This window comes from Ruegeria sp. YTSC199 (genome assembly GCF_059609725.1).
The window spans coordinates 1-56,891 of sequence record NZ_JBXWMF010000022.1 but is presented as its reverse complement, the minus strand read 5'-3'; the positions used below and the strand labels follow the sequence as shown (position 1 = coordinate 56,891).

53 protein-coding genes, 1 tRNA gene and 2 pseudogenes (1 of these 56 running past the window's edge) are annotated in these 56,891 nt (G+C 58.6%); 19 read left to right on the top strand and 37 right to left on the bottom strand.

The features are described from left to right. Window positions 1–1,010: the 3' portion of a hypothetical protein gene (locus tag AC2FEE_RS18945; protein WP_496866892.1), read on the top strand. Its footprint begins 67 nt before the window's first position; the window shows 1,010 of its 1,077 coding nt (coding positions 68–1,077); the start codon falls outside the window, past its left edge; it ends in the stop codon at window positions 1,008–1,010. A gap of 618 nt (window positions 1,011–1,628) precedes the next feature. Next, complete coding sequence (locus tag AC2FEE_RS18940) at window positions 1,629–1,871, top strand: glycine zipper 2TM domain-containing protein (RefSeq protein WP_496866891.1); 243 nt, start codon at window positions 1,629–1,631, stop codon at window positions 1,869–1,871. 312 nt (window positions 1,872–2,183) lie between these two features. On the opposite strand, the gene AC2FEE_RS18935 is transcribed toward AC2FEE_RS18940, so the two are convergent. Next, window positions 2,184–2,804, bottom strand: coding sequence for a cysteine hydrolase family protein (locus AC2FEE_RS18935; RefSeq protein ID WP_496866890.1), 621 nt, complete (start codon window positions 2,802–2,804; stop codon window positions 2,184–2,186). Window positions 2,805–3,056: 252 nt separating this feature from the next. On the opposite strand from AC2FEE_RS18935, the pseudogene AC2FEE_RS18930 reads away from it, so the two are divergent. Continuing rightward, a pseudogene (locus tag AC2FEE_RS18930) lies at window positions 3,057–3,758 on the top strand (IS6 family transposase). A gap of 132 nt (window positions 3,759–3,890) precedes the next feature. Here the strand turns inward: AC2FEE_RS18930 and AC2FEE_RS18925 are convergent. Continuing rightward, complete coding sequence (locus tag AC2FEE_RS18925; RefSeq protein ID WP_496866889.1) at window positions 3,891–4,502, bottom strand: hypothetical protein; 612 nt, start codon at window positions 4,500–4,502, stop codon at window positions 3,891–3,893. Window positions 4,503–4,627: 125 nt separating this feature from the next. Here AC2FEE_RS18925 and AC2FEE_RS18920 point away from each other — a divergent pair, with 125 nt between their 5' ends. Beyond that, complete coding sequence (locus AC2FEE_RS18920; protein WP_496866888.1) at window positions 4,628–4,987, top strand: hypothetical protein; 360 nt, start codon at window positions 4,628–4,630, stop codon at window positions 4,985–4,987. 74 nt (window positions 4,988–5,061) lie between these two features. On the opposite strand, the pseudogene AC2FEE_RS18915 reads toward AC2FEE_RS18920, so the two are convergent. The 3 genes and pseudogenes from AC2FEE_RS18915 to AC2FEE_RS18905 all read right to left on the bottom strand — a co-directional run. Continuing rightward, window positions 5,062–5,606 (bottom strand): annotated as a pseudogene (locus tag AC2FEE_RS18915) (site-specific integrase); the annotation flags it as partial. A 615-nt stretch (window positions 5,607–6,221) separates the two neighbouring features. Further along, window positions 6,222–6,488, bottom strand: a complete 267-nt coding sequence (locus tag AC2FEE_RS18910; RefSeq protein ID WP_496866887.1) for a hypothetical protein — start codon at window positions 6,486–6,488, stop codon at window positions 6,222–6,224. 95 nt (window positions 6,489–6,583) lie between these two features. Beyond that, window positions 6,584–7,657, bottom strand: coding sequence for an AraC family transcriptional regulator (locus tag AC2FEE_RS18905; RefSeq protein ID WP_496866886.1), 1,074 nt, complete (start codon window positions 7,655–7,657; stop codon window positions 6,584–6,586). Window positions 7,658–8,132: 475 nt separating this feature from the next. Between AC2FEE_RS18905 and AC2FEE_RS18900 the strand changes: the two genes are divergently transcribed. From AC2FEE_RS18900 to AC2FEE_RS18885, 4 genes are all read left to right on the top strand, one after another. Next, window positions 8,133–9,191 (top strand): DUF1214 domain-containing protein, encoded by a 1,059-nt coding sequence (locus AC2FEE_RS18900; RefSeq protein ID WP_496866885.1) that lies wholly within the window; start codon window positions 8,133–8,135, stop codon window positions 9,189–9,191. A 17-nt stretch (window positions 9,192–9,208) separates the two neighbouring features. Further along, on the top strand, window positions 9,209–10,216 hold the full coding sequence (locus tag AC2FEE_RS18895) for a DUF1254 domain-containing protein (RefSeq protein WP_496866884.1): 1,008 nt from the start codon (window positions 9,209–9,211) through the stop codon (window positions 10,214–10,216). Window positions 10,217–10,336: 120 nt separating this feature from the next. Then, entirely contained in the window at window positions 10,337–11,044 is a 708-nt protein-coding gene (locus AC2FEE_RS18890) for a transporter (protein ID WP_496866883.1), read from the top strand. Between the two features lie 32 nt (window positions 11,045–11,076). After that, window positions 11,077–11,346 (top strand): phosphate-starvation-inducible PsiE family protein, encoded by a 270-nt coding sequence (locus tag AC2FEE_RS18885; protein ID WP_496866903.1) that lies wholly within the window; start codon window positions 11,077–11,079, stop codon window positions 11,344–11,346. Window positions 11,347–11,589: 243 nt separating this feature from the next. Here AC2FEE_RS18885 and AC2FEE_RS18880 read toward each other — a convergent pair whose 3' ends face one another. Beyond that, window positions 11,590–12,807 (bottom strand): BCCT family transporter, encoded by a 1,218-nt coding sequence (locus AC2FEE_RS18880; protein WP_496866882.1) that lies wholly within the window; start codon window positions 12,805–12,807, stop codon window positions 11,590–11,592. 171 nt (window positions 12,808–12,978) lie between these two features. Between AC2FEE_RS18880 and AC2FEE_RS18875 the strand changes: the two genes are divergently transcribed. After that, complete coding sequence (locus AC2FEE_RS18875; RefSeq protein ID WP_496866881.1) at window positions 12,979–13,866, top strand: DMT family transporter; 888 nt, start codon at window positions 12,979–12,981, stop codon at window positions 13,864–13,866. On the opposite strand, the gene AC2FEE_RS18870 is transcribed toward AC2FEE_RS18875, so the two are convergent. After that, a complete protein-coding gene (locus AC2FEE_RS18870; RefSeq protein WP_496866880.1) occupies window positions 13,842–14,363 on the bottom strand; it encodes a glutathione peroxidase in 522 nt (173 codons plus the stop codon). The two genes, AC2FEE_RS18875 and AC2FEE_RS18870, sit on opposite strands and share 25 nt — an antisense overlap. 142 nt (window positions 14,364–14,505) lie before the next feature. On the opposite strand from AC2FEE_RS18870, the gene msrB reads away from it, so the two are divergent. Both msrB and msrA read left to right on the top strand, forming a co-directional pair. Beyond that, window positions 14,506–14,955, top strand: a complete 450-nt coding sequence (msrB, locus tag AC2FEE_RS18865) for a peptide-methionine (R)-S-oxide reductase MsrB (RefSeq protein WP_496866879.1) — start codon at window positions 14,506–14,508, stop codon at window positions 14,953–14,955. Beyond that, entirely contained in the window at window positions 14,952–15,461 is a 510-nt protein-coding gene (msrA, locus tag AC2FEE_RS18860) for a peptide-methionine (S)-S-oxide reductase MsrA (RefSeq protein WP_496866878.1), read from the top strand. The genes msrB and msrA overlap by 4 nt, the downstream gene beginning before the upstream one ends. A gap of 19 nt (window positions 15,462–15,480) precedes the next feature. Here the strand turns inward: msrA and AC2FEE_RS18855 are convergent, their stop codons facing one another. The 8 genes from AC2FEE_RS18855 to AC2FEE_RS18820 all read right to left on the bottom strand — a co-directional run bounded on the left by AC2FEE_RS18855 (window position 15,481) and on the right by AC2FEE_RS18820 (window position 27,695). Then, window positions 15,481–17,484: a hydantoinase/oxoprolinase family protein gene (locus AC2FEE_RS18855; RefSeq protein WP_496866877.1), complete on the bottom strand. Its 2,004-nt coding sequence runs from the start codon at window positions 17,482–17,484 to the stop codon at window positions 15,481–15,483. Window positions 17,485–17,556: 72 nt separating this feature from the next. Beyond that, window positions 17,557–18,594: a tRNA epoxyqueuosine(34) reductase QueG gene (gene queG / locus AC2FEE_RS18850; protein ID WP_496866876.1), complete on the bottom strand. Its 1,038-nt coding sequence runs from the start codon at window positions 18,592–18,594 to the stop codon at window positions 17,557–17,559. A 76-nt stretch (window positions 18,595–18,670) separates the two neighbouring features. After that, window positions 18,671–19,336 carry an FtsZ-binding protein FzlA gene (gene fzlA, locus AC2FEE_RS18845; protein ID WP_496866875.1) on the bottom strand — a complete coding sequence of 222 codons (666 nt, stop codon included), beginning with the start codon at window positions 19,334–19,336 and terminating at the stop codon, window positions 18,671–18,673. Between the two features lie 58 nt (window positions 19,337–19,394). Next, the gene (mtgA, locus tag AC2FEE_RS18840; protein ID WP_496866874.1) at window positions 19,395–20,129 is read right to left on the bottom strand and encodes a monofunctional biosynthetic peptidoglycan transglycosylase; all 735 of its coding nucleotides are present in this window, start codon (window positions 20,127–20,129) and stop codon (window positions 19,395–19,397) included. Between the two features lie 39 nt (window positions 20,130–20,168). Then, on the bottom strand, window positions 20,169–21,083 hold the full coding sequence (locus tag AC2FEE_RS18835) for a Hint domain-containing protein (RefSeq protein ID WP_496866873.1): 915 nt from the start codon (window positions 21,081–21,083) through the stop codon (window positions 20,169–20,171). Window positions 21,084–21,269: 186 nt separating this feature from the next. Continuing rightward, on the bottom strand, window positions 21,270–25,802 hold the full coding sequence (gene gltB / locus AC2FEE_RS18830) for a glutamate synthase large subunit (RefSeq protein ID WP_496866872.1): 4,533 nt from the start codon (window positions 25,800–25,802) through the stop codon (window positions 21,270–21,272). Beyond that, window positions 25,799–26,233 carry a GFA family protein gene (locus tag AC2FEE_RS18825; protein ID WP_496866871.1) on the bottom strand — a complete coding sequence of 145 codons (435 nt, stop codon included), beginning with the start codon at window positions 26,231–26,233 and terminating at the stop codon, window positions 25,799–25,801. Before AC2FEE_RS18825 ends, gltB begins: the two co-directional genes overlap by 4 nt. Before the next feature lie 28 nt (window positions 26,234–26,261). After that, window positions 26,262–27,695 carry an NAD(P)-dependent oxidoreductase gene (locus tag AC2FEE_RS18820; RefSeq protein ID WP_496866870.1) on the bottom strand — a complete coding sequence of 478 codons (1,434 nt, stop codon included), beginning with the start codon at window positions 27,693–27,695 and terminating at the stop codon, window positions 26,262–26,264. Between the two features lie 230 nt (window positions 27,696–27,925). Here AC2FEE_RS18820 and AC2FEE_RS18815 point away from each other — a divergent pair, with 230 nt between their 5' ends. Next, window positions 27,926–28,729, top strand: coding sequence for an undecaprenyl-diphosphate phosphatase (locus tag AC2FEE_RS18815; RefSeq protein WP_496866869.1), 804 nt, complete (start codon window positions 27,926–27,928; stop codon window positions 28,727–28,729). Here AC2FEE_RS18815 and AC2FEE_RS18810 read toward each other — a convergent pair. Further along, entirely contained in the window at window positions 28,720–29,712 is a 993-nt protein-coding gene (locus tag AC2FEE_RS18810) for a complex I NDUFA9 subunit family protein (RefSeq protein ID WP_496866868.1), read from the bottom strand. The two genes, AC2FEE_RS18815 and AC2FEE_RS18810, sit on opposite strands and share 10 nt — an antisense overlap. Before the next feature lie 197 nt (window positions 29,713–29,909). On the opposite strand from AC2FEE_RS18810, the gene AC2FEE_RS18805 reads away from it, so the two are divergent. Together AC2FEE_RS18805 and AC2FEE_RS18800 are read left to right on the top strand one after the other, a co-directional pair. Further along, window positions 29,910–29,996: transfer RNA gene (locus tag AC2FEE_RS18805), tRNA-Leu, on the top strand. 450 nt (window positions 29,997–30,446) lie between these two features. Continuing rightward, window positions 30,447–30,635 carry a hypothetical protein gene (locus tag AC2FEE_RS18800; protein WP_496866867.1) on the top strand — a complete coding sequence of 63 codons (189 nt, stop codon included), beginning with the start codon at window positions 30,447–30,449 and terminating at the stop codon, window positions 30,633–30,635. A 52-nt stretch (window positions 30,636–30,687) separates the two neighbouring features. Here AC2FEE_RS18800 and AC2FEE_RS18795 read toward each other — a convergent pair whose 3' ends face one another. The 15 genes from AC2FEE_RS18795 to AC2FEE_RS18725 form a co-directional block, all read right to left on the bottom strand. Next, window positions 30,688–31,383: an RraA family protein gene (locus AC2FEE_RS18795; protein ID WP_496866866.1), complete on the bottom strand. Its 696-nt coding sequence runs from the start codon at window positions 31,381–31,383 to the stop codon at window positions 30,688–30,690. Further along, the gene (locus tag AC2FEE_RS18790) at window positions 31,380–32,075 is read right to left on the bottom strand and encodes an alpha/beta fold hydrolase (protein ID WP_496866865.1); all 696 of its coding nucleotides are present in this window, start codon (window positions 32,073–32,075) and stop codon (window positions 31,380–31,382) included. Before AC2FEE_RS18790 ends, AC2FEE_RS18795 begins: the two co-directional genes overlap by 4 nt. After that, complete coding sequence (locus AC2FEE_RS18785; protein ID WP_496866864.1) at window positions 32,072–33,196, bottom strand: cobalamin-independent methionine synthase II family protein; 1,125 nt, start codon at window positions 33,194–33,196, stop codon at window positions 32,072–32,074. The genes AC2FEE_RS18790 and AC2FEE_RS18785 overlap by 4 nt, the downstream gene beginning before the upstream one ends. A gap of 10 nt (window positions 33,197–33,206) precedes the next feature. After that, entirely contained in the window at window positions 33,207–33,809 is a 603-nt protein-coding gene (locus AC2FEE_RS18780; RefSeq protein ID WP_496866863.1) for a class I SAM-dependent DNA methyltransferase, read from the bottom strand. Then, the gene (locus tag AC2FEE_RS18775; RefSeq protein ID WP_496866862.1) at window positions 33,806–34,765 is read right to left on the bottom strand and encodes a cupin domain-containing protein; all 960 of its coding nucleotides are present in this window, start codon (window positions 34,763–34,765) and stop codon (window positions 33,806–33,808) included. The genes AC2FEE_RS18780 and AC2FEE_RS18775 overlap by 4 nt, the downstream gene beginning before the upstream one ends. Before the next feature lie 153 nt (window positions 34,766–34,918). Continuing rightward, window positions 34,919–35,908, bottom strand: a complete 990-nt coding sequence (locus AC2FEE_RS18770; protein ID WP_496866861.1) for a nuclear transport factor 2 family protein — start codon at window positions 35,906–35,908, stop codon at window positions 34,919–34,921. Further along, window positions 35,905–36,948, bottom strand: coding sequence for a LacI family DNA-binding transcriptional regulator (locus tag AC2FEE_RS18765; RefSeq protein ID WP_496866860.1), 1,044 nt, complete (start codon window positions 36,946–36,948; stop codon window positions 35,905–35,907). Before AC2FEE_RS18765 ends, AC2FEE_RS18770 begins: the two co-directional genes overlap by 4 nt. Further along, on the bottom strand, window positions 36,948–37,712 hold the full coding sequence (locus AC2FEE_RS18760; protein WP_496866859.1) for an SDR family NAD(P)-dependent oxidoreductase: 765 nt from the start codon (window positions 37,710–37,712) through the stop codon (window positions 36,948–36,950). The genes AC2FEE_RS18765 and AC2FEE_RS18760 overlap by 1 nt, the downstream gene beginning before the upstream one ends. Beyond that, window positions 37,712–38,764, bottom strand: a complete 1,053-nt coding sequence (locus AC2FEE_RS18755; protein ID WP_496866858.1) for an ester cyclase — start codon at window positions 38,762–38,764, stop codon at window positions 37,712–37,714. Before AC2FEE_RS18755 ends, AC2FEE_RS18760 begins: the two co-directional genes overlap by 1 nt. Further along, complete coding sequence (gene hisD, locus AC2FEE_RS18750) at window positions 38,761–40,092, bottom strand: histidinol dehydrogenase (RefSeq protein WP_496866857.1); 1,332 nt, start codon at window positions 40,090–40,092, stop codon at window positions 38,761–38,763. The genes AC2FEE_RS18755 and hisD overlap by 4 nt, the downstream gene beginning before the upstream one ends. Before the next feature lie 14 nt (window positions 40,093–40,106). Next, window positions 40,107–40,634 carry an ester cyclase gene (locus tag AC2FEE_RS18745; RefSeq protein ID WP_496866856.1) on the bottom strand — a complete coding sequence of 176 codons (528 nt, stop codon included), beginning with the start codon at window positions 40,632–40,634 and terminating at the stop codon, window positions 40,107–40,109. Between the two features lie 128 nt (window positions 40,635–40,762). Next, window positions 40,763–41,917, bottom strand: a complete 1,155-nt coding sequence (locus tag AC2FEE_RS18740) for a carbohydrate ABC transporter permease (protein WP_496866855.1) — start codon at window positions 41,915–41,917, stop codon at window positions 40,763–40,765. A gap of 1 nt (window position 41,918) precedes the next feature. Next, window positions 41,919–42,941, bottom strand: coding sequence for a carbohydrate ABC transporter permease (locus tag AC2FEE_RS18735; protein ID WP_496866854.1), 1,023 nt, complete (start codon window positions 42,939–42,941; stop codon window positions 41,919–41,921). A 73-nt stretch (window positions 42,942–43,014) separates the two neighbouring features. Next, window positions 43,015–44,226 carry an ABC transporter substrate-binding protein gene (locus tag AC2FEE_RS18730; RefSeq protein WP_480681849.1) on the bottom strand — a complete coding sequence of 404 codons (1,212 nt, stop codon included), beginning with the start codon at window positions 44,224–44,226 and terminating at the stop codon, window positions 43,015–43,017. Window positions 44,227–44,274: 48 nt separating this feature from the next. Continuing rightward, a complete protein-coding gene (locus AC2FEE_RS18725; RefSeq protein ID WP_496866853.1) occupies window positions 44,275–45,348 on the bottom strand; it encodes an ABC transporter ATP-binding protein in 1,074 nt (357 codons plus the stop codon). A gap of 160 nt (window positions 45,349–45,508) precedes the next feature. On the opposite strand from AC2FEE_RS18725, the gene AC2FEE_RS18720 reads away from it, so the two are divergent. Together AC2FEE_RS18720 and AC2FEE_RS18715 are read left to right on the top strand one after the other, a co-directional pair. After that, window positions 45,509–46,510, top strand: a complete 1,002-nt coding sequence (locus tag AC2FEE_RS18720; RefSeq protein WP_496866852.1) for a nuclear transport factor 2 family protein — start codon at window positions 45,509–45,511, stop codon at window positions 46,508–46,510. Continuing rightward, window positions 46,507–47,376 (top strand): amidohydrolase family protein, encoded by an 870-nt coding sequence (locus AC2FEE_RS18715; protein ID WP_496866851.1) that lies wholly within the window; start codon window positions 46,507–46,509, stop codon window positions 47,374–47,376. The genes AC2FEE_RS18720 and AC2FEE_RS18715 overlap by 4 nt, the downstream gene beginning before the upstream one ends. Before the next feature lie 19 nt (window positions 47,377–47,395). On the opposite strand, the gene AC2FEE_RS18710 is transcribed toward AC2FEE_RS18715, so the two are convergent. The 4 genes from AC2FEE_RS18710 to AC2FEE_RS18695 form a co-directional block, all read right to left on the bottom strand. Next, a complete protein-coding gene (locus AC2FEE_RS18710) occupies window positions 47,396–47,848 on the bottom strand; it encodes an SRPBCC family protein (protein WP_496866850.1) in 453 nt (150 codons plus the stop codon). 113 nt (window positions 47,849–47,961) lie between these two features. After that, a complete protein-coding gene (locus AC2FEE_RS18705; protein ID WP_496866849.1) occupies window positions 47,962–49,500 on the bottom strand; it encodes a tripartite tricarboxylate transporter permease in 1,539 nt (512 codons plus the stop codon). 10 nt (window positions 49,501–49,510) lie between these two features. Continuing rightward, window positions 49,511–49,942 (bottom strand): tripartite tricarboxylate transporter TctB family protein, encoded by a 432-nt coding sequence (locus AC2FEE_RS18700; protein WP_170411186.1) that lies wholly within the window; start codon window positions 49,940–49,942, stop codon window positions 49,511–49,513. Window positions 49,943–50,023: 81 nt separating this feature from the next. Beyond that, window positions 50,024–50,992, bottom strand: a complete 969-nt coding sequence (locus AC2FEE_RS18695; RefSeq protein WP_170349510.1) for a Bug family tripartite tricarboxylate transporter substrate binding protein — start codon at window positions 50,990–50,992, stop codon at window positions 50,024–50,026. A gap of 148 nt (window positions 50,993–51,140) precedes the next feature. Here AC2FEE_RS18695 and AC2FEE_RS18690 point away from each other — a divergent pair, with 148 nt between their 5' ends. Genes AC2FEE_RS18690 through AC2FEE_RS18680 form a run of 3 tightly spaced genes read left to right on the top strand, consistent with a single transcriptional unit; the run spans window position 51,141 to window position 54,227 of the window. Beyond that, window positions 51,141–51,812, top strand: a complete 672-nt coding sequence (locus tag AC2FEE_RS18690; RefSeq protein ID WP_496866848.1) for a response regulator transcription factor — start codon at window positions 51,141–51,143, stop codon at window positions 51,810–51,812. Continuing rightward, window positions 51,805–53,196, top strand: a complete 1,392-nt coding sequence (locus AC2FEE_RS18685) for a sensor histidine kinase (protein WP_496866847.1) — start codon at window positions 51,805–51,807, stop codon at window positions 53,194–53,196. The genes AC2FEE_RS18690 and AC2FEE_RS18685 overlap by 8 nt, the downstream gene beginning before the upstream one ends. Then, window positions 53,193–54,227 carry an ABC transporter substrate-binding protein gene (locus tag AC2FEE_RS18680; protein WP_496866846.1) on the top strand — a complete coding sequence of 345 codons (1,035 nt, stop codon included), beginning with the start codon at window positions 53,193–53,195 and terminating at the stop codon, window positions 54,225–54,227. Before AC2FEE_RS18685 ends, AC2FEE_RS18680 begins: the two co-directional genes overlap by 4 nt. Here the strand turns inward: AC2FEE_RS18680 and AC2FEE_RS18675 are convergent. Beyond that, window positions 54,224–55,762 (bottom strand): heme biosynthesis protein HemY, encoded by a 1,539-nt coding sequence (locus AC2FEE_RS18675; protein ID WP_496866845.1) that lies wholly within the window; start codon window positions 55,760–55,762, stop codon window positions 54,224–54,226. The two genes, AC2FEE_RS18680 and AC2FEE_RS18675, sit on opposite strands and share 4 nt — an antisense overlap. Window positions 55,763–55,772: 10 nt before the next feature. Beyond that, window positions 55,773–56,891 (bottom strand): COG4223 family protein (locus tag AC2FEE_RS18670; RefSeq protein ID WP_496866844.1); only part of this gene is annotated, 1,119 nt, incomplete at its 5' end.

The following is a 56,891-nucleotide window of genomic DNA, read 5'->3' as shown; positions in this document are numbered from 1 at the left end:
ACCGCGCCTGCGTCGGCCAATTTGCGACCGCCGAACGCTGGCTTGGCGAGCTGATAGATGACGACGCCAGTGTTCAAGGTACTGAGTTCTCGCTTGTAGCCAACATGGCCGGCTCCGCGACAAATTTCTGGCTGTCGAACTACAATGAGAGCTACAGGTGCCGAGAAGCGATCCTCCGCCACTACGATTTGGCCCGCCATCGTGAAATCGTCGCCTACACGATGCATGATCCAAAGGTGCTGTCGCTGCAGTGGACTGGCGTCTATCAGCATTGGGTGTGCGGGTATCCCGACCGTGCGCTCGAGAGCTTCGAAGAAATGATCGAAGCGGCGCGACGGCTCGCTCATCCGTTTAATCTGAGTTTTGCGCTCACAGACGGAGCCCCTCCTCTGGCATGGATGGGGATGTTCGAGCTGGGCGTCTCCCACGCCGAAGAAGCGCTGGAAATCGCCAGGGAAAACCGGTTGGCCTTTATCGAGCATTGTATTTGCCCGATTTTCGGAGGCTTACAGCAAAGCTATGCAGGCGATGAAGAGACCGGCTTTGCGCTCTTCCAAAGGGGTCTCGATTCCTGGACCTCCGCCGGCGGCCGCCTGAACACCGGGATGCTCTGGAGTGAACTGGCTCGCGCCGCCGCGAGAATTGGCAAGAACGATGAAGCAATGGAGCTCGTTGATCGCGCTATCGAGATTGCGGATAGTACGGGCGAGGTTTGGTTCCAGCCCGAATCGCTACGGCTTAAGGGCGATCTGCTACTGCAACAACAGGCCGAGGAGCACGATCCGGAACCTGCGCTGGTATGTTACTTTGCAGCACTCGAATTGGCGAAAGCTCAAGAGGCGAAGAGCTGGGAACTTCGCGCCGCATTGAGCCTTGCCGAAGTCTACCAACGCAAAGGCGCGGATGTTCTTGCCTATCGTACATTGGTACCGGTCTATGAATGGTTCACCGAAGGCTTTGATACCCCGGACCTTGAGAGCGCAAGGTTAATGCTCGAAGGGTTGCGCTAAGGGCTGAAGATCGGCTCGACAATCCGCATGCCGAAAAACTCCTTGCGCCAGCATTAACGGGTCACCTCGGTTACGCCAATTCGTCGGCAAACCTCCACCACCGTCGCGCCCTCCGCGAGAGCCACCTCGACCTCTCTTAGTCGGCCAATAAAACGATCGTAGCCGTCCGGTGAAAGCGCTCATTCTGGGTGCTGCCGCTCCCGGTTAGGCTTCATCCAAAACAGCGTCGGTGGTTGTTTGCTCAATCAGCCTAGCCGACATTCGGACACACTGAAGCATTGGTCAATATGGGCTCATCCCTGCCGTTCTCTGCGGATGGTATCGACAGGGGCAGTGAGCCATTAGCCGACGTTGATCACATTATTGTCCTTTGCCCTTGCAGAAAGTCGCAATCAACGGAAATCGGGCGTTGGGATTACTGACTATGAAAGTCAGGTAGGTGGATCAAACTGTGGCTCACCCTAGGACCGCATGACGATATTGCTCAGCGGACGAGCGACCCCGCCGTTCGGCGGGTTTTTGCTTCTGGACCGCCGACAGGTTGGAGAGAGGTTCGGCAGAACATACATCTCTGGAAACAAAAGGTCATGACAAACAAGTGAACCTAAGGAAACTGACATGAAGAAGACAACAGTAGCTTGCCTGCTTGGTGGTGTATTCCTTGTGGGGGCATGTGGTGCCCCGACAACGCAAACTCAAGCTCAAGCACAAAACGACGCTCGTTGTGCCGCTGGGGTTCTGGGAGGGGCGGCTATTGGTGGCGTCTTAGGCAACCAGATTGGTTCAGGCACGGGCAAGACCCTTGCAACGGCGGCTGGTGCCGGGCTTGGAATGTATGCGGGCCAATCGGCTTGCAATTGACGAACGACACAGACAGCAACGAGAGGGGCCAGTAGAAAGGCTGCACATTAGCCTTGCCTCTACGTAGTGGTGCGCTGAATCGCGGCGCCAGAGCGTCAACTCAGAATTAGCTCAGTGCCCAGCAGGCTGCCTCGCTAAGAACCTTGCCTGCCGTTGCCGCAAATCTTGAGTGCTTCGAATGCAATTGGCAGCTTTGGTTGGCCTATGGGCCTGCGTAGCTCTGAGCCCAAACCTACCAGCCTTCGACACATTTCGAATGGCTGGTTTGGGCTTTAGGTAATGTGAAGCAGACATAAGGAAGCCGTTTACGTATCACAGCAAAGAGATCGCGTTGATCACTGTTTCACGGTTCTGAACAGCGCCGGTTTGCAAATACTCCATTGCTCTGAGCGCAGCTTCATGGGCTTGGATGGATGACCCGCCGACGCAATCCTCCACAACGCGGCAGAAGTAGTCTGATTGGTGGCCATCAACGAACGTGTAGTGCACACAAACATCTGTCAGCCCTCCGCATAGTATCAGAGTATCTACCTTCAGGCCGCGCAGCAGAATTTCGAAATCGGTTCCAAAAAACGCAGAATAACGCCGCTTCGGAACCAAATAGTCACCAGTGCGATATCCCATCTCTTCTTTGGCAACCTCTGTCCGTGGATCACCTTCGAGACAGTGTATGTCCTCATCGCCATCCAACTCCCGGCCGAAGTCGATCCGGTCGGAGCGATGAACTTCCTGTATGAAGATGACGGGCACATTGTTTTGATGCGCGGCATCAACCAAATCGCGCGCAGCGATCATTCGTTCCTTATAACCCGGCATATTGTCGATTGAGCGGACTGCGCTGTTATCAATGAACGTGCTCTTCTGAATGTCGATCACGATCAGGGCGGGTCGACCCTCGATCAGTTTCTTTGCATTTTTGTGTTTGGTTGTCATCTTCGACCTCAGTTTTATCAGGTCGTCCTGACTAAGCGCCGTTCCTGGCCGGGTCGTCCCGGCGGGCAGATCAATTTTGCCTAAATGTGCTAGGGCGCTTGGTCAAGGGTGTGGGCTTTTTTGCATTGGGATGAATAGCAGACGTTCACACCCAAACCGGCATTGTCGGCTTTTTCCGCACTGCCGTCATTGGTGGGTCTTGTCAGAGGAACTTATGTTGAGAGGGGCAGGACACTTTTGTAGCTTCCAGCTATGAATAGCAAATCGCCATTCAAGTACTTCAGAACCAGTCCGGCTATCATTCGATTGGCGGTGATGCTGTACGTCTGATTCCCGCTTTCACTGCGGAATGTCGAATACCTACTGCATGAACGCGGCATTGAGGTGAGCCAATAAACTGTGCGTTATCGGTGGAACCGGTTCGGCCCGGTTTTCGCCTCTGAGATATGACCAAAGCGGTTGCAGCAATTGCGTGCATTCTCCAAACGGAAGTGGCATATGGACGAAGTCTGCGTGAAGATTAACGGCAAGCGACACTACCTTTGGCGGACTGTGGACCTCAAGGGCGAGATTCTGGAAGCGGTCATCCCGAAACGCCGAAACAAGCAGCGTTGAAATTCCTCAAGAAATTGATGAAGCGCCATGGCCGCGCGAAAGAAATCGTCACGGATCGTTTAGCATCCTACAAGGCAGCTCTGCGAGAAATCGGTGCGCAAGAAAAACAAAAGACGGGCAGGTGGCTCAACAACCGCGTCGAGAACCCGCATTTGCCATTCCGACGACGAGAACGTGCCATGCTTCGCTTTCAGCATACGAAGTTTGCAGAAGTTTGCCGCCGTTCATTCCTGCGTCTACAACCACTTCAATCAGGAAAGATCGCTCTCCAGCCGAGAAACCTTCAAGTTGACACGCAGCGCCGCACTTGCAGAGTGGCGCGAACTTGGCGCGGCATAAAGGACAGTCTCTCTGGCCTAACAGAAACGAGTTCGAGTTTGTCGGACAGAACCTCTGATTGCACCAATTAGCTTAAGGCCCAAACGAAAAAAGAGGCCCATGGGCCTCTTTCCTTTAGCTTAGCGCCTTACATCATCGTTGCTTCCTGCGCGCAACAATCCCTGTCAAACCAAGTGCAGCCAGGAGCAAAGGAAGCCCGGCAGGGACTGGAACAGGCGAAATTGCCACATCGTATGTTGAGCCAGCGGAGCCGGATAAACCTTTAATAGAAAACGTGTAAGAGCCCGCCGCTATGTTGGAAAAAATGGACGTTCCTGCCGCGACGTTGCTCGTGAAGTTCACCGACGTTGTCGTAGTGCCATCATAAAGCGAGAACCGTGCCTCACGGTCGGCTTCATTGTTCTCGGAACCGAGACTACAGTCGCTGCCGTCGAAGCCTTCACAATCATCAATATCTGACCCATCCAAACCTAACAGGTTCACGAAATCCAAATTGAAGTTTTTTAAAGATGTAAACGAATAAGCGTCTATTCCATCAACGATTCTACCAGCTATACCGATAGTCCCTGTAATGAGGCCAAGAGCTTCAGTGCCGTTAACATCGCCTACAGCATTGCCGTTACCCCGGTTTTTATTGCTTTCAATGATCAGAAAGTCTGGTTGAACAGTTGCGGCCGAAGCCGAAGTTCCTGCGGCAACACCAGAAATCGCTATGGCTGCAGCTGCCAGAATCTTCAATTTCATTACACCCTCTTAATCGTTACGCTTTTGTTTACCGCTAGGCGAAACTTACTTGCTACGGCGCCAAGTGCCATAAACGCCCCCCCGGAACAACCATTTCGGGAGGAACAATCAGGGGCTACCAAGACATGTTTCTGCCTCAAACCCAACATCTGTTTCACAGTTTCGTCGAATTTCGCGTTGGGCCTGGGCAATCAGCTAAACAGAAACAAAGTTTAGGTGCAATTTGCGCCGGATGGGAAACAATCTGGCAAAGATTCGTCCAACTTGCATCCACTCCTGCAAAGGATTTTGAAGCCTCGCCATTTATTGGTTCTGAAGCCGCGCATTGTACTACAGCTATCGTAGCTTCGAACCAAAGGCGGTTGGTCCGCTTCGCGTTGGGAGTTCATTTTGGTCGCGACCTAAAATTATGGCAAAAAGTCCGCACCGCCAACTTTGGGCAAAGCGTCGATCTCGCGGGCGCAGCAAATGACCGGTTCGGTTAACCTGCTTTGTAGCGTGGCTTGACGCGATGATTGACCGGAATGGGCCACCCGTGGAGGCGGCCCCGGGGAAACAAGATTTCGGTGGCTGCAGCAATGGCTAGCGCGTCCTCAAGCTCCACACCGAGATGCCGAACTGTGCTGCCCATCATTGTATGACCGGGCAAAAGCTGCACCGCGCAGATTGCCCTTCTTCTTGTTAATCTGTGCGACCTTGGTTTGCCGCATTGAATCTGTACCGTAAGCGTTCGCCTCCAAACCAATAGAAGTCACCCAATCATGAGATCGTCTTCCATCCACTTTTCGACGGAGGCACACGTCTCGCCTGATAGTTCAAAATGCACTGGATTCTGCATCTCGCTCAGCAATACCGACGCCCTTTCCTTGATCTGGCCAGAAGCCATTATGTCGGCGACTTTTTTCTTCACCTGATCACAGCCGCGCAGCTTGCTATCGATTGCCATGTTGAACAACGCGAAATCACGTTGGTTTTTGGCCTGTTCTGACCGAACTCGGATTGCCCAGACTTGCTTTGACTCTAGCGGCCGCTTCTGACTGACAAAACGTTCCTTGTTCCAAGCTGGGCGAAGCGCGCGAATATAGGTAAATTAGTTGTTTCCATGACTGATCCTCCAATCCGCAAAGCTCTCCCACAACGACAACCCGCAGCTGACGAGGGACAATTCAACAGGACGCTGTGCAGCCTCTGATGTCTGCTAGAAGCCCTCTTCTCCAAATTCCTGCGATGCAGCGAATGTCGGCCTTGATGGAATGCCGCCTGCAAAAAAACAGTGTGATCGGGGTTCCACCCAGCGTTTGTGGCACTGGAGTCTTGAGTGATCGACTTTGATCTTGAGGCGATCGAACCCAGTTGCTCTTGCGATAGTGTTTTAACACCTGCGGACAAGTCGGTGGGAAACGCCAGACAGCTTCACCTGGCGCACGCACTAGTCCACGTGCGCGAGGGCCTCGGTCCGTAAGCAGAGAAATGTACAGGTCGCTGCTGGCCCAAGGTGAAGACCGGAAGTACCAATGCCCGTTACCTGTGCTGGCCGGTTCTGCCCCGGTCACGTCGATGATGTTAAGGTTCTCATTTCTGACAGTCGGTTCTGGAAGAGAGACCCGTTTACTGCTTCATCGGAAAGCTGGCCCGGACGGTCGCGCCCGAAGATCAACCGCGACATGGCGAGCGCTTTATCGGTCTGCGACTGATAAAGTGTCACATCTGTACCCGTACTCAGAAGCTGTAAGTTACACCCAAAACGGGTCCTGATTGTGAGAGCTTGAACCTTGTTTGACCATCAGCGCCGCTGAATACCCGGCCGGGAGTATCGCTGTTAAAGCACAGGTCTGTGCGCATGTAGTCCGCGCTCAGTGAGCCATTGGTTGTCTTGGTGTCCGCTGCGTTGGTGTAGAAGTTGCCGTAAAACCTCCAGTCGGAATCCTGTGCCACTGCTATTGATCCGCCAAGCAGCATCGTCGCCGAAACCAGCAAACTGCCCACGATACACCTTATTTCCAAGCACTCCATGACCCGCCCCCCTTTTTGCCTATCCCGAGTTTGAGACGCGGCAAAAGACGCGCCGCGCCGCAGTCCTGTTACGTTTCACAATCGCATTCGACCGGGTCGAGTATCGGAACAGATGCCCTGTGGCTCTTCAATGCGTTGGCGCGAAACTCGGAAGGTGTTTGACCGGTCCATTTCTTGAATGCCCGCGTCATGGCTGTTGCGTCAGAGTACCCCAACTGATCAGCAATATCGGCCATCGACTTCTCGGATTCGGCAAGCAAATGTCTGGCGCGACCGCATTTGGCTTCTGTGACGATGCGAGAGAGCGTTGTCCCATAAGCGGCAAGTCGTCGATTGAGTACCGCGCCCCGAATGCCACATGCCCGGACAAGTTTGGAAACTGACAAGTCAGTTCGCCCAACCATAGAGTTGGCAACGCTCTGGATCGAACTCAGCAAGTCTGTCGGCACCGGGTTTTTGGCGTCCTGACCTGCCGGGACGGCCTCGCTCGCAGTTCGGTTGACCAATTCGTGCAAAAGCCAGGCGCTTGGGAAGCGGACGGAATAGCCGTCTGGGCCTGCGCCCACGGCCCTGATGCCGTAGAAGTATGACGGGAGGAGGGCAGGACTGTTCACCCGAACAAGAACCTTGTTCGCTTCCCAATGCGGACCAGCGGTTTCATGCAGCAACGTGGCCCACCGACTGATCTGAAACGCATCCATATATGCGGGAGAGCAGCGCGGAGTGAACTTACGTTTGGCCGAAAGCACAGCGTAGTCTCCGGAGACATCAAGTGTCATCGCGACCGCATTCGTATTGTTTCCCGCATGAACGCAGAATCTGGCAATGAAATCAGCCAGGGATTTTGCAGCGCGAAAGGCCTGCCCGAACGGGGATGAAACGGTCGGATCTGAGGTCTGGCCAACAAGCGCCGGAAAGTCGGGCGATGTGTTCTGCGCAACGGCTTCGAACACGGCATAGACCGTATCATGCGGAACAAAGAAATGTGATGCGCTTAGCTCTGAGAGCGAAAGATCGAAATCTGCAAGAAGGTTTTCCACCGATTGACCGGATTCCCGATACGCCAGCAACAGCGGCAGAAGAACCCGCCCACGCGCGAGAGGCGGTGTTCCCTGTTGAGCAATTCCGTCCTGGCTCGTCATCAAACATCCTGCAAATGCTGAAGATGGAACGATTGAGTACACCAAACATAGACTGGCGCGGTTTCGTGTCCCTGACCTGCGTCAAAGCTGAAGTCACTTGTTGAGACTAAAAAGCCAGGTTTCTGCCGGTTTAGGCTTGCCAGAAATGAACCTCGCCGTCCGCTGAGCGCGGTCTAGTACATTGACATCGCTACAGGACTGACGGGTCATTTGTGTGGTTCGAAAGAATAAGAGCGTCTGACAGGCGTCTTCGATGCGTTATCTTAGTCTGTCATTTTAGGCCTGTTTTCCGGCGCGGTTGCTCCAAACTGTCAGGGTATACATTCGAATTCTGTGGTTTGTTTGACGGCGATGGCCATGGTTCCAAACGAAGAATCTCTACAAACCGCCAAGTGAGAGGCGTGAGAGCGAGCGCCTGATCAGGCGTTGGGACCATCAAGCGATACATTTCTTTAGTTGGTTAGTGGAGCGGCAAATGATCAAACACACGCGTAAACGCTGGAAGCTTGCGGCCTTGGCTGCAGCACTAGGGAGCACCGCGACGGCTCAAAGCTTTGATACTACTGTTGATGCGCTCCCTGATACGCAAGCGGTACCGGTCAATATCGATAACTTCGTCCGGGCCGCCACGGATATCGAGTTGGGGACATACGTGGCCCTCGGGGGCGGTGTGAACGCGTTTTATCACTTCCTTGAACCGGTAGACGTGAACCAGCAGCCCACGATCCGGATGAACCGCGACACGCTTTACAGCTCGGTAGTGATCGACATCAGCGATGGCGCGACACTGACGCTGCCCGACACGGGTGACCGATATATGACCACGATGATCGTCAACCAGGACCACTTCGTGAACGAGGTGTTCAATGGCGGCGGCAGTTTTGAGCTGGACGTGGACACCTTTGGCACACCCTACGTTGTCGCGTTTACCCGCATTCTGGTCGATGCCTCCGATCCCGAAGATGTGGCCATCGTGAACGCGCTTCAGCAGCAGATAACGCTTGATGCGGCCTCGGCCAATCCGTTCGTGCTTCCCAACTATGACGAGGAAAGCTTTGAGGGGCTGCTCAACACCATCCTCGCCTTTGGGCCCTTCTTGCCGGACAGCACGCGCATGTTTGGCCCCAAAAGCGAGGTTGACGGTGTCCGCCACCTGATTGGCACCGCCGGAGGGTGGGGTGGCCTGCCCGAGGACGAGGCTCTGTATCTCAACGTTGATCTAGGTCTTCCGGTTGGAGAGTTCAAAATCGAGGTGCCAGCGGATGTGCCCGTGGGGGAGTTCTGGTCCGTCAGCACCTATAACGCTGCCGGTTTCTTTGAGCCGAACGATCTGGGGGCCTACAACATCAATTCTGTCAGCGGAGAGCGAAACGAAGACGGAAGCATGACGGTGCATTTTGGCGGCTGTGAGGACGGTCGCGTCAACTGCATGCCGATCGTGGAAGGTTGGAACTACAACGTGCGCCTCTATCGCCCCTTACCTGAGATACTTGATGGCTCCTGGGTCTTTCCAACTGCCGAACCTGTTAACTGAGAAAGAGAATTTAAGTCATGAAAAACCTACTTCTGACAACCGCTCTTGTTCTGCCGACCATCGTGTGGGGCAACGACGCACCCGATGTGACAGTGGAGACGTTCATCCGTGCTGAATCCGACCATATGTTCCGCAGCAACCTGGAAAACTTAGGAGCGTCAATTGGCGAGCTAAAGCACGAACGCGAACCCGCTACGACTGACAATCAACCGATTATTCGGATGAACCAGGATACGCTCTATTCATTGGTCGTGCTGGACCTGAGCGATCCTGCCGAGATTACGATCCCAGACATGGATGGGCGTTACATCTCGATGCATGTCATTAGTCAGGACCACTTTATGTACGCCGAATCCGCGCCCGGCACATATCAACTAACCCAGGATGAGGTTGGCACACGGTTCGCCTTTGTCATCTTTCGTACGTTTGCGGATGTCACCGACTCCGCGGATATGGACGCCGCGCATGCGACCCAGGACGCAATCATTGTCAGCGGTGGCGGTCCGGGCCCGTTTGAGGCCCCGGATTGGGACACAGAAGCACTTGCGACAGCGCGACAGGCGCTCAATGAAATCGCGGTCCTCGGGTTCAACGCGCGCTACGCCTTTGGTCGGAAGGAGGAAACCCGCCCAATCGACCACTTGGTCGGGGCGGCGTCTGGCTGGGGTGGCCTGCCCGCGGTGTCGGCGAATTATGTTCTGGACGCGGTCGACAAAAATGATGGCGAAACACCCCACGCAGTGACCGTCAAGGATGTGCCCGTGGACGCGTTCTGGTCGGTCACAGTCTATAACGCGGACGGGTTTCTTGAAGCCAACGATCTCGGCATCAACAGCTTCAATAACTTCACTGCCGAAGCCGGTGCCGACGGGGCGATCACGCTGCATTTCGGCGGGTGCGGGGACGGGCGGGTCAACTGCATCCCGATCACTCCTGGCTGGAACACTGCCGTACGCCTTTATGAACCGCAGGAACCGATCCTGAATGGCAGCTGGACCTTCCCAGAGATTGAACCCGTGAACTGAGCCACGTGACCTACAGCCTTTCAGAGGGAGTATACGGCTATGCGTCGATCCCATGCACTTGCGGGGCTGATTTTTGCAGCCAGCGCAGGAACCTCAACCTTTGCAGATGAGGCATCCGATTTGGCTCAGGAACTGGCCAACCCGCTTGCGGCAATCATCTCGGTTCCGTTTCAGTTGAACTACGATGATAATCTGGGTGTCTCCGATCAGGGGTCGCGCACCACGCTCAATTTTCAGCCAGTGGTGCCCTTTGAGCTTAATAATGACCTTAACCTGATCACCCGTACAATTATTCCTTACATCTGGCAGGAAGATATTGTGCCGGAGACACGTCAGGAAGGGTTCGGCGACATTTTGTTTTCCGCCTGGCTTTCGCCCACCGGAACAGGAGATCTGACCTGGGGCTTTGGTCCTGTTGTGCGGCTTCCCACCTTCAGCAACGTATCGAGCGACACCTGGGCAGCCGGGATCACCGGCATTGCCCTGCGTCAGACCGGGCCGTGGACCTATGGTGCATTGGCTAATCATCTGTGGGATCTGGAGAGCAATCCCGAAACCCCCACGAATGTAAGCTTTCTCCAGCCTTTTCTTGCGTATTCCACTGAAGGCGCCTGGACCTATTCGTTGCAAAGCGAAAGCACCTATGACTGGGAGGCTGAAGCCTGGGCCGTGCCCATAAACGCGTCGGTGTCCAAGCTGGTGCAATGGGGGGCGTTGCCGATCAATTTGCAAGCGGGAGCGGGTTATTGGCTGGAAGCACCCGAAGTTGGTGCGGAGGGCGTTCGTTTCCGCTTACAGGCACAGGTTGTCTTGCCCAGGGGGCGCTGAAGTTTGGCACAGGCTTTGTTTGTTGACCGCCGATCTTTATTCTTGATGTGAGTGATCTGCTGGACGTCTTTGCAGCCGCCCTTGTGGTTCTGATCGCCATCGAAATCTACACCAATGTCACACTCTATCTGACTGCCGATGTCATTCACGTGAAACTGGTTGTTGCAACCGCTCTGATGGCCGTAGCCCGGAAGGTCATCACACTCGATACGTCGGACTTGGAACCGCTCTATTTCGTTGGGTATTCGGGTCTCGGTCTGGCGTTTGGTGTCACGTATTGGTTGCTGTGGCGCAGCAAGTAAGAATGATTAGAGACACTTTGTCGATACTTACCCAAGCTCCGCTGCCTTCATTGGCGCTTTTGGAAACGCGGTAGCAGTTCCTTTTTTGAGCCCCAGAAAAAACCTGAAGTCCGAGAGCAGGCCATTGTGCTTGTCTAAGAAATGCTCACTTTGTCCGTATAGCGGACATAGCTGTACTAAGAACCCGCCCCAGAAGAAAACGGGCGCTAGACACGCCCGCTTCCGTTTCTTTACAAAAGTTGATCAGTGAACAGTCTCAACCTTGTGGAAGTCCAGGTCACGGTCTTCCGGCATTGCGTCGATGCTCAGAACCTCTTTGCGCTTGGTGATCAGGATATAGACCACGCAGGCCAGATACAGGCCGACAACAACCGCACCGATCCATTGGATCTGCAGCCACTGGCTTTGGAACAACAGGGTCAGGACGAACAGCAGCGCAACGTTGCCGCCGATATAGACCAGTTTGCCCAAACGTTCGACCGTCATGTTCAGGTTATCTGTATAGAGCCTAATCAGCGAGTCCAGCGAGTTGATCACAAAGGTCACGCCCACGATCACCATCGCAATGTTGGTGATACCTGCCGTGCTGATGCCATTCAGGTGGTAGTAGTAGAGAACCGTGAACCAAATCGCCAACGGGATCGACGGGAAGATCAGCAGCGCGGCCAGCAGTTGCCAGGTCTTCAACCCGCCCACAAAGCGCGAGGTGAACTGGCCGATCATGATCGACCACGCAAACCACCAGAACAGGTAGAAGGCGTGATAGTCGGTCAGCGGCAGGACGAACTTGTGCAGATTGCCGAAATAGGCCCCGATATTGCTGCCGGTTTCAAAGAACCCGGTCAGTCCCATCCCTCCGGCAATCCACATGCCGAGGATCAGCGCCAGGAACAAGAAGGTCGAGCCAACCGACAAGATACGTACGTATTTCAGGTCGGTCGACGAATAGGCCGCCGCCAGGATAACCACGAACACGATGACGTAGAAGGTCGTGACCACGGATTCGCCATCTCCGACTTCGGGCAGATAGCCGGGCAGGTAGATCAGGAACAGGCTGGCGGTAAAGGCACAGGTGCCGATGATGACCACGTTGTTGATCAGCTTGACCAGTGGGATCTCAAAGAACTTCACGCGGGGTTCGATGACGCAGAAATAGAATGCTGTCAGGAAGTAGAAGGCCCAGATCAGGAAGCCCCAGAAGCCGAACTCGATCGCCAGCGGATTGGCGAAGGCATAAGCGGGATCTTCGGCATAACCACCGAACTCGGTCAACGGGAACATGATCAGTCCCACATCCAGACCGGATGTGAACAGGATCGCAATGAAAGTGAACAGATGGACGGGGGTCACGCCGACACAGCGCAGGTTCCACCACTTCACTACAAAGAAAGCGACCAGGCCCAGGGCCAGCAGGACGCCAAACGACAGTATGTATTCCAAAAGCACCAAAACGCCTCCCATGATATTTCGGATGCCGACGGTGTTAACTTTTATTGGCGGGTCAATCAATAAAAACGACCTGGCAACCTGTGACACACGCCAAATGTGCCTTTTTTGACGCAAGAAACGCCGCTTCTTGCGGCGGTTGCGAAATTGGTGAACAGTGCGCGAAAGTTCTAAGGGGGGACCGGAATGGATCTTCGCGCCATTGCTATGGGGCTGACATTTGCGTTCATCTGGTCCTCGGCTTTCACCTCGGCCCGGATCATCGTTGCAGATGCGTCTCCGTTGTTTTCACTGGCTTTGCGGTTCCTGATTTCAGGGGTAATCGGTGTCGCCATCGCGCGTGCGATGGGTCAAAGCTGGAACCTGACCCGACCCCAGTGGCGAGCGACCATCCTGTTCGGAATTTGCCAGAATGCCCTGTATTTGGGTCTAAATTTCTATGCGATGCAGACGGTTGAGGCCTCGCTCGCCGCCATCATCGCTTCGACAATGCCACTTCTGGTGGCGCTGGCGGGGTGGGTGTTTCTGGGGGAAAAACTACGACCGATCGCGGTACTGGGCTTGTTTGCAGGTTTTGCTGGCGTGGCCCTGATCATGAGCACACGGATCGGCAGTGGCGTTGATATGTTCGGCGTAGCCTTATGCTGTGTCGGAGCTTTGGCGCTGACCTTTGCCACCTTGACCATTCGTGGCGCCACTTCGGGCGGCAATTTCATGATGGTGGTCGGGCTGCAGATGCTGGTGGGCTCTGCCGTATTGTTTGTCGCCGCACCCTTGTTTGAAACGATCTACATTCATCCGACCGTGTCACTGGCGCTGGCCTTCACCTACACGACCCTGTTCCCCGGCCTGTTGGCGACACTGATCTGGGTGTTGCTGCTGGACCGGATCGGCGCCACCCGCGCGGCAACCTTCCATTTCCTCAACCCGGTCTTCGGTGTCACCATCGCTGCCATCCTGCTGGGCGAAAAGCTGGGGCCACTGGACGCAGTGGGGGTTGGGATTACGACGCTTGGTATTCTGGCGGTTCAGTTGTCGCGGCAACCTGCTCAGGGCAATAAGGCCTCGACCTGACGCAGAAGCTTGGGCGCATCTGGTTTCGTGTTCGCGCCATAGGTGGCAACAACCTCACCCTCGGAGTCCAGCAGGATCTTGTTGAAATTCCAGCGGGGCTCGAACCCGGTCTGCGCCGCAACCGCCTTGTAGAACGGGTGTGCATTTGCGCCTTTCACCGGGGTAATGTCGGTCATCGGCAGGGTCAGGCCATAGTTCATCTCACAAAACTCCCTCACCTCATCGGCCGAGCCCAACTCTTGGTTGAACGAATCCGATGGCACGGCCAGAACCACAAGGCCCTGATCCGAATAGGCCTCAAACACCTTTTGCAGAGCCGCATAATGCCCGGTAAACCCGCATTGCGAGGCGGTGTTCACCACCAAAACCGGCTGGCCTCTCCAGTCTTCGATCGACAAGGTTCCCCCATCGATCGATGCGAACTCCCCCGCCAACGGAGCCGCCTGCACTGCGCGGCCGAGCAGGATCAAAACCGTCAAAAGAAACATTCTGAGCATGATTAGGTCTCCTTTTACCTACACTACGTTTCAAAACCGGTTGCAGATCACCCGCACGAACGCGCGAGGCCACTGAAATAGGACTTTGATTTCCGCGCCCCTGCCCCCAGATTATGCCACAAGAAAAACGACCGGAGGAGCCATGACCCGTTATACCAAAGACCCCGAGGCCGTCGCCGCCCTGTCCCCCGAAGAATTCCACGTCACTCAGCGCAGCGGGACCGAGCGCCCGGGCACCGGCAAACACCTGAGCAACAAGGAGCCGGGGATCTATGTGGACATCGTCTCGGGCGAGCCGCTGTTCGCCTCGACCCACAAATACGAGTCCGGCTGCGGTTGGCCCAGTTTCACAAAACCAATCATTCATGAACATGTGGAGGAATTTCACGACACCACTCATGGTATGATCCGCACCGAAGTCCGCTCGAAACACGGTGACAGCCATCTGGGGCATGTGTTCCCGGATGGTCCGCGCGAACATGGCGGGCTGCGTTATTGTATCAACTCTGCCGCACTGCGGTTCATCCATCGGGACGAGATGGAGGCCGAAGGCTATGGCGAATACCTGATCCATGTGGAGGATATCCAATGACCGATGAACGCGCCGTACTTGCCGGGGGCTGTTTCTGGGGTATGCAGGACCTGATCCGCAAACTGCCGGGCGTGTCCCGCACCCGCGTCGGCTATACCGGCGGTGACGTGCCCAACGCCACCTATCGCAACCACGGCACCCATGCCGAGGGGATCGAGATCGTTTTCGACCCTGCCAAGATCACCTATCGCGAATTGCTGGAGTTCTTCTTCCAGATCCACGATCCAACCACGCTGAACCGTCAGGGCAATGACCGCGGCATGAGCTACCGCTCGGCCATCTATTATGTGGACGATGCCCAGAAACAGGTGGCCCTGGACACAATCGCGGACGTCAACGCCAGCGGCATATGGCCCGGCAAAGTGGTGACCGAGGTCGAACCCGTGAGCGATTTCTGGGAGGCCGAGCCAGAACATCAGGATTACCTCGAGCGTATCCCGAACGGCTATACCTGCCACTTCCCGCGCCCCGATTGGGTGCTGCCCAAACGCGACGCAGCTGAATAAAGGGAAGGCCCTTTGGGGGCTATCCTGTCGCCACTCGCGGGCGGCCGCTGGCCTCGACGGTGACCATGGCTTCGACGAACACGTCCTGCGCCTCGATCCGGGCGGTTCGGATATCCCGATCAACCACGATCCGGATATCCTCGGCCCCCGCCTGACGCACGGCTCCCTCTGCCTCGGTCCGCAACACCGATTCCAATAGTTCCAACGCCTCTTCGGATTCGTTGAAATCCCGCGGCCCGTCTTCAAGATGAACCCTGAACCGGCCCTCGGACGGAGACGTGACCGTGCCCGTTCTGCGCAGGGTCAGGCGGCCCACAACGGCACCGATGGCATTGGCCACGCCTGCGTGTTCCGGCAGGATCATGCGACAGCGCAGACGCTCGCCAACCGCCGGGTAATAGCTGGAAGCCGACGCCCCTAGCCCCACAACATCCACGTTCAACGCCGTATCCAGCGCCAACAGACCGCGATGACTGGAAAGACCCTTTTGCGTCAGAACATGGCGTGCCAGCTCGGCCGATGGCACACCAAACGCTTCGGTCTCTTCTCCAAAAGCAGTCTCTAATAAGGTCAATGTGGTTTGTTCGGTCAACTGATCCACGATGATCTGCGCCAGTTCCTCCGGCGTCTTGGCCAACCTGTCACCAGTTCCAATTCGCTTGCGCGCGATCAGTTCCAGCGCCTTATGGGCGGCATCCGCATCCCACACGTCCAACCGGCCCAGAACATGGCTCGCATCTGATGGCGTCACGCCCGAGACCTGTACGATCCCGCGATCAACCAGCCGCGCCAGAGCCCCGTTCTCCATCCGGGTCCGCAACAATTCGCTGAGTGGCAGAACTTTTGCATCCAGTCTTTCCAGCAGGTCCGCTTCCCGCGCACCCAAGCCTTCGGCATGGATACCGGGAACGCGACGAGCGAAACGCGTGTCATGCTCGCCCACCGTTGTCGCCCGCAACTGCGCGTCCAAAGCGGCATGAACGGCCTCAGGCGCTTCGGCCGCAATCAACGAGACCGGCAACACCCGGCGCGGACCCAGAAACACGCCACCGCCCAAGCCTTCGGTCATCACATGCACCTGGCTATCACCACCCAGACCATGAGTTCGCATCGCAACCGCCTCGACCATGGTGCGAAACCCGCCAACCCGCGCGCCCGCCGGGTCAATTGCGGGCTTTCCGTCTCGGATCAGCGCCACATCGGTCGTCGTCCCGCCGATATCCGATACAAGGGCGTTCTCTGTTCCCGTCAGCCAGCTTGCCCCGACGATCGACGCCGCCGGGCCGCTGAGGATCGTTTCAATCGGTCGCTCGCGCGCCTGCTCGGCGCTCATCAGGGCACCGTCCCCGCGCACCACCATCATTGGCGCGGTGATACCCATCTCCAACAGCCGGTCCTGAGCGCGTCCGATTAGCCGGTCGATCATCCCGATCAGCCTGGCATTCAGCACCGCAGTCACTGCCCGTTTCGGACCATTCAGCTTGGCCGACAAGTGATGCGAGCAAGTGACCGGAGCACCGGTCCGCTCGTTAATGATCCGCGCGGCTTCCAATTCATGCGCGGGGTTCCGTGTTGCGAACTGCGCCGCAACAGCAAAGCCCGAAATGCCTTTATGAGAGTCTATAAAGGCCTCAAGCGCCGCCACGTCCAACGGCGCCGCTTCACCTCCGGCATGGGTATGACCACCCCCAACAACCAAGGCCGGATCACCTTTCAGCGCGTCCCGCAGCCCGTGCTTGTCCAGATCACTGTCCTTGAACCCGATATAGACCAGCGCCACACGCCCGCCTTGCCCTTCAACCAGCGCGTTCGTTGCCAAGGTGGTCGACAGCGACGCCATTGAAATCTGCTCCGGCGCCACCTGCGCGGTGCCTAGAACCGCCTGAATCGCCTTGCCCACACCAATCGCGAGGTCAGCCCGCGTGGTCAGGGATTTGGCCGAGGCTATCACCTCACGCTCATCCCGGATCAGCACCGCATCCGTATAGGTTCCACCCGTATCCACCCCCAAAGCCAACGCCATCGGGATCTCCTTTCTGTTCGCTGCAGATGGGTGTAGCGGTTTGGACCGACACGTCCAGCCTGTTTGCGGCACTTATGACAATCGTTGCACCGCCCAGCGCGCGGCATCGGCCACTGTGGGGTCCAGATCTTCCGTCAAACCCTGTGCAATGGGCCGCAAGTCATCCACGCCCGAGTTGCCGATGGCATACAGCACATTGCGTACAAACCGATCCCGCCCGATACGTTTGATCGGTGATCCGGAAAACTTCGCGCGAAATGCGGTGTCATCCAGCGTCGCCAAATCCGCCAGGGCAGGCGCTTTCAGATCATCTCGGGCGGCATAGCGCAAATCGCTGGCGGCAACCGCAAACTTATTCCAAGGACAAGCCGCCAGACAATCGTCGCAGCCGTATATCCGGTTACCAAGCTTGGCTCGCAGGCCTTCGTCTACTGGTCCTTTATGCTCGATGGTCAGATACGAAATACAGCGCGTCGCATCCAACTGATACGGCGCCGGAAACGCATCCGCCGGACAGGCGTCCAGACAGGCCCGACACGATCCGCAATGATCTACTTCGGCCATGTCTGACGGAAGATCCAAAGTGGTGAAAACTGACCCTATAAAGGCCCAATTGCCCCAATCTCGACTGACCAAGTTGGTGTGCTTCCCCTGCCATCCCAATCCTGCGGCATGACCCAAAGCCTTTTCCGGCACCGGAGCCGTATCAACAAAGACTTTCACCTCTCCGCCGCCCTCGGCAATCAACCAGCGCGCCAACCGTTTGAGCCGTTTCTTGACCAGATCATGGTAATCTTTGTTCTGGGCGTAAACCGAAATCGCCGCCCGGTCCGGATGATCCAACACCTCAGTGGGATCATGGTCGGGCGTATAGCTCTCGGCCAGCATGATCACCGACCGTGCCTCGGGCCACAGTGCCGCCGGGTCGCCACGCCAATGCGTCCGCTCGGCCATCCACCCCATCTGCCCATGATACCCGGCCTGCAAAAACGCCTCTAACCGGGCGGGAACCTCAGGCACGTCCCAAGGCCGACACACTCGACAGGACACAAAGCCTTCGCTCAGCGCCTGGTCTGTCAATCTTTCCTTTAAACCCGATCCGCTCTTCATCTGGCCAACAAAATCCTCGGGGGTGAATTGGCCCAAAGGGCCAAGATGGGGGCAGCCGCCGCCCTGAATTACCCTATCAGAAATCCAGATCAGCGTAATGGACTGGCGGCCGGAACCCCGGTACCTGATCCGCCAGGATCGACCGGAACGCTGGCCGCGACTTTATCTTGGCATACCAGTCTTTGACCGCCTGAGACCGATTCCAGTCCACGTCCGAGATGTAATCCAACGCCGACAGATGCGCCGCAGCGGCAAAATCGGCCAGAGTCATCTGATCCCCGGCCAGCCAACGGCGGTGATCCAGCAGCCAGGCCATGTAATCCAGATGATACTTGATCGCCTTTGCGCCTGCCTTGACGTTTTTGCTGTCGGGATAGCCCTCGCCCGTCACCTTTTTGTTAACACGCTCATACAGCAGTCGCGATGTCACTTCGTGATGGAACTTGTCATCAAACCAACCCACCAGACGCCGCACCTCGTACCGTGCTTCGGGCTTTTTGGGCATCAGCGGAGGTTCAGGGCGGGTTTCTTCGATATACTCACAAATGGCGGCGCTCTCCGCCATGACCTGTCCATCAAGACGCAATACCGGTACTTTTCCGGCGGGGTTGCGGCGTAGGAAGTCCGGGTCTTGTTCCCAGTATCGTTCCTCGACCAGCTCAACTTCGATCTTCTTTTCCGCAAGCGACAGGCGCACCTTGCGACAATACGGGGACAGGGGAACATGAAACAGACGCGCCATGGGCTTCCAATCGAACCAGTGAATACCCCCCAGCTTTAGCCTTGAGGGGCATAGGGTTTCAATCCTCGAAACAATCCGCGCGACCATCTGCGCGGATGGTGGCCGCCCCATCCAGGATCGATGTCGCCCGCCTGCGCGTTCGAACTGAGGGGTCGGTGACCGACCGATTGCGGGGAGATGGCAGAATCGCCGCGATCCGCGCCGCCTGTACGGGGCTTAACCGAGAGGCAGGCACGCCGAAATTGCGCTGGGCCGCAGCCTCGACCCCGAACACGCCCTGCCCGGTTTCAGCCACGTTCAGATAGACCTCGAGGATGCGCTGCTTGCTCCAGAAAACCTCGACAACCGGCGTGATCGAAGTTTCCAACGCCTTACGCACCCAGCTGCGGCCCTGCCACAGGAAAACGTTCTTCACCACCTGCTGTGTGATGGTCGACGCACCGCGTGTACCGCCATTTTCCAGCGCATCGCGGATCGCTTCGACGTCAAAGCCCCAGTGCAGGCAGAAATTGGCATCCTCGGCCGCCACGACCGAGCGAGCCATGACAGGCGAGATTTCCTCGATCGGCACCCAATCGCGCTCGACCTTGCCCAGTCGGCGCCATTCGGACCAGATCGTATGGGTCACCGGCGGGTTCAACACCGAATAAAGCGCCACCAGCCCAACCACAAAGACAACCACCCCCAACACAGCCCGAGTCACCCAACGGCGAATCCGCAATGTGATTGGTTTTCTTGCCTTTGACGCCTTGCTTTTCTTACTGCTCGATTTGCGCGCTGCTTTTTTTGCCATGATGTTGCTATACGACGCGGCGATTTGGTTTGAAACGGTTTAAATCGCCAGCGCGCGCGCCTCGCGCGGGCGGACGACCGGACGCGCGGTTTCCGGCATCACCGGATCTCGGCTGCGCAATTCCGGAAACAGGCTCAGCACTTCGGCCTGTGTGTCACGATCCGCCTGGCTCACCGCATGTCCGGGATAATAGCTTTCGCTTTTTGCTCCGTTGGCAATGACGATCTCATGCCGGGCAAACAGAAGGTGGATATACTCGACCTCACCACATTCGATACGGGCCACCGTGTCGTCGTTAACCAGACTATGCGCAGCGATCAGAACCTCGGAATGGCCGAAGAGGTATGGCGCACGCCAATCCGCCACCAGCATCCGGTGCTGCGGCGATACGGTCAGAGGACGATCAAGCCCCAAAACGCCGGCCTCGAACCGGATCGGGGCCAGTTTGCCCCGCGCCTCGACACGGGTGTTGCCAACCCACAGCAACGGCTGGGCGCCGTGATCGGCGGTGGTAACCATGTCCCCCGGCTGAAGGTCTTCGACCGGGCGCGGACCGTTCGGCGTTTCGATCATTGTGCCGGGCGTAAAGCAGGGCGGACCCAGCGCGTCAACATCCAGTGGCCCCTGCGTAGTAACGAAGGTTGACGATACAAAGGTGCCACTTTGCAATACCTTGCCATCAGTCGGAGTAAAAACCCGCGTTCCATCCGCAAGATAAAAGGTTGTTCCGATGTAGGTTACGTTTCCCTGACCGGATACGTTAATTGTAACCGTATCCCCCGGCCATGACCGGGTAACATCCACACCGTTGACGGTGTCGTTGTTAAACCGATCGATATCGCCATCGTCATTCTGATCCACCAGATCATATTGCTGTACCGTCAGCGTTGTTCCCGCTGCGGGCGGGTTCGCAGGGTCCATGTCAAAGAACTGGTCTGTATAGGTCGTTGGCATGTGTCTGCTCCTGCCTGCTCGTCACGTTGGACAGCAGTGTCTCTGCAAATCCCGAAGAAACTATGGCCATAGCTAGGCGCGAACAGCGCAAAAATGCAATAAATGCGGGTAAATTACTCCAAATCGGAACAAACCCGCGTGCTCCAGGAGACACGCGGGTTTTTCTTTCAGGGCTTTGCCGGTCGCTTATTCAGCCGGAACCGCCTCTGCCTCGTTGGTCAGAGGATGGCTAAGATTGTTCAGCATCTCTTTCGGGCAGACCTGCAGGAAGTTGGCTTTTTCCACATCCCAATGCTGCAGAATGTCTGCGGCCTTGCGGCTGAAGGTCTCGGCCCGATGGGTCTCGATCATCGATTTCAGCTGCTCTTCCCAATGGTCGACCGTCACCGGGCAGGTAACAAGGGTTTCCATGTTCATCAGCTTTTCGGCCCTACCTTCCGGATCGTACAGATAGGCCATACCGCCCGTCATACCCGCACCGAAATTGGCCCCGATATCTCCCAGGATTACCGCAACACCGCCGGTCATGTATTCACACCCGTTCGAGCCACAGCCCTCGATCACCACCTTGGCGCCCGAGTTGCGCACCGCAAACCGCTCGCCGGCGCGACCGGCGGCGAACAAATACCCATCGGTGGCCCCGTACAGGACGGTGTTGCCGATGATGGTGTTGTCATCCGCCTTCAGCGGGCTGACCTGCGGCGGGCGCACGACAATCATGCCGCCCGACAGGCCCTTGCCGACATAGTCGTTGGCGTCACCGGATACTTCCAGTTTCAGACCGGGCGCCGCAAAGGCCCCAAGCGACTGACCGGCCGAGCCCTGCAGTTTCACATGCAGATGGTCGGACTGAAAAGTGTTCCGCATGCCGAAATTCTGCACGATATGGCTGGAGACGCGGGTGCCCACGGTCCGGTGCGTGTTCTGCACCGCGTAAGACAGCTGCATCTTCTCACCGTCTTTCAGGAACCGGGCCGCATCGCGCACGATCTCGGCATCCAGCGTATCCGGCACCGCGTTGCGGTCCTTGTCGCGGTTGTAGACGATGTCATGCGCGCCATCGACAGTGATAAGCAGCGGATTCAGATCCAGATCGTCCAGATGCGCCGAACCACGGCTGACCTGCGCCAGCAGATCGGCCCGGCCGATGATTTCGTCGACCGAACGCGCACCAAGGCTGGCCAGCAGTTCGCGCACTTCCTGTGCGTAGAAGGTGATCAGATTCACCACCTTGTCCGCGTTGCCCGTGAATTTGGCGCGCAGGTCTTCGTCTTGTGTACACACGCCAACCGGGCAGGTGTTCGACTGGCACTGGCGCACCATGATGCAGCCCATCGCGATCAGGGCGGCGGTGCCGATACCGTATTCCTCGGCCCCCATCATCGCAGCCATGACGATGTCACGACCGGTCCGCAGGCCGCCATCGGTCCGCAGGGTCACGCGGTCGCGCAGGTTGTTCATCGCCAGAACCTGATGCGCCTCGGTAAGGCCCATCTCCCACGGCAGACCGGCATATTTGATCGAGGTCGCGGGCGACGCACCCGTACCGCCATTGTGACCCGAAATCAGGATAATATCCGCCTTCGCCTTGGCCACGCCGGCTGCTATCGTGCCCACTCCCGAGGACGCCACCAGCTTGACCGTCACCTTACAGCGCGGGTTGATCTGTTTCAGGTCATAGATCAGTTGCGCCAGGTCTTCGATCGAATAGATATCGTGGTGCGGCGGCGGCGAGATCAGGGTCACGCCCTTGGTCGAATGCCGCAGACGCGCAATCAGGTCGGTGACCTTCATGCCGGGCAGCTGACCGCCCTCACCGGGTTTCGCACCCTGGGCGACCTTGATTTCAAGCTCTTCACACTGGTTCAGGTATTCGGCGGTCACACCGAATCTACCGCTCGCCACCTGTTTGATCTTGGCCGACGGGTTGTCGCCGTTGGGTTCCGGCACGAAGTGTGCGGGATCTTCACCACCTTCGCCCGAGTCCGATTTGGCCCCGATACGGTTCATCGCAACGTTCAGCGTCTTGTGCGCTTCGGGCGACAGCGCGCCCAGGGACATGCCCGGCGTGACAAAGCGTTTGCGGATCGAGGTGATCGATTCGACCTCTTCAATCGGCATCGGCTTACCCAGCGGCTTGAAATCCATCAGATCGCGCAGATGGATTGGCGGGTTCGACTGCATTTTCGCGGAATACTGCTTCCACAGCTCATAGGACGCGCGGTTACAAGCCATCTGCATCATATGCATCGAGGTTGCTTCCCACGCGTGGGTCTCACCTGATTTACGCGCTTTGTAGAACCCACCGATGGGCAGCACATCCAGACCGCTGTCCCAACCTTTGGCGTGGATTTCCTCGACCTTGGTCTGAATGCCGGTCACGCCGATACCGGAAATCCGGCTGGTCATACCCGGGAAATACTCGGCCACCATGGCACGGCTGAGGCCTACGGCCTCAAAGTTCAGACCCCCACGGTAGGACGAGATCACCGAGATGCCCATCTTGGCCATGATTTTCAGCAAGCCCTGATCGATCGCCTCGCGGAAGCGGGCGACATTTTCGGTCAGGGTACCGTCCAGCAGACCACGGTCGATGCGGTCGGCCAGCGAGTCTTCGGCCAGATAGGCGTTCACAACTGTTGCACCACACCCGATCAGAACCGCAAAGTAATGCGGATCGATACATTCGGCCGAACGGACATTCAAAGAGCAGAAGGTGCGCAGCCCCTGACGGGTCAGATGCGAATGCACCGCACTGGTGGCAAGGATCATCGGCATTGCCACACGACCCTGACCCGAGTTCATGTCGGACAGTACCAGATGCCCGGCGCCGGACCGCACGGCCTCTTCTGCTTCGGCTCTGACACGGGCCAATGCGGCGCTCAGGGCCCCCCGGCCGGGTTCAAAGCTGCAGTCGATCTCGGCCAGCGGAGAATTGAAGTTCTCGACCAGCTTGTCCCATTGAGCGTTGCCGACAAAGGGGCTTTCCAGAACGATGATCTCGGTCTGGCTGCTGTCTTCGTCCAGCACGTTTTTGAGGTTGCCGAAGCGCGTTTTCAGCGACATCACGCGATATTCACGCAAAGAGTCGATCGGCGGGTTGGTCACCTGGCTGAAGTTCTGGCGGAAGAAATGGCTGAGCGGGCGGTATTGCTTGGACAGAACCGCCGACGGGGTGTCGTCGCCCATCGAAGCGATGGATTCCTTGCCGTCCTCGGCCATTGGCGCGAGGATCTGCTCCAGTTCCTCAATCGAATAACCCGCCGCGATCTGACGCTTACGCAGCTCTTCGCCCGAGAAAATTGGCGCCTCGGACACTTCGGCCAGCGTAGTGTCAAGATCGTTGATCTTGCCAACCCAGTCACCGAAGGGCAGCGCGCGCGCCAGCTTGTCCTTGATCTGCTTGTCGCGGAACAGCTTGCCCTTTTTCATATCAACGGCCAGCATCTGCCCCGGTCCCAGCGCGCCCTTTTCGGTCACGGATGCCTCGTCAATCGGCACCATGCCGGCCTCGGAGCCCGCGATGACCAGCCCATCGCCGGTCACCACATAGCGCATCGGACGCAAACCGTTCCGGTCCAGACCGGCACAGACCCAACGGCCATCGGTCATCGCCAAGGCTGCAGGGCCGTCCCACGGCTCCATCACCGAGTTGCAGTAGGAGTACATGTCACGCCACGCCTGTGGCAACTCGACCGCCTGCTTGGACCAGCTTTCCGGCACCAACATGGTTTTCGCCATCGGAGCGGAACGGCCCGCACGCACCAGAACCTCGAAAACCGAGTCCAATGCGGCCGAGTCTGATGATCCGCCGGCGATGATCGGCTTGATGTCTTCGGCATAGTCGCCAAAGGTGCCGCTGGCCATGCGAATTTCATGGCTCTTCATCCAGTTGATATTGCCCTTCAGCGTGTTGATCTCGCCGTTATGGGCCAACATGCGGAACGGCTGCGCCAGCCACCATTGCGGGAAGGTGTTGGTCGAATAACGCTGGTGATAGATCGCGAAGGCTGATTCAAAGCGTTCGTCCATCAGGTCTGGGTAGAAGACGGCGACCTGCTCGGCCAGCATCATGCCCTTGTAAATGATCGAACGGCAGGACAGTGACGCCAGATACAGGCCGGAGATACCAGCAGCAGTGGCGGCTTTTTCGATGCGGCGGCGGATGACATAAAGCTCACGCTCGAAGGTCTCTTCGTCCACGCCCTTGGAATTTGAGATCAGAATCTGCTCAATCTCCGGCCGGGTCGCATTGGCCTTGTCGCCCAGACAGGTCACATCGACCGGCACATGGCGCCAGCCATAGATGTAATAGCCCATCCGAAGAACTTCGGTTTCCACGATGGTCCGACATTGTTCCTGCGCGCCGAAATCGGTGCGGGGCAGGAAAACCTGACCAACGGCGATCAGTTCGTCCAGATTCGGTTCGTGGCCAGTACGACGAATCTGATCATAGAAGAAGGGCACCGGGATCTGCACATGGATACCCGCGCCGTCGCCAGTTTTACCATCAGCATCCACCGCTCCGCGGTGCCAGATCGCCTTGAGTGCATCGATCCCGGCATCCACAACCTTGCGCGACGGCTTGCCGTCAACGGATACAACAAGGCCCACACCGCAGGAGGAATGCTCCTCTTCCTCGGAATAGAGACCGTTTTCCGCCATCCATTTGCGTTTGGCTTCCTCGGCCCGCACCCAATCGGCATCATGTTTGGTCATTGGCTGTCTCCTTCTTCCGGCTGGGCGTACATGGCTTCGACCTCGGCTTTGGTCATCTGCCGGCGCTCACCTGCGAACGCGTACCCATCGGGCTTTTTGTCGATATAAAGTTCCAGTTTCAGCGGGTTTCCTGTGTCTTCAAACAGGCCCGCTGCAATTTGCGTGTGTCCGTGCATCTCGCCCGGCAGAGTGATGCGGTACCAAAGTGCCGAGCCACACTCGGTACAAAAGGCACGCTCGGCCCAGTCGGACGAGGTAAAGGTTTTGACCGGGCCCAATGCGGCATAGCCGGGTTCGGCCTGAAACGTCACCAGCATCGAGCTGGTCCAGCGACGGCACTGGTCGCAATGACATGCGCCCAGCGAGTCTTTCGCCGGGGTGGCGGTCACGGTGACCGCGCCACACATGCATTGGCCTTGCAATTCGGGCATTCGAACCCTCCTGTCGCTGGGCGTTGGTTTACTCGGCTGCGACGGCAGCCTTGGCGTTGAACCGGTCGATGATCGCATCGGCACAGTCGCGGCCGTCACGGATCGCCCAGACCACCAGCGAGGCACCACGCACGATGTCACCAATGGCATAGACACCATCCATTTCGGTCTCGCCGGTCTGGAACGCGGCCTTTACGGTGCCCCAACGGGTCACCGGCAGATCGGGCTGGCCGAACAGGGTGGGCAGGTCTTCGGGCTCGAAACCCAGCGCCTTGATCACCAGATCGGCCTCTTCGACGTAATCCGCGCCTTCGATCACTTCAGGCGCTTGACGGCCCGAGGCATCGGGCTGACCCAAACGCATCTTCTGAACCATAACGCCCGAGACCTTGTCGCCACCGGTGAAACCCTTGGGCGCGCTGAGCCATTCGAAGATCACGCCTTCTTCCTCGGCGTTCTGCGTTTCGCGCTGCGAGCCCGGCATGTTCGCGCGGTCGCGGCGGTACAGACATTTGACCGACGTCGCGCCTTGACGGATCGAGGTGCGTACGCAGTCCATCGCAGTGTCTCCGCCGCCGATGACAATAACCTTTTTGCCGTCGGCGTTCAGGCGACCATTGTCGAAGTCTTCAACTGCATCCCCAAAGCTCTTGCGGTTCGAGGCGGTCAGGAAGTCGATGGCTTTCTCGATGCCGGCCAGACCGCTGCCAGGCATGGACAGGTCACGCGACTTGTAGACGCCGGTCGCAATGATCACCGCGTCGTGCTTAGCGTGGATTTCTGCAAACTTGGCGGCGTCCACGTCGCAGTTTAAAACGAACTCGACCCCGCCGTCGGCCAGCAGGTCGTTGCGGCGCTGGACAATTTCTTTTTCCAGTTTGAAGCCCGGAATGCCGTACATCAGCAGTCCACCTGCGCGGTCATATCGGTCGTAGACGGTGACCTGAATACCCGCGCGGCGCAACATGTCGGCTGCGGCCAAACCACCGGGGCCACCGCCGATGATGCCGACGCTCTCGCTGCGTTCGGCGCCCGGAGCGACCGGTTTCACCCAACCTTTGTCCCAGGCGGTGTCGGTGATGTATTTCTCGATGGTGCCAATGGTAACGGTGCCGTGACCGGACTGTTCGATTACACAATTGCCTTCACAAAGGCGGTCCTGCGGGCAGATACGGCCGCAGATTTCGGGGAAAGTGTTAGTGGCCTGGCTGGTCTGGTAGGCCTCCTCCAGACGACCGGTCGCGGTCAGGCGCAGCCAGTCGGGGATGTTGTTGTGCAGCGGGCAGTGCGACTGACAATAGGGCACACCGCACTGGCTGCAGCGACTGGCTTGTTCTTCTGCCTTGGCCGACGCAAATTCAGCATAGATTTCGTCAAAGTCTTCTTTACGTGCTTCGGCGGCACGCTTTTCAGGCATGACGCGGTCGATCTGCACAAATTTCAGCATCGGTTGCTTGGCCACGGGTCGGACTCCATGAATTGGCTTGGTCGGACTTCTTTAAGAGATACGGTTTCGGATGAAAAGTCAATTGTGCTGACCTAAATTGAAAAAATCTGAGATGGAAACTGAAATCCTCCGAAAATATTCGGTTTTTTGGTTCCGAATCGGACCTATTTACGCGCTTTCCTTTTCGGCACCACACTTATACCCATTGCGCGCAACGAACACGTGGCGGCAGCACGGCAGGTTAAATGAGTTTTTTTCAGTTGATTCTCGCGGCAATTATTCAGGGTATCACCGAATTTCTGCCGATATCTTCCTCGGGTCATCTGATCCTGCTGCCCAGCCTGACCGGCTTGGACGATCAGGGGCTGGCAATCGATGTTGCCGTGCATGTGGGCACTTTGGGCGCCGTGGTTTTGTATTTCTGGTCCGATGTGAAGCAAGCCATGGCCGGTCTGCCACGCGCCCTGACCGGGCGTGTCGATACCCCTCAGGCCCGACTGGCACTGGGCCTGATCATCGCAACGATTCCCACCGTCATCGTTGGCGCTATCCTGTACAAAACCGGGCTCAGCCAATCCTTGCGTTCGATGGCCGTGATTGGCTGGACTATGCTGGGTTTCGGGCTGGTGCTGTATTGGATGGACCAGAAAGGCCCACAGACCAAGCAGGCCGGAGACTGGGGCCTACGGGACGCCTTTATCATGGGATTGTGGCAGGTTCTGGCGCTGATCCCTGGCACTTCGCGGTCAGGTATCACCATCACCGGCGCGCGACAGTTGGGTTACAGCCGCGAAGACGGCGCACGGATTGCGATGCTGATGTCGATCCCGACGATTCTGGCTTCGGGCGTGCTTCTATCGGTGGATGTGATCCAAGAGGCGGACGCGCAACTGGCGAAGGACGGCGCGATTGCCGCCTTTTTCGCCTTTGTCTCGGCCCTGCTTGCGCTGACCCTGATGATGCGCCTGCTGCGCAGCGTCAGCTTCACGCCCTATGTGGTCTATCGCGTGATCCTGGGTGCGATCCTGCTGGTGATCGCCTACAGCTGATCAGGCCGCAGGTTGCTGGCCGAGTTCTGGATGTCGTCATACTGACCGGCAGGGCGGAACTTCCACAGGTAATCCGGCAGTACCGATTCCAGCGTGGCCGGTTCGATTCCCAGATCGTCAAAGCCCTTGGCGCCCTCGGACACCACGTTGTCACGACGCAGGCTCTTCAGCTGGTCGCGGGTCAGGATGTGGTTCGGGAACAGCTGAAAGCTGACGAATTTTGCGATATCCAGCACGCCCGCCATGATCCTGGCAGCAAAGAACGGCACCCCGATTATGACACGGCGGCGGTGGATCACCCCCAGCATCTGCTGCATCAGCGCGCGGAATGATTTCACCTCCGGCCCGCCCAGCTCATAAGTGCCAGCCTCAGCCTGACCCAAAACGCCCTGAACAGCGGCTTTGGCTACGTCATCCACGTAAACCGGCTGGAACTTGGTTTCCGCCCCGACCAGCGGCAGGAACGGCGCCATCCGGGTCATTCCGGCAAAGCGGTTAAAGAACTGATCCTCGGTCCCGAAAATGATCGATGGACGCAAGATCATCGCATTCGGCATATGCGCCAGCACGCCAGCTTCACCCTGCGCCTTAGTGCGGGAATACTCGCTGTTGGAGACTGCATCCGCTCCGATCGCCGAGACATGTACCATACGTGCAACGCCCTGTTCTGCGGCGATACGCGCGATCCGCTCGGCCCCTTCGGCCTGCACGGCATCAAATTCATTCTTGCCCAGCTCGTTCAGCACGCCGACACAGTTCACCACCGCATCCGCGCCATGCATAACTGCGGCCACCGAAGCATCATCGCGGATGTTACACAGAATGGGTTCAACCTGACCAACCACACCGTAGGGTTTGACGAACATCGCTTCGTTAGGTCGGCGAACAGCGACCCGCACGCGCCATCCTTCTTTCGCCATGCGACGTGCGATATAACGGCCGACAAATCCCGATCCGCCATAAATCGTGACCAGTTTGGACATGCGAGGGCTCCTGCTGATGGATCTTGATCCGATCTACCGCCCAAAGCCCCGGCAAACAAGGCGCAATAACGCCGCGCATCTGGGAAAAAAGACGGATTCTGGTCTGTTTGAGGCAACGGCCAAAAAACTTTTAGAAAACTTTCCGAATCGTGTTGACGCCCCCCGCCAGTAGGCTTAAACGCGCCTCCACGACACCTGCCCAGGTGGCGGAATTGGTAGACGCGCTAGCTTCAGGTGCTAGTGTCCGTATGGACGTGGAGGTTCGAGTCCTCTCCTGGGCACCAAATCCCCCGATAACGTAAAAGAGCAATTCGCACGTTCGGATTCTAACCGTGTCTGCGGGAGTCACCCCCTGTTCTCATAGATTGCTTAGCCACCGCTTCAGGCCATGGTTCCGACCTTCCGATTCCGGTCAAGTTTTTCTGGAGTGAAAGCCCCGTTGGAGCGGTTGAAACGTCAGTTTCTAAAGTGACGTGGCGTCGCGGCGCGTAAGCCTCTCCTTCAACATCTTTACGTAAAGGTAAGGATTGAAATCATTTTTTGATTGAACGGTTAAAAAATGACGCAGAAGGTTAAATTCTTCCCCCTTGTCCGAAAAAACACGGTGCGTAAATGCCCCCTGTCGCTGCGGACCGCCACTCACGGATCATCGATCCTTGAGCCCGAAACCAGCGGGTTCGGATCAGGTCCGCAGCGGCAAGTTTTTAAGACCGGAATTTTGGAGGAAGGTGGCTATGCATATCAGATCATTTCTCAATCGCTTCAAAACGACCAAATCGGTACAGGGCGCTGTTTCTGAGGACATGGAAACCATGTCGGCAACGGGCCGCAGGGTTTCCCCGATCAAAAAATCCGAACTGACCGCGCTGTTCCAAACCGTTTTGGAAGAAAAACGCGACGATCTTCCGGCCGGGCGCAAGTAACATGCGCCTGACCTTCCTGCTCCCCGGTATTATTGCGTGACCGGGGGCCGTTTCAAACCCTTGATTTTTCAAACTTTTCCCAGGCCGATTGAAATGCCTGAAAATCAAATCCCGGCTGGGTGGCGGCATCAAGGACGATGCGTTCCGTGCTCAGCAGTTTCTGGATCGCAGCCTCAAGCTGATTGACAACATCCCCTGGCACCACAAGCGCACCATGCCTGTCGGCGTGGATCAGATCACCGGAGTTGACCGTCAGGCCAAAGACCGACACCGGCGTATCGAGCGCGCGTACATGGACAAAGCCATGGCTGGGCCCGACCGATCCGGCGACCACCGGGAAGCCTTCGGGCAGATCGCCGAGGTCGCGCATGACACCATTGGTCAGAGCGCCCGACATGCCAAAGCCTTTGTGCACGGTGGTGTTGATCTCACCCCAATAGGCACCGATGCAGTTAGGGAAGTCGACATCCTCGATCACCGCAACTGAGGGAGCAGGGCCCTCGGCCATGTATTTGTAATAGGCCATGCGGCGCTCCTTGATGACTTCCGGCGCCTCAGACGGCGGCTGTACCGCGGCGATCTTCGCGGTGCGGGCATATCCCACGATCGCGGGCTCGGACGGGGCCGAACACAGCATTGTACCGCGGGTGAACGCATTGAACCCGCGCTTGCCCTGCGCCACCTCGATGGCGTTGCAGACGGTGGGCGTGTCGACCTTGCGCAACAGGGTCAGAAGGAACGGTGTCATTTGGCCTCCAGCCAGCGGATCAGGGCCGCTGTCGTGTCGTGGGGTTGTTCCAGAGTGGGCAGGTGCCCGGCCTGCTCGATGATTTCCAAGGTACTGTTGGGCAGCAGCTCGTGCATGAGATGATGGCGCTCGACCGGGCACAGACCATCCTCGCGGCCGCATAGAACCAGCGATTTGCCAGTATAAGTTTTCAGTGTTTCAGACTGGTCGGGACGATCCATCAGGGCCCGGGATTGGCGCAGGAACACGTCCGCGCCGAGATCCATCGCCATCGCCATGCACTGATCCAGAATGGCACCCTGATTAGGTCCATCGGCCAGATAATTGGGCTTCATCTCGTCCCGCATCACCTGCCGCAGCTTGCCCGCGCGCACAGCCTCCATCTGCGGGCCGCGCCTTTCCCTGACCTCGGGCTTTTCGGCCAGCGGGTTGGTGTCCAGCAGGGCCAGCTTTTCGACCCGGCCGGGGTCTTGACGTACGACCTCCATCGCGACGATGCCGCCCATCGACAGCCCTGCCAGCGCAAAGACCGGCGGCGCGTTGACCAGGATATCAGCAGCCATCGCCTGCACGCTGTCCTGCGTCGCCAGCGGGAAGGTCAGCAACGGTCGGGACCCGGACAAAGCGGCAATCTGCGGCTGATACAGCCGCGCGTCGCACATCATGCCGGGCAAAAGAACCAGCGGCGTCATACAGATGCCAGTTTTGCGCCCTCGGACAACGCACTCAGCTTGGCATAGGCGATATCGGGGTCGACCGCGCCAAAACCCGCGAAGGTTCCAAAGCCGCAGTCACTGCCTGCAATCACGCGATCTGCGCCAACGATATCGGTGAAACGCGTGATGCGTTGCGCGACCAATTCGGGATGTTCAACAAAGTTCGTCGTGGTGTCGACAACGCCGGGAACCAGAACCTTGTCGTCTGGAATCTCGGCCTGGCGGTCGCGGAACACGGTCCATTCATGGGCGTGACGCGGGTTCGAGGTTTCGAACAACACATAGCGGGACTTTGTGTTCATCAGCGTCGTAAACACCTTGTCCATGGCGATGTCACAGCAATGCGGTCCTTCGTAATTGCCCCAGCAGATATGCACTCGAACTCGATCCTGGGGGACGTTTTGCAGCGCGTGGTTCAACGCCTCGACATGCATGTCTGCGATCTTGACGAATTCCTCATCGGACAGGTCGGTGAACAGCATGTGGCGCGAGAGCGCAAGGTCGGGACAATCCAGTTGCAAATCCAACCCGGCAGCCACGATGGTTTCATATTCGTCCTTCATCGCATCCGCCAGCGCAGCCAGGTACGCCTCGCGCGTGGGGTAGAAATCGTTTCGCAGGAACAACGAGATGACGCCCGGGGATGCGGCATTCATGAACCCCCGCTCGGCCCCGTGCTGCGCCATCGCAGCCTTGAGGTTAGCGATGTCCTTCTCCAGCTCGCCCTGCCCCTTGGAGCGCACCTCTCCGGTGCATTGCGGGCGGGCGTATTGGGGTGTGCCACCGTCATCGGCCAGCCGTTGCAGGAAACCGGGGAACATCTTCAGATCAGCCGGGGCATTGCGCGGGCTGTCGCCCGAAAACCCGGTATAGCGATCCTTGACATAGGTGGCGTAGGAAATCTTTGAGGTCTCGCCATCGCTGACGATATCCACCCCGGCCTCAACCTGTTTGCGCACGGTCTCGGATACGGCATTCGCCATGCTCGCATCGAAAGCGGCCTGATCGAAAGATTCTTCGCGTTCGCGGGCAAAAATGAAATCCACCACCTCTTGCGAGCGTGGCAGGGACCCGACATGTGTTGTTTTTACGGTCATGGAACCTCCGTTAATTCTTGCGCGCCATCAGCACGGTATGGCTTTGGGTATCCGGATCCTTGGCCAGGAACCCGGTCAGGATCATCCCGTTTTCCTCAAGGCAAGAGGCATAGGCTGCGGGCGAAAGGGATGCGTGATACACCGGCTCTCCGCCAACGGTGCCTTGTTCCTCACCTGCGCTGGGGCCGACGGTCAGCATCAGCATCCCGCCCGAGCGCAGATGACGCGCCATGCGGGCGATGCAATCTCTCTGTTCCTCTGCCGTCAGGTGGAAGAAACTGTTCCAGGCGATGATGCCGTCAAAGCTCTGATCCAACTCGAAATCACGCATATCCGCCTGCCGCCAATCGCCATCGGGCCAGCGGTCGCGGGCGATCTCAAGCATGGCTTCCGAGAAGTCGACACCGGTGACGGTGAACCCTTCGGCCTTGAACCAGCGGGCGATGGGTTCTCCGGTCCCGCAGCCCATATCCAGAACGTGATCGCCCGGCTTCAGGCTGGCGGTGAAGCGCGCCAGCCAGCGCGCTTCGAACAGGGCCTTTGAACGTTGCGCATCATAGGCCCTGGCCTGCCGTTCATAGACGGCATGGGTATCGCCGGGATCGACCATCATCCGACCCAGGTGGCACCGGCAGGATCGTCGGTTGCCGTGATCCGGTACAGACCCGCCTGACCGGTCATGGAGGGCGCGACGCTGTAGCTCTCACCCGCCATAACCAGCGCGGTATCACCGTTGGACAATGTCGTTTCATACCCGTCTACCGTGATGCGCCAATGGCCACTGGCTGGCATCAGGACTACCGGTTTTTCGGCTGTCACCGGATCGTTGACGGCCGAACCGCGGGTCAGAAAATCGACCTCGAAGCCCGGCTTGTCCTTGATAATGCCGGTCTCACCGATCACCTCGGCAGGATTGTCTGCCGCCAGTGCCATCAGGTCCCAATAACGCGCCACGTATTTGCCGATCACGGCATCGACGGGCACCTCTGGATAGGCTTTCAGCTCTTCTTCGGTAAGCAAAGGCATGGGGCGCACGTTGTGCGGCAGTTCCTGACCTTTTTTGCTGTCATATAGCACACCGTTTTCGCCCAGCATCAGGCCATGCGCCTGCGCGTCCTCAATGACCTGAGGTGCCCATGTCACGCCGCCACCAGCGTCGTCGCCGCCGAGGATCGACATGATCATGCCGTAGTCGTCACCAACGTTCTCGAACCCGCGGAAAATGCCGGTCGGGATGTTGAAGATATCGCCTTCCTCGGCGATGAACTCACCGGCCGTGCCATAGCGGCCCCAGAAGAAACGCCAACGGCCCTTGGCGACAAAGAAGACCTCGGCCGTGGTGTGGCTGTGCAGCGAGTTGCGGCATTTCGGCGGCTGACCCGCAGCACCGATGTTGAAACCGATCCTGTCGGTGATGTGGACGTGCTGATCGGGGGATTCCGATACGCCGCCACCGATGATTGTGAAGTTTTCCTTCTGATCGCTGCCCGGGGTATGGGCGTCGATAAAGGCAGTTTTGCAGGGTTTCAGCTCGCCGTAGCGGACGATGCGTTGTTGGATGGTGCTCATTTTAATCTCCTAACGGGTTTGATGTTGCAACAGGGGGTCAGCCCGTTGCCCCGGGAGGGCGATTGTTCAGCCGCTTTGCCCGCAAAGAGGCCCGGTGGCAGTGATACCGCCGGGTTCCTTCGCTGGCATCAAGAGGGGCTGGCACCAGAGGCATTACACGTCCCCGGTCGCCAGAAGAATCTGTTTCCAAACCGATGATTCATCGAACAGGGTCCACTCCCGGCGCAGCCTGACATCACCGCCGGTCAGTTCTCCCCATTCAGCGTGGCTAATGCCCAGTACATAAATTTCCGCGCCAGTTGGCATACCAAACGCGCCCCAGCCATCGTGCTTACCGTGAAGACTCCAGCGGATAGCCGAGCGTGGAGGCATGTTCGCGTCATCGCGTCCGATCTGGTGATGGACAGTGAAGGTCGCATTGGGCATCGCCGCGCGCAACGACATCCAGAACCGATCCACCGAGTCCCACCCGTGTCCGGTGACACCACCCGGGAATTCGGACTGCACGGCCCGGTCATAAACACGTTCGACCGCACCCATATCCGCGCTCATCATCCGGGTCAGCAGATCGGCATGACGCTGACCCCACTCGTTGTCGTTTCCGCGCCCCTTGTAGGGGCCTTCGACGTCGTTGGCCGGGGTCAGCGGCCTGACGCAGTTTTCCGGCCCACCTTCCCGCGCAATCAGATCGGCGGCGTATTCCTTGGTGTCCCAGCCCATCTGGCGAACGATGGCGCCCTGGTCCCGGATCAGCCATTCGTCATTGATCATGTTGTCGATCGCATGGCAATCGGCCAGGATTCGGTACCGCAGTTTGGTTCCGGTGGGCTTGCCATACACCCCCTCGGCCAAATGCGTCGCAGTTGAGATGATCCGGTGAGAGCTGAGCATGCCGTTCTCCGGTGTTCCCGACCAGATCACGTCCTCTCCCAACAGTTGGCGATCCGGGAACTCGGCCAATGTAGCCATTGTAGCGCCGATGACATTCTGGTTGCCCAGCACGACGGACCCCGGTGCGCGGACAACAATGTCCTCGGCGTAGTACTCGTGCAGAGTCGAGATGCCGCGGTCTTCCCAAATCTCTTTGGTAATACCGATGATATAGTCGGGAAAATCCCGAAACTTCGGATCGAAGCCTTTCATGTCTCTGTCCTTTGTGGTGACCAGCCCCTGGGCAACCTGGCCGATGTCCGCACGACCAGAGGCCCGTCAATGGCCACTTTGCGCGGTTTCGCCGTTGCCGGGGCGTCGATATGTTCAAGCAATGCGGCGACGGTTTCCGCTACCATAAGATTGGCGCGCTGCCGGATCGTTGTCAGGTTGTACGCAGGCCACCCGGCGGGCGGCACGTCGTCATATCCCACGACCGAAACGTCCTCGGGCACACGCAGGCCCAGTTCAAACCGGATCACGTCCATCACTGCCAACGCCATGTGATCATTGGCGACAAAAATCGCGTCCGGTAGGGCCTGAGGTGGGACATCAAACATGCGCCGGGCCGCCGCCCGCGTCTTTTCAGTGTCAAAGTCACCAACCTCATGGGCAAACAAGCTCTGTCCGGCTTCCGACAGTACAGCACGGAACCCGGCCTCGCGGTCGCGCTGGGTCGAGGCACCCTGCCAGCCAGCGATATAGCCGATACGCTCGTGCCCTCCGGCCAGAAGGAACTCGGCCACCTTGCGCCCGCCCACATAGTTGTCGGATGTGACCGAGGTAATGCCTTCGATATCCTGACTACGGTTGAACAGCACGACCGGCACTCCAGCCTGCTGGCAGCGCATCGCAATTTCCGACGACATGGCAACCGAGGCCAAAATGACCCCATCTACCTGATAGTCGAGAATCTCCGCCATTACGTCTTCGATGTTCCCGGCCGTCCTCGAAGCCATGAAGATCAGAACATGATAGCCCTTTTCCTGCAGCGCATTGGACAGTTTCTCAAGCGCTTCGGGATAAAAGTAGTTGTCCAGATACCCGACCACCAGACCGATGATCCGGCTTTTTCCCGAAACCATCGCCCGCGCCAGTACATTGGGGCGATAACCAAGTTCGGCGGCGGCCTTGCGCACCTTTTCTTCAGTCTTCTTACTTACAGAGGCACCGGGCGTGAACACTCGGCTGACCGCCGATTGGCTGACACCCGCCAGCTGCGCAACCTGAAGAGAGGTAACTTTCTCAGCCATCAGTCCGCCGTCCAACCTCCGTCAATCAGCATCGATGTTCCCGTGACCAATGCCGAGGCGTCCGAGGCCAGGTAGGTCACCGCGCCCATGATGTCCTCGACCTCACCGACCCGGTCCAGCTTGATCTTTTCCATGATCCAGGCGGCCCGTTCGGGATTGTCGAACGTGGATTGGGTCAATGGCGTGCGGATGAAGGTCGGGCACACCGTATTGATGCGGATGCGTTGCTTGCCCCATTCAATGGCCATGGCTTTGACCATACCCTCCAGCCCATGTTTGGTGGCGCAATAGAGCGCACGGTCAACGCCACCCACATGACCCATCTGGCTTGAAATATGGATGATCGACCCGGGCTTGCCCGCCGCCATCAACGCCTTGGCTGCATAAGACGACAGAAAGTAGGCCGAGCGCAGGTTGACGTTGGTGACCGCGTTGAAATCCTCGGGAGAGGTTTCAACCGCCGGGCCATGACGCGCCGTTCCGGCAGAGTTCACCACCACATCAAAGACACGACCGTCGAACAGGTCGCGCAACGCCGCAAGATCACCCTGATCCACCACGGCTGCCTCCGCCGACCAGCCCTGCGCTTGAAACGCGGCGACGGTTTCGTTCAAACGATCCGCACCGCGCGCAGCGCAGACCACATGCGCGCCCGCTTCGGCCAGCGCCACGGCGCAGCCCTGCCCAATGCCAGATGACGCACCGGTGACAAGGGCAGTTTTGCCCAACAGAGAAAACGAAGGGGTGCGGGGCAGATCACTCATCAGCTCATTCCATCTGGTATATTAATGCGCCCCATGTTGCGGGCCTTGTTGAATTCCCGCAGTCGGGCGAAAACGTCAACGCCAAGCTGGCGATACGCGTCCAGAAGATCGACCAGAACCCAGTTTTCGCGGATTTTGCCGTTTTCCACCCGCCAGAAATCGAGGCTGCGCATGGTGATCCGCTTACCCGAGGGCGCAATCCCCATCCAGCCATCATGGGTCACGGTCTGGATCATGTTGGGCCAGCCGGTCACGGCGGCATAGTCACCATCACCAAAGAAGTGATAGGTGATGTCATCCACATATTGCCCACGATCCGGCATCCCGTTCAGAAACGGAATCTGGTGCCAGTTTCGGAATCCGGAAAACCCACGCCCGGTACCGATGCCCGCCGGGCCATACCAATTCATGCGGTGATGCCAGAACCGCTCTGGCTCCATCACCTCCGGCCCGCCCTGTGAGGGGTGTTTTTTCAGGTGTTCAAGCATATCGATGATGTGCTGACAGGCCGCTTGCCCCTTGGCCGCATCATGGGGACCGGGCACAAAACCGTCCTGCGTGGCTGGTCCGGGCACGTGCCATTCGCGACCCAGGCTGGGGGCCATCGGCCAGGCATTTGCCTGCATCATCACCTCGGGGACGTCCCACAGGGCCTGCATCTCAACCACTTTGCCATCTGCGAAACGATAGAACTCGTGGAACCGCATCGTCACCTGATGGCCGGTCGGCGGGATATCCAGCCACGGCTCGGTGAAGGTGCCGGTGTAGTAACCACCGCATCCAACCCAATCGGCCCCATGTTCATCCGGGCCAGCCATGACGATATAGTCACGGCGCTCCAGATCGGGCCAGGCCGACTGCAGGTCTTTGTATGCGGTATCGAAATACGCGTCGCTGCCAGTGCTTTCGCCAAAGGGATGGCATAGCCTGTAGACAGCATCAGGGGCACTGACATCTGCCAGCGCCCTGCGCACACCGTCCTCGCTAAAGTCGTACATCGCCGCCCGAAGCGGCGCGATCAGCGATTTATGATGTGTGTGTGTGTCACTCATTCAGCGGCGTCCCGATAGGGCGCGGGCTCACCGTAAGGTACGTTGATCCCGCCATAGCGACGCACTCGGATGTTGCACTGCTCGGCATGGCCAACAAACCCTTCGAGCAGACACAGGCGCGAGCCATATTCACCGATCAGCGTCGCCGCCTCATCGGTCAGAACCTTCTGATAGCTGTGCGTCTTCAGGTATTTGCCGACCCAAAGGCCACCAGTGTAACGACCCGCCTTCTTGGTCGGCAGTGTGTGGTTGGTGCCGATTACCTTGTCCCCGTTCGAAACATTGGTGCGCGGACCAAGGAACAGCGCGCCATAGCAGGTCATGTTCTCAAGGAACCAGTCATCGCGGTCGGTCATGACCTGGACGTGCTCGGACGCGATATCATCGGCGACCTGCAGCATCTCGTCATAGGTGTCGCAGACGATCACTTCGCCATACTCATCCCAGGACACTTTCGCAGTGCCGGCGGTCGGCAGAATGCCCAGCAGACGGTCGACTTCCGACAGGGTTTCCTCGGCCAGTCTGCGCGAGTTGGTCAGCAGAACGCAGGGACTGTTATAGCCATGCTCGGCCTGACCCAGCAGATCAGTGGCGCAAAGCTCGGCGTCGGCTGCGGTCTCGTCGGCGATGACCATGGTCTCAGTTGGACCGGCGAAGAGGTCGATGCCCACGCGGCCGAACAGCTGGCGCTTGGCTTCGGCAACAAAGGCGTTACCAGGGCCAACCAGCATGTGAACCGGATCAATGGTCTCGGTCCCGATGGCCATGGCACCGATGGCCTGAATTCCACCCATGACATAGATCTCATGCGCGCCGCCCAGATGCATGGCCGCGATCACGGCTGCGTTCGGCTTGCCGTTGAACGGAGGCGTGCAGGCGATGATGCGTGGAACACCCGCGACCGAGGCTGTCGCCACGGACATATGCGCCGAAGCCACCATCGGGAACTTGCCGCCGGGCACATAGCAGCCAACGGACTGAACGGGGATGTTCTTGTGACCCAGGATCACGCCCGGCAGGGTTTCGACTTCGATATCCACCATCGAGTCACGCTGTGCCTGCGCAAAGTTGCGCACCTGCTCCTGCGCGAACTTGATGTCCGCCAGTTCACGGTCGGTCAGCTGGCCGATCAGATCGTCAATCTCTTCCTGCGACAGCCGGAAGGACGCGGGCGAGTAGTTGTCGAACTTCTCGCTCAGCTCGCGCACGGCGGCGTCGCCACGGGTTTCGATGTCTTTCAGCGTGGTTTCCACCACGGCGCGTGTCTTTGCGTCGTCCTCGGCCCGGTCGGCGTCAGACTTACCGCGTTTGAGATACTCAATTGCCATTGTCTAAACCCTTTTTATTCAGGACGAGGAGCTGTTTTCTCGCCACGGTCATAGGCTTCCCAGCCTTCACCGTTGAAGATATCGACACCCAGCTGCGCGGCGACATGGGCGAAATCGACGTTCACCCAGTTGTCGACGATCTTGCCGTCGACCACTTTCCAGAAATCCATGTAGCGGATCTCAACCCGTTTGCCGGTGGGCGCGATGCCCAGAAACTCGCCGGAGTGGGTGGCCTCTTGCCGACCAAAGGCCGCGGCCCACTCACCCATGTAAAGGCGCGCTTCGTCGACGCAGGTCTTGTCCGAAAACGCCGCCTGAAACGGGCGTTGCCAGTTGTCCTGAAACTCTTTCAGACCAGTCTTGGTGCCACAGCCCTGATTGCCCAGCCAACGGAACCCTTCCGAGAAGAATTCGCCGATGTCGTCGATCCGGTGGTCGTTCAGACCGTCAACCATGGTTTCGATGACACGGCGGGTGTCTTTGGTTTTGCTCAAGTCCGTGTCGCGGGTCAGGACCGCTTGTTCGGGACGGGAACCTTTCATTTTCTGTCCTTTCAGATCGCAAGAAGTGTGTGAGAGGGGACGAAAGTCCCGCGATCACAAAAAGTCCCTCGGCATTCTGTTCAGCGCCGGATGGCGCGATACTGCGCCGGTGCGCGACCGACTGCTCATCAGCCTTTAACCGCCCCTGCGGTCAGACCGCTGACGATCTGGCGCTGGAAGATCAGAACAAGGAAGATCAACGGCGCTGTAATCGACACGGCAGCCGCCACGGCGACAACCTGATCGGTTGTGGTGGTTTCGCGGTTGAACATTCCGACGATGGCCGGAACCATGGTCTGGTTCTGCGCGTCCAACAGCAGCGAGGTCACCAGAAAGTCGTTATATGCCAGCAAAAAGCTGAACAGACCCGTGGTAATCACTCCCGGCCACATCACCGGCATGATGACACGGCGGAAAGCCTGGAAGTGGCTGCACCCATCGACGCGGGCGGCCTCATCCAGTTCGGCCGGGATGTTCTGAAAGAACGACCGTAGCATCCAGATGGTGAAGGGCTGGTTGATCGCAACCAGAACCGCGATCACCGCGAAAGGCTTACCGTAGAGCGTCGGAGCATTGTCACCCAGGATCGGGCTGAGCCATTCGGCCGAGTTGATGAAGACCGGAAGATAGCCCGCTACCAGAACCGAGTGCGGCAGGGCGCGGAACACCAGTGCCACGATCAGGATCCAGAACGCAAAGGTCGAACCAGAGCGCGCCAGGCCATACCCCGCCAGCGTCCCAACCGTCAGCGAGACGGTCACCACACCGGTGGTCACGATCAGCGAGTTCCGGAAGTTGTTGGAAAAGCCGCGATCAATCCAGACGGTCTTATAGTGTTCGGTCGTCAGACCCAGTACATCCCGACCCAACGGGCCAAGGACCGGATTCAGTACACCAAGGATTGCGGGCAGGATTACGAAGAAGGCCACCAAAAAGCCCACGGCCACGGCCAGAATTCCAATCACCCACCCGATCCATTCCTGATCGGGCTTGGAATAGGATTTTACCATCGAGGGCAGGGTTTTGGTCGCCACCAAAATAGTGCCCCAGATCACCGCGATGCCCAGAATGATATCCAGCAGCGACAGACCATTGCCCTTGGCCAGAGTCGCGGGCCCGAAGATCACGTTCAGCGCGTTGCTGTCAAAGGCATCCACAGGGGATTTGAAACTCATCACCGCGATCCAGAAGATCGGGAAGGCGGCGACCAGACACCAGAAGACCAGGAAGATGTTCGAGGTTAGCCGCAGGCTGAACGGTTGGCGAAGCGCGCGTGAGGACATATCAGTGACCCCCTTTGTGATCGCGCCATGTCCGGCGCAGCGGAAGGATAAGCAGGATGACGATACCGATCATGGTCAGCATGGCGCTGGCCGAAGCCCGGCTGATCGACCGGTTGCCGGCCTGATCGGGCACCAGGAAGTCATAGGTCAGCCACTGCAGCGAGATGACATAGCCCTGGCTCGAGAAGCCTACGATTTCTTCGAAAACGCGATAGGCATCCATCAGGTGGATCATGGCCACGAAAACGATCAGCGGCATCAAGTGTGGGATGACGATATACTTCATCCGCTGCCAGCGGGTCGCCCCGTCGATCACGGCGCTTTCCAGGCTGTCCTGATTGACCGTTTGCAGACCGGCATAGAACACGATGGCGGCAAAGGGCGCGACGTGCCACACGCGGTAGAGCATCATCAGGAGTTCGATTGTCCAGGCCTGCGCAAACAGGGCAATATCGCGGTTCAGCCACCATTCGATCAGCGCGGTCAGGATACCGTCACCCCGGAACAGCCAGTTGATCGACAACACCCCGATGACCGGCGTGATGATGAAGGGCAGCAGCGAGATAAAGATCACCGGTCCGCGGATAGACCGCGCCGCGTTGTTGATCAGAACCGCAATGCCCAAGCCGCAGACGATCACCAAAGGCAGAGTGATCAACGTAAATGTCAGGGTAAACCGCAGCGCCTTCCAGAAGTTGATAGTGGAAAGAACGTTCAGGCTGCTTTCGCTGATCGCGCGCCAGGCCCGTTCCGGTTCCAGCACGTTGCGATAGCTTTGCAGCCCCACGTACTGGGTCTGGGTGATGACCTCGCCATGTTCGTCCAGCTTCGGCTGCGATTTCAACTCGGTGACACAGGTCTGAGTCAGGAAACCGGGTGTGCAGGTTTCGACCTCTACCGTCTCATAGATCGGCTGGGTGATGTAAAAGCTCTGCTTGAACACGCTGACCAGAGGGAAAGCGATAAAGAGAAGCATCATAAAGACAGAGGGGCCAACAAAGGCGGAAAATGTCCGGAAATTCATGGCTCTGCCTTTCTCATGGTTCTCGAAGGTTCAGGAGAGGATGGGAGGGCCGGGGCCCTCCCTCCGGGGAGGATCAGTTGTTGATCAGGCCCGCTTCTTTGGCGGCGGTCAGATACTCGGCCTCGATATCGGCCAGAGTGGTCTGCGCATCCTTGGCACCGGTCAGATAGTCGGCCAGACCGTTACCCAGCGCGCTGTGCAGAACGCCCATCGGGGCCGATGCAGGATACGCTTTGGCGCCGTTCTCTGCCGAAGCCGCGGCACCGGCTGCCAGATCGCCCGGTGTGTAGGCGGGGCTCAGCCAGACCGCGACATCGTTGTTGGCGCTGACCATCTCGCCATCAATGCCTTCCAAAACAAGTCGGAACGCGGCGTCCGCTTCCTCGTCGCTCATGTTCGCGGCCAGAACGATACCGTCCCACCAGATGGTGGTCGACGGTGCAGCGGCACCCATCGGGGCCGACGCCATGGTCACTTTGCCGACCACCTGGCTTTCGGCCTCATCGTTCATCGCAGCGGCGCGGCTGGCCCACAGGTTCGCCATGGCGATCTTGCCCTGCTGGAACTGTTGCTGAACGTAGGTCGAGTCAGAAACCAGGAATTCCGGATCCATGTACTCGGTCATCGCTTTCATGGTCTCAAGCGCTTTGACGCCCTGTTCGTTGTTGATCGAGGGCATGTTGCCTTCGCCAAAGAACTCACCGCCTTCGCCCATGTACATGTTGACGAATTCCTGCGCGAGGTTCCAGCCGGTCTTGAAGGTCCCGCCAATCGGGTACTCCATGACGCCGGCTTCCTTGATTTTGGCAGCGGCGGCCAGAACATCGTCATAGGTCTTGGGCTCTTCGATACCCAGATCAGCCAGAACGTCGTCGCGGTACATCAGGTGCTGTGCGTTCACCATCATCGCAATCGCCATGACTTTACCGTCCACCTTGATCAGCTGGTTCGGCAGCAGGTCCTGGCCGTACTTTTCGACCAGATCATCCAGCGGACGCAACGAGCCTGCGTTCAGCAGCGGGATCATTGTCTCGTTTGCAACGCCACCGATCTGATACAGCGAAGGGCTCGCTGCAAAGGCTTCAGGCTGCTTCTCGCGGAATTCCTGGTCCAGCGAAGCGCTGAAGTTGCCGCATTCAGCCATCGCGTCGGTGACGGCTTTCCAGGCCTCAAAACCAGCCGAAAGTGATTTCAGCGGCACTTCGTTTTCATATGCGCATTCGGCCCATGCGCCAGTTGCTGCGAGGGACATGGCGCCTGCCATGAAAAGTGATTTGAGTTTCATGCGTTTCTCCCTGTCAGGATCGGTCCGTCGTCGACGTCCGGACCGGTGTTATGCCCGAATGGGCTGTTTGTGGGATTGCTCCCCGATCCGCGCACCGCTTTCAGCTTCAAAGAGGTGACAGATTTCCGTTGGCACCGAGAACGAGACCATCTCGCCGATCTCGGCTCGGAAAGCTTTGTCGGCCTTGACCGATACCAGCGCACCGCCGACCCGAACCGAGATCATGGTCGCGTCGCCCAGCAGTTCCAGTGTGTAGATCGGTGCCGTGATCTGGCCCTGCCCTTCGGCAATGCTGGCGTCCTCGGCGCGGAAGCCCAAGGTCATCGGACCATCTGCGGCATCGACCGGAATTTCCACATGCTTGGCGCGGAACACACCGCCCGAAATCTCACCGTCCATCAGGTTCATCGCAGGCGAGCCGATAAAACTGGCGACAAAGGTGTTTGCCGGGCGGTCATAGATCTCGGTCGGGCTGCCAACCTGCTGCACCACACCTTTCTTCATGACCACGACGCGATCGGCCAAGGTCATCGCTTCGATCTGATCGTGGGTCACATAGATGGTGGTGACCGCCAGTTCGTGGCTTAGGTTCTTGATCTGCGCGCGCGTCGAAACCCGCAGTTTGGCATCGAGATTCGACAGCGGCTCGTCCATCAGAAATACGTTGGGTTCACGGACGATGGCGCGGGCCAATGCCACACGCTGTCGCTGACCACCGGACAGCTCCGCGGGCTTGCGGTGCAGGAATTCGTCCAGCTCGACCATAGCGCTGGCACGACGCACTTTGTCGTCATGCGTTGATGGGTCAATGCCGCGCACTTTCAGCGGAAAGCGGATATTCTCATAAACGTTCATATTCGGGTAGAGCGCATAGCTCTGGAACACCATCGCTACGTCGCGGTCCTTGGGTTCCAGATCGTTGACCACCTTGCCATCGACCAGAATCTCGCCCTCGGTGACGTCTTCCAGACCGGCGATCATCCGCATCGTGGTGGTCTTGCCGCAGCCTGACGGGCCCAGCAGCACCAGAAACTCGCGATCCGCGATGGTCAGGTCGAAATTGTGGACCCCGACAAAGCTGCCCCAGCGTTTGCCGACGTTGCGCAGTTGAATTTCCGCCATGGTGCCCCCTGCAAGGATTCGCTTTGCATACGTTTGCAAAACAGTATTCTTCAGTAATCATTTCTGGCAAGACTTTTTTGCATACGTATGCAAAAAAACCCTAACCAGTGATTCTCAATCGCTTAAATCCGAACCTAGCCATCAGAAAAGCAGTACAAACGTGAGCTTTCAGAAAGAAAAAACACTCGTCTCCTCGTTCTTCGAAGCCCTCAACGCAACCAGCGAATCGAATCTGCCCGACGTTCTTGGGCAGTTCTGTGCTGAAAAATTGCTGTGGCGCGGCTTCCATCCGTTCGATGAAATCACCGGCGCAGACGCGGTGGCACGCTTGTTCTGGCAGCCGCTGAAAACCAGCCTGAAACGGATGCAGCGCCGGCAGGATGTCTTTTTCGCGGGCACCAATTCTCTGGAATCGGGTGCGAATGTCTGGGTGGTGTCCATGGGCCATCTGATGGGCCTGTTCGATACGACATGGTTAGGGATTCGCCCCACCGGCAAAATGGCATTTCTGCGCTATTGCGAGTTTCACCGGATCTCGGGCGGAAAGATCGTTGAAACGGCGATGTTTTTCGACATTCCACATCTGATGGTTCAGGCCGGACAAAACCCGTTTCCGCCGCAAACTGCCGCGCATCTGATACAACCCGGGCCGCTGACCCATGACGGTCTGCTGACCGAAGACCAACCCGAGGAAGAAGGCCGCAAGACACTTGCGGCGATCAACGCGATGATCTCGGACCTTGGCCAGTGGAACAGCGGCCTGTCGCTTGAAGACGAGTTGGCCCGCACATGGCATGACGACATGATCTGGTGGGGGCCCGAAGGAATCGGTGCCACCTACACAATCGAACGGTATGCCAAGCAACATGCCGGCCCGTTCCGTGCTTCATTCACTGAACGCTCCAAGACCAGGCATATCTGCCGACTGGCCGAGGGGCATTACGGTGGTTTCTTCGGCTGGCCCAATTTCACCGCCATGCCGACAGGCGGTTTTATGGGCATGCCGGCCACCGGAAAGCCCGGCGAGTTCCGGGTAATCGATATCTATCGCCGCGCGGGTGATAAACTGGCCGAGAATTGGATTTTCATCGACCTTCTGCATTTCTGGAAACAACAGGGCGTCGACATTCTGGCCCGTACAACTGGGATTGAAACACCATGAGGGTCGATGCGCATCACCACCTGTGGAACCTGAAAGCGGTCGAATACCCATGGCTTATGGAAAAGGGAGCGGTGCGGTTCTTTGGCGATCCCACCCCGATTCAGCGCGACTATTTGTTGCCCATGTTTCGCAAAGATGCGGAGGCGGTTGGATTCGAGGCTTCTGTGCATATTCAGGTCGGCGCAGCCGATCCATGGGCCGAGGCACAATGGCTTCAATCCGTCGCCGATCAGTGCCCTGACTGGCCTTTGGTGCAGGTTGCATTTTGTGATCTGACCGCAGGCGACCTGGCGGAACAGCTGGACCGGCTGCAAACACTGGCCACGCTACGCGGGGTACGCCAGATCATTGGCCGCGCGCCGGGTGAGGATCAGCTGTCGGGCACAAATGACCTATTGGACAATCCAAAGTTTCTGGCAGGGCTCAAACAACTGGGCGACCGCGGCCTGTCCTTTGACTTGCAATTGTTGCCCGAGTTGATGGAGCGGACTGCTACCGTGCTGGCTCAGGCACCGGCAACGCAAGTGGCACTGTGCCACGCGGGGTCGCCGCATGACCGGTCCGAACAGGGGTTGGAACACTGGTCCAGGGCGTTGCAATCCCTTTCAGCGCTGCCGCAGGTGACCTGCAAATTGTCTGGTCTGGGCATGTTCGATCACAATTGGAGCACCGACAGTGTCAGGCCAATCGTCGATCGCTGCCTGACCCAATTCGGACCTGAACGCTGCATGTTCGGGTCGAACTTTCCGGTCGACAGCCTGTCATCCAATTACACGGACCTGATCGCCAGACACAAAGAACTCATCCCCGACGCCTATCACGATCAGGTTTTCGGACGCACTGCGCAGCAGTTCTATCACATGTAGCGGCCGGGTGCCCTTTCGGTCAGGGCACCGATTGCTCGGACACGATCTCACCAAACCGGGTGAAGAACTTAGCAGACAACTTTTTCGCGGTGCCCGCGATCAGGCGGCTGCCCAACTGGGCGATCTTGCCGCCGACATCAACCTTGGCGGTATAGGACAGGACTGTCTCATCTCCGTCTTCGGTCAGCGTCACATCAGCCCCACCCTTGGCAAAGCCCGCAGCTCCACCCTTGCCTTCGCCAGACAGGGAAAATCCGTCAGGAGCGTTGGAGGTGTCGAGTGTAACCTCTCCGGCGAATTTTGCTTTGACCGGCCCGATCTTCAGCACGACCTTGGCCGCAAGCTCTTCGGGCGCGTTCTGGGTCAACTCCTCGCAACCCGGGATGCATTCCTGCAAAATCTCGGGGTTGTTCAAAGCCTGATACACGACATCCCGTGGTGCCGAGATGCGGATTTCATCACTCAGGTCCATGCGCGCTTCCTTTGATCAGTGACTTGCCTTGTTCGGCAAAGTTACAGGTTCCACCGCATCTTTCCAGAGTCTGTTTCGGCGCCGCCGATCACCGACCGGCAGCGCCCGGATTATCAGTCGCTGATCGCGCCTTCTTCATCCCGGCGCTGGTGCATCTTGGCCTTGACCCGCGCACCCACGATCAGGGGAAGGACAAAGCCGATGATGGCGATGGCCCAAAGGGCAATGGACAGCGGGCTTTCGATCAGGGTCCACCAGTTGCCATTGTCGATAGTGACCGCGCGGCGCAAGTTGTTCTCCATCGAGTTGCCCAGCAGCGTGCCAAGGATGATCGGCACCAGCGGCACATCCAGCTTGCGCAGCACCCAGCCCATAACGCCGAACCCGATCATCACCAGCAAATCAAAGCTGGACCCTGAGATACCGTAAATGCCAACAAAGCTGACCATTGCCACAATCGGCATCAGGATACGCGAGGGAATCATCAGCACGCGGGTGAACAGGCCAACCATCGGGATGTTCATCGCCAGCAGCATGAAGTTGGCAATGAACAGCGCCGCGATCAGGCCCCAGACCACATCCGGGTTCTGCGTGAACAGCAGCGGTCCCGGTGTGATATTCAGCGCCAGAAGCACCGCCAGCAGAACAGCCGTTGTCCCTGACCCCGGCACGCCCAGCGCCAGCATCGGCACCAGGGCACCGCCAGCAGCAGCGTTGTTTCCAGCCTCGGGCGCGGCCACGCCACGGGGATCACCGGTGCCAAAGGTGTTTTCCTTATCGACCAGCCGTTTCTCCATCGAATAGGAAATAAACGATCCCAGCGACGCCCCGGCTCCCGGCAGGACACCTGCAATAAAGCCCAGAAACGATGTCCGCAGCATGGTTGGAGTACATTTCTTGACCATCGACATCGGCGGGTACAGGCGACCGATGTTCAGCTTGCTGCTTGTGGCGTCAGATCCGCCGTGGCGATGTTCCAGAAAGATGAACACTTCGGACAGAGCAAACAGGCCAACGATGGCCACAAGGAAATCCAGCCCGTCATACAGGTGAACCTCGCCAAAGGTAAAGCGCGGCACGCCGGTCTGGGTATCGACACCAATGGTGGCCAATCCCAACCCCAGCGCGGCGGCAAAGGCGGATTTCGCCTGATTGGTCGAAGACACGCCGCCCAGCGTCATGAAGGCCAGCGCAAACAGGGCAAAATACTCTGCCGGTCCAAACAGCAGCGCAACTTTCACCAGCTGCGGCGCCAGAAAGATCAGACCCCATGTGGCCAGAAACGCACCCACAAAGGATGCAATGCCAGACAGCGACAATGCCTCACCCGCTAACCCCTTTTTTGCCATCGGGTGCCCATCGAGACAGGTCATCATGGCCGGTTCATCCCCGGGGATGTTCAGCAGAATAGACGAGATCCGACCGCCGTACATTGCCCCGTAATAGACACTGGTCAGCAGGATCAGCGAAGGCGTTGGACCCAGTCCCAGCGTAAAGGCCAGCGGGATAAGAATAGCCACACCGTTTGACGGGCCCAGACCAGGCAACGCGCCCATAATCGTGCCCAGAAAACAGCCCAGCAGGGCCAGCATCAAGTTCTGCCATGTCAGCGCGATGGCGAAACCGTCTGCGAGGGATGCAAATGTTTCCATGATCCCCTCCTCAGAAACCCAGCGGTCCGCGGGCCAGCGACAGGCCCAGAACCAGGTGGAAAATGACGTAAATACCAATGGACGTGCCGACACCAACCAGCACGCTTTCCAGCGGGCCGGACCCAAGGCGCCAAGCCAGATAGGCGGCGGCAAAGGCGGTGGCGATGACAAAGCCAACAACGGGCAGCAATTCGGCGTAAAGGATCATCATCACCACGGCTGCGCCGATCTCGACCAGACGGCCCAGCGCGGGCCATTCGGGTTCAGTATCAGGGCGCAGGGCAATAACGATGCTCGACAGACCAAGAATGGCGGCAATGATCAGCGGGAAGGCCTTGGGCCCAACGGCATCGGACAGAAAGCTTTCCTCGATCGCCAATGCGGAAAAGGCAAATCCGATGGCGAGCAGCAATCCGACGACCCCGAAGATACGGTCACTCATCGGTGTCTCCTATTATTCGGGTAAGTGATTTGGACCCGGGCGCAGCAAACAGGGGCCGCGCCCGGATACCAGTGAGTGGTGTTACTTGATGATCCCGATCTCTTTCGAGATGGTCTGGATCTGTCCCACGGATTCGGCCACGAAGTTCTGGAAGTCTGCGCCTTGCAGGTCCAGCGGGGCCAGACCGTTGGCGGCCATCACCTCTTTCCATTCGTCCGAAGCGTAAAGATCGCCGATCTTGCCGACCCAGTCGCCATAGGCGTCATCAGTCATACCGCCGGGGGCGTAAAAGCCGCGCCAGTTGGCCCCGATGGCATCAATCCCCTGTTCCTTGGCGGTGGGGAAATCGGCGAATTCACCGGGCAGACGTTCGGGCGCCAGCACCGCGATCACTTTGATATCGCCGGAGTCCACGAAACCCTTGGCCTCGGAGATATCGCCGGTGAAGGCTTGAACCGAACCGGCCAGCAGCTGGGTCACCGCCTCACCGCCGCCGTCAAAAGCGATGTATTTGACCGAGCGCACATCATCGATGCCATAAGCATTCGCCGCAATCAGAACCTTCAGGTGATCCCAGCCACCCACGGCCGAACCACCGGCAACCGACACGGCGGTCGGGTCCGCTTTGATCTGATCCAGAAGCTCGGGCAGGGTATTGACCGGGCTGTCGGCTGCCACGGCGATCACACCATAGTCGGCCCCGATAGCCGCCAACCAGCGCACCTGATCCATGGTGTTGCCCGGATAGGCCCCCTGTGCCAGACGGGTTGCGGTAGCCGCGCTGGCCGCAACGATCAGCTCGTTATCCTCACCGCGCTTGTTGACCACCTCGGCAAAGGCCACACCACCGCCGCCGCCTGCCAGGTTCACAACCTGCATGGTCTGGTCGATCAGGCCCAGATCCTGCAGCGATTTACCGACCTGACGGCAGGTGAAATCCCAGCCACCGCCGGGGTTGGCCGGGGCGATACATTCCTGTGCACTGGCGGCCACGCCAGACAGGGCAAAGACAGCAGCCGCAATCGCGCCACTGGTTCCAAACAGTTTCATTCGTGTCTCCTCCTTGGGTCTTTTTGGGCCGCGTTCCAGCGGCCGAAACCGGTCCCCGCAGGCGCATGTCCTTGCAGGTCGTAACTGTTTACCGAATAATGCTGTCACGAACCTGTCACGGTTCCTGCGTCCGGTCTTGGGAGGGGTCATGCGCGTTCTGATGGTCGAAGATGCCGAGGACCTGGCCGAGGGCGTGGTGGCCCATCTGGCCCGGTCCGGCGTGGTGTGTGATCTGGCGACCACAGTGGAGTCCGCGCGCGATTTCCGCGCGGTGCAAAGCTATGATGCCATGCTGCTGGACATTAACCTGCCCGACGGGTCCGGCCTGAACTTCCTTGGTAAGATCCGAGCCTCGGGTGACCGCACCCCAGTGCTGATGCTGACTGCGCTGACCTCGGTCGAGGATCGCGTGGCCGCCTTGGACAAAGGCGCCGACGACTATCTGGGCAAACCATTCGATCAGCGCGAGTTGGAGGCGCGGCTGCGCGCCCTCGTCCGCCGGGACGCTGACCGCAAGAGCGAACAGATCACGCTGGGTCCACTGATCTACGCCCCCAAGGACCGCAGTGCCACGCTGGAGGGAAAGCGCCTGAACCTGACCGCACGCGAGGCCGCCGTGCTGGACGCGCTGATCCGGCATGAAGGGCAATACATGTCGAAAACGCGGCTGTATGGCTCGCTTTACGGGTTCGAAGACGCGGATGTAGGCGAGAACGCGATCGAGCTGTATATCGCACGCCTGCGCAAGAAGTTCACCGGTAGTACGATCAGCATCACCACCCAGCGCGGGGTGGGATATCGGATCGGTCTGGATGCCTAGACTGCTCTTGCCCCACAGTCTGACCGCCCGTGTTCTAAGCGCGGTGATGCTGATCCTGATACTCGGCGGCTGTCTTGTGGCGCTGTCGATCTGGGCCAATGGCCGGTTGGCGGCGCGGCAGGCTTACGACCGCTTGCTGCTGGGTGCGGCCAGCGATATTGCCGAATCTGTGCGCATACAGAATGGCGAGCCGTTCGTGGATCTGCCGGTCTCGGCCTTTCAACTTCTGGCGCAGGCCCCCGATGACCGGATATTCTACGCGGTGCAGGTGCCCGGTGGCTTGTTTATCACCGGACTGGACCGCGATACGGTGATCGAGGTGCCACAGCAACCCGGCACCGCACCCTTCTACTTCACCACCGACCTGAACGGAGAACCCGCCCGCTTTGTCCGCGTGGCCCGCCTGTTTGCCGAACGGGATTTCTCGGGCGAAGTCGAAGTGCTGGTTGGCCAGACCCTACGCGCGCGTCAAACCATGACTGCGGGTCTGATGCGCGATGCGCTGCTGCCCATGGCAGTTTCGGGGATTTTGCTGCTGATCATGTCGTGGTTTGTCACCCGTTCCGCCATGCGCCCGCTCGAGGCGCTGTCCGCGGACCTCACCCGCCGCGATCCGCATGACCTGACACCGATGGCCAGCGACGGGTTACCGCGTGAGTTGCAGGTGATGCTGACCGCGATGAACCGATTCATGGGGCGATTGGACCGGCAAGTGGAGACGATGCGCAACCTGATCGCCGACACCGCGCATCAGCTGCGCACCCCGGTTGCCGCCATCCGGGTGCAGGCCGAGATCGCGCAGGACGACCCCGACCCGCCGGCCCGCGCGCGTGCTCTGGACCGGTTGTTGAGGCGGACACGGTCACTGGGCACCCTGCTGGATCAGCTGCTGTCCCGCGCCATGGTGATCCACCGCATCGACAGCGCCCCACGCCGCCCCGTCGATCTGCGCGAGGTGGCGCTGGATGTGCTGGAACAGAGCGATCACGAACTGGTCGCGCCCGGGGTCGAGGTTCGGCTGGAGATCGGAGAAACCCCGGTGCTGGTGAATGCCGATGCCTTTTCCCTTGGCGAGGCGGCGAAGAACCTGCTGGGCAACGCGTTGCGGCATGGTGAACCTCCGGTCAGCATTGGGGCAACGCAAGAGGGCAGCCGCGCCGTTCTGTGGGTCCGCGATCACGGCCCCGGCCCCGCAACGCCCATCGCCGATCACGTCGGAGATCGGTTTAACCGCACCTCTGGCTCGGGTGAGGACAGCAGTGGGCTGGGCCTGTCGATCGTGAAATCCACCGCCGAGGCTTTTGACGGCACGGTTGAGATGGCACGTAACAACGCCGGATTCCGCGCAGCACTCAGCTTTCCGGTCACAAGGGGAATGGAATGATCCGAGTCCTAACACTCTGTCTTCTGTTTTCCCTGCCCGGCACCGCGCGCGCGCAGGAAGCCACAGCCAGTTACGGTGGCGGCGCCGATCCGATGTTGATCCGCTCGACCACGGATATCGCCATCATTGCCCCAGTGCTGGAGCGTTTCGCCGAACTGAACTCCGACCTACGGATCACCTACGAGCAATGGGGTTCGAACGCACTGTTCCAGCACAGCCGCACGGTCTGCAAGGGCGGTCAGATCCCCGCCGATGTGGTGTTTTCCTCGGCTATTCAACAGATGGTGTGGCTGGTCAATTCCGCCTGTGCTCACCGCTACCGTTCCCCCCGGACCGAGGCGTTGCCGGACGCGCGGCGCTGGCGCGATGAGCTTTGGGGCATCACCACCGAACCCGCTGTCATCGCCTATAACAAAGCCCTGCTGGACGATCAGTACGTCCCTCGCAACCGATTTGCCCTGCTGGACGCGATGCGCACGCAGCCCGAACTGCTGCGGGGTCGGGTGGCGACCTATGACATCGCCGCCTCAGGCTTGGGGTATTTGTTCGCCTATGGTGACAGCCTCGAGGCCACAACCTTCGGCTCTCTGATCGAAGGGTTTGCCCGCATCGATGCCGTGGCCACCTGCTGTTCGTCCGAGATTATTCGTGACGTGGCCGAGGGTCGGTTCCTGATCGCCTATAACGTTCTGGGATCCTATGTGGCCAACGCCGACGCGCCGGGCGTGGGGGTGATCCTGCCCGAGGACTACACGCTGGTCCTGTCCCGCGCCTTAATGATCCCGGCGCAGGCGGGCAACAAGGACGCCGCGACCGGATTTCTGGATTTTCTGCTGTCACCCGAGGCGCAAAACCTGCTGGCGGCCTCGGGCCTTGTTGCCCAAATGGACGCGGCAGAAACCGGCCTGACGCCCAGTGCCCGCCGCTTTATTGCGCTGTCCCCGGCGCTGCTGGTTGCACGCGATCAGAACCGCCGGGCGGAGCTGTTCAAACTTTGGAACGATGCCTTTGACGTGGAAACCGCGCGCTAGGCCTGTTTCTCGACCACCGGCTTTCCCTCGGCATTGACCGCCGGTTCAGCATCGGGCCGGACAGGTTCGACCTGCATCTCGATAACCTCGGGCTCAACCGTCTCTTCGACCTCTTCGATTTCAGGTTCCGGCTCGGGCTCGGGTTCCTGTTTGTCCTCAAGCGCACCGACGATCAGCGGCAGCATGTGAACACCGGTGGCCGTTGCGATCTCGGGCGTTTGCGGGGTTTGCCAGCTGAGCGTGTCAAAGCTGCCGCAGTTCTGACAGACCGGAGCCCATTCGGGCTGGATATCGTGGCAGTTGTCGCAAACCCATTGCGGGCCACGCGGAGCATTCAGCGCCTTGGCCAGCCAACCCTGCACCACCGCGTCCGTTGCGCCCTCGCCTCGCTCAATCGCTGCCATCAAGGTATAAGCTCGCGCGTCGGCCTGTTTCTCAACCACATCGCCCAGTGCTCGACGGGCTTCGGGAAAATCCTCTGCCACGATGTTCAACTCGGCCAGGATCAACCGGGTTTCGAGGTTTTCAGGGTGAATACGGGTCAGAGCAGTGAAGCGTTTGATCCGCGCATCGGGCGTTTCATCCGGCGCGATCTCGGCAAAGGCGTGGGCCAGATCGGGATGCGGCTGTACCTCCCAGGCTTTTTTCAGGATCTTGGTGGCTGCGCGCGGCTTGCCCTTTTCGATATATGCGCGTGCGGCCATCGCGGCTGCAGGCACCAGGTCGGGCGACAGGCGGTTGGCCTCGATCGCGTGTTCCTGCTGTTCGACGGTGGCGCCCTCGGCCAGAATATCCTTGGCTTCGGACAGGGCCAGCACCGCATCGCGACGCTTGAACACGTCACGCGGCAGATGACCGGCCTTCAGCTTGGCGGTCAGGGTCGAACGCGCGCCGGTCCAGTCTTGCGATTTGGTCTGCAGACCCAGCAGGATATCCTGCGTCTCGGCATGGCGCGGTTTGATCGCCAGCGCCTTTTCGGCCAGTTTGCGGGCGGTGTCGTCATCGCCTTCGGCCAGTTTCTGTTTCATGATGCCGCGCACCCCAACAAAGCGGGTGGCGTTGTTGGTGACCAGCTTCTTGTAGGTATCGGATGCCTTTTGGGTATCGCCGTTCATTTCGGCCGCCTGTGCCACCAGCAGGTTGGTCAGTTCCGGCTTGTTGAGCAGTTTCTCGGCCTTGTATGCCTTGTTCATCGCCACGCGCCCCTCGCCCGACGCCAGTGCCATAAGGCCGTCGGCCAGCGCCTGATAGCCGCGCTTTTCGCGGCTGCGGTCGAAAAAGCGCGACAGGGCAGTTTCGTCCCCGTTGAGGAATTTCAGCGTCGCGATCAGCAGCGTCAGCAGTTTGAAGAACACCCATATCAAAACAACCAGCACGCCCAGCGCGATCACCGATTGCAGCGGCCCCAAGGTGAATTCCTGACCCCACGCCGTGATCTGCACGCCGCCACTGGTTTCCATCAGGAACATGGCGCCCATGGCCAGCAGGCCGATAATCGCTACAAAAACAAGGATCTTTAACAATGACCACAGCATGGCAGGTCCTTCAGTTCGAGTTTACGCTGGATTGCAGCGCATTTGCGGCATCCACGGCGGCTTCACGGGTCTGAGCCGCCTGTTCCCAATCGGCCAGTGCCGCCTTTGCCGCATCGGGCAGGGAGTCGAGTTCGTTCAACGCCGCAGCGACATCACCGCCCGCCAGCGCAGCCTCGGCCCGCGACAGCACCGCATCGGGGCTATCGCCCTCTTGCGGAGTGACCGAACGCGCGCCGGTCTGGCGTTGCAGGAATGCGACCAAACCCGTCGCCTTGTCCGTATCCCGCGCATCCGCAAGGGCAGTGCGGGCTGCGGGTGTGAAAGATTCCCGCAGCGCGGCCAGTGAGGCAACGCCTTCTTTTGCCGGGGCCGACAGTGCCTCCGGTACGGTCACACCACCGGCTGCCAGCTCGGCCACCAGACTTTCATAAGGCTGACCCGCGTCCAATTGGCTGTGCACCTGAGACAGGATCGATGCATTGGTCGCCGCCTGCGCCTTGGCAGCGGCCTGCGCCTCAAGCGCCTGCGCATCCGAGACCATTTTCTCAACCTCGGCGCGTTGCGCGGCCAGCGAATCCTGCAGTTTCTTCAATTCGGCCTCGAAAGCGGCTGACACTTCGGCCGAGGCACCTTGCGTCAGCGCACCGCTTTCCAGATCGCTCAGACGGCCGGCCAGAGGGTCGATCTTCCCCGCCAGCCCGTCGAGGCCTGATTTCACCGCGTCCAGTTCCGCACCAAGCGGCGTGATCTGATCGGTCAGGGCAGCAATTTTGCTGTCCACGTCCGAATTGTTAGAGCTATCGGCCAGAGATTTCGTCAGTGCCTCGATCTGGCTGGATTGATCATTGAGCTTTGCTTCAAGTGCCGCAAGGCCATCGGACTCACCTGACCCGAACAGACCCGCGCTGCCTGCGGCAAATCCTATCCCCGCCGCAAGTACACCGCCAAGCAGAGCTGGCACAAAGCCGCCACGTTTTTCCTGTTCAGGTTCTGCAGGCTTGTCTGCGCTCGTCGCAACGGGGTCTTCCGCAGCCGGCTCGATGGGCGCTTCGGCTTCGGCTTCGGCTTCGGCTTCGGCTTCGGCTTCGGCTTCGGCTTCGGCTTCGGCTTCGGCTTCGGCTTCGGCTTC

Coding starts and splice junctions, on each gene's coding strand:
- AC2FEE_RS18880 (WP_496866882.1), bottom strand. CDS start 12,807: ATGGGAGGCGTTTTGGTGCTTTTGGAATACATACTGTCGTTTGGCGTC.
- AC2FEE_RS18925 (WP_496866889.1), bottom strand. CDS start 4,502: ATGAAATTGAAGATTCTGGCAGCTGCAGCCATAGCGATTTCTGGTGTT.
- msrA (WP_496866878.1), top strand. CDS start 14,952: ATGACCGATGAACGCGCCGTACTTGCCGGGGGCTGTTTCTGGGGTATG.
- AC2FEE_RS18690 (WP_496866848.1), top strand. CDS start 51,141: ATGCGCGTTCTGATGGTCGAAGATGCCGAGGACCTGGCCGAGGGCGTG.
- AC2FEE_RS18855 (WP_496866877.1), bottom strand. CDS start 17,484: ATGGCGTTGGCTTTGGGGGTGGATACGGGTGGAACCTATACGGATGCG.
- AC2FEE_RS18735 (WP_496866854.1), bottom strand. CDS start 42,941: ATGAATTTCCGGACATTTTCCGCCTTTGTTGGCCCCTCTGTCTTTATG.
- AC2FEE_RS18730 (WP_480681849.1), bottom strand. CDS start 44,226: ATGAAACTCAAATCACTTTTCATGGCAGGCGCCATGTCCCTCGCAGCA.
- AC2FEE_RS18745 (WP_496866856.1), bottom strand. CDS start 40,634: ATGAAAGGTTCCCGTCCCGAACAAGCGGTCCTGACCCGCGACACGGAC.
- hisD (WP_496866857.1), bottom strand. CDS start 40,092: ATGGCAATTGAGTATCTCAAACGCGGTAAGTCTGACGCCGACCGGGCC.
- AC2FEE_RS18705 (WP_496866849.1), bottom strand. CDS start 49,500: ATGGAAACATTTGCATCCCTCGCAGACGGTTTCGCCATCGCGCTGACA.
- AC2FEE_RS18875 (WP_496866881.1), top strand. CDS start 12,979: ATGGATCTTCGCGCCATTGCTATGGGGCTGACATTTGCGTTCATCTGG.
- AC2FEE_RS18695 (WP_170349510.1), bottom strand. CDS start 50,992: ATGAAACTGTTTGGAACCAGTGGCGCGATTGCGGCTGCTGTCTTTGCC.
- AC2FEE_RS18725 (WP_496866853.1), bottom strand. CDS start 45,348: ATGGCGGAAATTCAACTGCGCAACGTCGGCAAACGCTGGGGCAGCTTT.
- AC2FEE_RS18715 (WP_496866851.1), top strand. CDS start 46,507: ATGAGGGTCGATGCGCATCACCACCTGTGGAACCTGAAAGCGGTCGAA.
- AC2FEE_RS18795 (WP_496866866.1), bottom strand. CDS start 31,383: ATGACACCGTTCCTTCTGACCCTGTTGCGCAAGGTCGACACGCCCACC.
- AC2FEE_RS18760 (WP_496866859.1), bottom strand. CDS start 37,712: ATGAGTGATCTGCCCCGCACCCCTTCGTTTTCTCTGTTGGGCAAAACT.
- AC2FEE_RS18675 (WP_496866845.1), bottom strand. CDS start 55,762: ATGCTGTGGTCATTGTTAAAGATCCTTGTTTTTGTAGCGATTATCGGC.
- fzlA (WP_496866875.1), bottom strand. CDS start 19,336: ATGGCGCGTCTGTTTCATGTTCCCCTGTCCCCGTATTGTCGCAAGGTG.
- AC2FEE_RS18825 (WP_496866871.1), bottom strand. CDS start 26,233: ATGCCCGAATTGCAAGGCCAATGCATGTGTGGCGCGGTCACCGTGACC.
- queG (WP_496866876.1), bottom strand. CDS start 18,594: ATGAAGAGCGGATCGGGTTTAAAGGAAAGATTGACAGACCAGGCGCTG.
- AC2FEE_RS18790 (WP_496866865.1), bottom strand. CDS start 32,075: ATGACGCCGCTGGTTCTTTTGCCCGGCATGATGTGCGACGCGCGGCTG.
- AC2FEE_RS18770 (WP_496866861.1), bottom strand. CDS start 35,908: ATGAAAGGCTTCGATCCGAAGTTTCGGGATTTTCCCGACTATATCATC.
- AC2FEE_RS18900 (WP_496866885.1), top strand. CDS start 8,133: ATGATCAAACACACGCGTAAACGCTGGAAGCTTGCGGCCTTGGCTGCA.
- AC2FEE_RS18765 (WP_496866860.1), bottom strand. CDS start 36,948: ATGGCTGAGAAAGTTACCTCTCTTCAGGTTGCGCAGCTGGCGGGTGTC.
- gltB (WP_496866872.1), bottom strand. CDS start 25,802: ATGACCAAACATGATGCCGATTGGGTGCGGGCCGAGGAAGCCAAACGC.
- AC2FEE_RS18785 (WP_496866864.1), bottom strand. CDS start 33,196: ATGACCGTAAAAACAACACATGTCGGGTCCCTGCCACGCTCGCAAGAG.
- AC2FEE_RS18685 (WP_496866847.1), top strand. CDS start 51,805: ATGCCTAGACTGCTCTTGCCCCACAGTCTGACCGCCCGTGTTCTAAGC.
- AC2FEE_RS18755 (WP_496866858.1), bottom strand. CDS start 38,764: ATGAGTGACACACACACACATCATAAATCGCTGATCGCGCCGCTTCGG.
- AC2FEE_RS18940 (WP_496866891.1), top strand. CDS start 1,629: ATGAAGAAGACAACAGTAGCTTGCCTGCTTGGTGGTGTATTCCTTGTG.
- AC2FEE_RS18935 (WP_496866890.1), bottom strand. CDS start 2,804: ATGACAACCAAACACAAAAATGCAAAGAAACTGATCGAGGGTCGACCC.
- AC2FEE_RS18680 (WP_496866846.1), top strand. CDS start 53,193: ATGATCCGAGTCCTAACACTCTGTCTTCTGTTTTCCCTGCCCGGCACC.
- AC2FEE_RS18920 (WP_496866888.1), top strand. CDS start 4,628: ATGTTTCTGCCTCAAACCCAACATCTGTTTCACAGTTTCGTCGAATTT.
- AC2FEE_RS18740 (WP_496866855.1), bottom strand. CDS start 41,917: ATGTCCTCACGCGCGCTTCGCCAACCGTTCAGCCTGCGGCTAACCTCG.
- AC2FEE_RS18905 (WP_496866886.1), bottom strand. CDS start 7,657: ATGACGAGCCAGGACGGAATTGCTCAACAGGGAACACCGCCTCTCGCG.
- mtgA (WP_496866874.1), bottom strand. CDS start 20,129: ATGGCAAAAAAAGCAGCGCGCAAATCGAGCAGTAAGAAAAGCAAGGCG.
- AC2FEE_RS18810 (WP_496866868.1), bottom strand. CDS start 29,712: ATGTCCAAACTGGTCACGATTTATGGCGGATCGGGATTTGTCGGCCGT.
- AC2FEE_RS18780 (WP_496866863.1), bottom strand. CDS start 33,809: ATGATGGTCGATCCCGGCGATACCCATGCCGTCTATGAACGGCAGGCC.
- AC2FEE_RS18700 (WP_170411186.1), bottom strand. CDS start 49,942: ATGAGTGACCGTATCTTCGGGGTCGTCGGATTGCTGCTCGCCATCGGA.
- AC2FEE_RS18895 (WP_496866884.1), top strand. CDS start 9,209: ATGAAAAACCTACTTCTGACAACCGCTCTTGTTCTGCCGACCATCGTG.
- AC2FEE_RS18815 (WP_496866869.1), top strand. CDS start 27,926: ATGAGTTTTTTTCAGTTGATTCTCGCGGCAATTATTCAGGGTATCACC.
- AC2FEE_RS18775 (WP_496866862.1), bottom strand. CDS start 34,765: ATGAGCACCATCCAACAACGCATCGTCCGCTACGGCGAGCTGAAACCC.
- msrB (WP_496866879.1), top strand. CDS start 14,506: ATGACCCGTTATACCAAAGACCCCGAGGCCGTCGCCGCCCTGTCCCCC.
- AC2FEE_RS18835 (WP_496866873.1), bottom strand. CDS start 21,083: ATGCCAACGACCTATACAGACCAGTTCTTTGACATGGACCCTGCGAAC.
- AC2FEE_RS18800 (WP_496866867.1), top strand. CDS start 30,447: ATGCATATCAGATCATTTCTCAATCGCTTCAAAACGACCAAATCGGTA.
- AC2FEE_RS18710 (WP_496866850.1), bottom strand. CDS start 47,848: ATGGACCTGAGTGATGAAATCCGCATCTCGGCACCACGGGATGTCGTG.
- AC2FEE_RS18870 (WP_496866880.1), bottom strand. CDS start 14,363: ATGCTCAGAATGTTTCTTTTGACGGTTTTGATCCTGCTCGGCCGCGCA.